This window comes from Micromonospora sp. NPDC023888 (genome assembly GCF_040639415.1).
Taxonomy (GTDB): Bacteria; Actinomycetota; Actinomycetes; order Mycobacteriales; family Micromonosporaceae; genus Micromonospora.
The window spans coordinates 1-56,519 of record NZ_JBEZZW010000043.1 but is presented as its reverse complement, the minus strand read 5'-3'; the positions used below and the strand labels follow the sequence as shown (position 1 = coordinate 56,519).

53 protein-coding genes (1 of these 53 running past the window's edge) are annotated in these 56,519 nt (G+C 72.0%); 16 read left to right on the top strand and 37 right to left on the bottom strand.

From position 1 onward, the window contains the following. Both lepA and AB0F61_RS28975 read right to left on the bottom strand, forming a co-directional pair. Positions 1-702: the start of a translation elongation factor 4 gene (gene lepA, locus AB0F61_RS28980; protein ID WP_357815965.1), read on the bottom strand. Its footprint begins 1,176 nt before the window's first position; 702 of the gene's 1,878 nt are visible here — the first part of the coding sequence; it begins with the start codon at positions 700-702; the stop codon falls past the left edge of the window. Between the two features lie 114 nt (positions 703-816). After that, positions 817-1,353, bottom strand: a complete 537-nt coding sequence (locus AB0F61_RS28975) for a DUF4240 domain-containing protein (protein ID WP_357815962.1) — start codon at positions 1,351-1,353, stop codon at positions 817-819. Positions 1,354-1,414: 61 nt separating this feature from the next. Between AB0F61_RS28975 and AB0F61_RS28970 the strand changes: the two genes are divergently transcribed. Beyond that, positions 1,415-2,401, top strand: a complete 987-nt coding sequence (locus tag AB0F61_RS28970) for a phosphotransferase (RefSeq protein WP_357815958.1) — start codon at positions 1,415-1,417, stop codon at positions 2,399-2,401. A gap of 273 nt (positions 2,402-2,674) precedes the next feature. Further along, entirely contained in the window at positions 2,675-2,941 is a 267-nt protein-coding gene (gene rpsT / locus AB0F61_RS28965; RefSeq protein WP_030336508.1) for a 30S ribosomal protein S20, read from the top strand. A 171-nt stretch (positions 2,942-3,112) separates the two neighbouring features. On the opposite strand, the gene AB0F61_RS28960 is transcribed toward rpsT, so the two are convergent. The 4 genes from AB0F61_RS28960 to AB0F61_RS28945 form a co-directional block, all read right to left on the bottom strand. Then, positions 3,113-3,535, bottom strand: coding sequence for a hypothetical protein (locus tag AB0F61_RS28960; RefSeq protein ID WP_357815955.1), 423 nt, complete (start codon positions 3,533-3,535; stop codon positions 3,113-3,115). After that, positions 3,532-4,512, bottom strand: a complete 981-nt coding sequence (holA, locus tag AB0F61_RS28955) for a DNA polymerase III subunit delta (RefSeq protein WP_357815980.1) — start codon at positions 4,510-4,512, stop codon at positions 3,532-3,534. The genes AB0F61_RS28960 and holA overlap by 4 nt, the downstream gene beginning before the upstream one ends. A 318-nt stretch (positions 4,513-4,830) precedes the next feature. Next, a complete protein-coding gene (locus AB0F61_RS28950) occupies positions 4,831-7,206 on the bottom strand; it encodes a ComEC/Rec2 family competence protein (RefSeq protein ID WP_357815977.1) in 2,376 nt (791 codons plus the stop codon). A gap of 29 nt (positions 7,207-7,235) precedes the next feature. Beyond that, positions 7,236-8,051 (bottom strand): helix-hairpin-helix domain-containing protein, encoded by an 816-nt coding sequence (locus AB0F61_RS28945; RefSeq protein WP_357815952.1) that lies wholly within the window; start codon positions 8,049-8,051, stop codon positions 7,236-7,238. Positions 8,052-8,297: 246 nt separating this feature from the next. Between AB0F61_RS28945 and AB0F61_RS28940 the strand changes: the two genes are divergently transcribed. Both AB0F61_RS28940 and AB0F61_RS28935 read left to right on the top strand, forming a co-directional pair. Further along, complete coding sequence (locus tag AB0F61_RS28940; RefSeq protein ID WP_357815949.1) at positions 8,298-8,723, top strand: integrase; 426 nt, start codon at positions 8,298-8,300, stop codon at positions 8,721-8,723. A 196-nt stretch (positions 8,724-8,919) separates the two neighbouring features. Beyond that, entirely contained in the window at positions 8,920-9,243 is a 324-nt protein-coding gene (locus AB0F61_RS28935) for a hypothetical protein (RefSeq protein ID WP_357815946.1), read from the top strand. Positions 9,244-9,336: 93 nt separating this feature from the next. Here AB0F61_RS28935 and AB0F61_RS28930 read toward each other — a convergent pair whose 3' ends face one another. From AB0F61_RS28930 to nadD, 6 genes are all read right to left on the bottom strand, one after another. Further along, on the bottom strand, positions 9,337-9,711 hold the full coding sequence (locus AB0F61_RS28930; protein WP_357815943.1) for a VOC family protein: 375 nt from the start codon (positions 9,709-9,711) through the stop codon (positions 9,337-9,339). Between the two features lie 216 nt (positions 9,712-9,927). Next, entirely contained in the window at positions 9,928-10,701 is a 774-nt protein-coding gene (locus AB0F61_RS28925) for an SDR family oxidoreductase (protein WP_357815940.1), read from the bottom strand. Between the two features lie 3 nt (positions 10,702-10,704). Beyond that, entirely contained in the window at positions 10,705-11,559 is an 855-nt protein-coding gene (locus AB0F61_RS28920) for a DegV family protein (protein ID WP_357815937.1), read from the bottom strand. A 48-nt stretch (positions 11,560-11,607) separates the two neighbouring features. Continuing rightward, positions 11,608-12,267 carry a histidine phosphatase family protein gene (locus tag AB0F61_RS28915; protein ID WP_357815935.1) on the bottom strand — a complete coding sequence of 220 codons (660 nt, stop codon included), beginning with the start codon at positions 12,265-12,267 and terminating at the stop codon, positions 11,608-11,610. After that, positions 12,264-12,671, bottom strand: coding sequence for a ribosome silencing factor (gene rsfS, locus AB0F61_RS28910; RefSeq protein WP_357412070.1), 408 nt, complete (start codon positions 12,669-12,671; stop codon positions 12,264-12,266). The genes AB0F61_RS28915 and rsfS overlap by 4 nt, the downstream gene beginning before the upstream one ends. Positions 12,672-12,781: 110 nt before the next feature. Next, positions 12,782-13,378 (bottom strand): nicotinate-nucleotide adenylyltransferase, encoded by a 597-nt coding sequence (gene nadD, locus AB0F61_RS28905; protein ID WP_357244230.1) that lies wholly within the window; start codon positions 13,376-13,378, stop codon positions 12,782-12,784. 375 nt (positions 13,379-13,753) lie between these two features. Between nadD and AB0F61_RS28900 the strand changes: the two genes are divergently transcribed. Both AB0F61_RS28900 and AB0F61_RS28895 read left to right on the top strand, forming a co-directional pair. Next, a complete protein-coding gene (locus tag AB0F61_RS28900) occupies positions 13,754-14,416 on the top strand; it encodes a PadR family transcriptional regulator (RefSeq protein WP_357815930.1) in 663 nt (220 codons plus the stop codon). Between the two features lie 159 nt (positions 14,417-14,575). Continuing rightward, a complete protein-coding gene (locus tag AB0F61_RS28895) occupies positions 14,576-15,790 on the top strand; it encodes an FAD-dependent monooxygenase (RefSeq protein WP_357815926.1) in 1,215 nt (404 codons plus the stop codon). Between the two features lie 104 nt (positions 15,791-15,894). Here AB0F61_RS28895 and pepN read toward each other — a convergent pair whose 3' ends face one another. After that, on the bottom strand, positions 15,895-18,411 hold the full coding sequence (gene pepN / locus AB0F61_RS28890; RefSeq protein WP_357815922.1) for an aminopeptidase N: 2,517 nt from the start codon (positions 18,409-18,411) through the stop codon (positions 15,895-15,897). A gap of 69 nt (positions 18,412-18,480) precedes the next feature. Between pepN and AB0F61_RS28885 the strand changes: the two genes are divergently transcribed. Beyond that, positions 18,481-18,699, top strand: a complete 219-nt coding sequence (locus AB0F61_RS28885) for a DUF397 domain-containing protein (protein ID WP_030491749.1) — start codon at positions 18,481-18,483, stop codon at positions 18,697-18,699. 57 nt (positions 18,700-18,756) lie between these two features. Here AB0F61_RS28885 and AB0F61_RS28880 read toward each other — a convergent pair whose 3' ends face one another. After that, on the bottom strand, positions 18,757-19,158 hold the full coding sequence (locus AB0F61_RS28880) for a hypothetical protein (protein WP_357815919.1): 402 nt from the start codon (positions 19,156-19,158) through the stop codon (positions 18,757-18,759). Between the two features lie 160 nt (positions 19,159-19,318). Between AB0F61_RS28880 and AB0F61_RS28875 the strand changes: the two genes are divergently transcribed. Continuing rightward, entirely contained in the window at positions 19,319-20,566 is a 1,248-nt protein-coding gene (locus AB0F61_RS28875; RefSeq protein ID WP_357815916.1) for a cytochrome P450, read from the top strand. Between the two features lie 52 nt (positions 20,567-20,618). On the opposite strand, the gene AB0F61_RS28870 is transcribed toward AB0F61_RS28875, so the two are convergent. After that, complete coding sequence (locus tag AB0F61_RS28870) at positions 20,619-21,788, bottom strand: zinc-dependent alcohol dehydrogenase (protein WP_357815913.1); 1,170 nt, start codon at positions 21,786-21,788, stop codon at positions 20,619-20,621. After that, positions 21,785-22,423, bottom strand: coding sequence for a cyclase (locus tag AB0F61_RS28865; protein WP_357815910.1), 639 nt, complete (start codon positions 22,421-22,423; stop codon positions 21,785-21,787). Before AB0F61_RS28865 ends, AB0F61_RS28870 begins: the two co-directional genes overlap by 4 nt. 156 nt (positions 22,424-22,579) lie before the next feature. Here AB0F61_RS28865 and AB0F61_RS28860 point away from each other — a divergent pair, with 156 nt between their 5' ends. Beyond that, positions 22,580-23,620: a glycosyltransferase family 2 protein gene (locus AB0F61_RS28860; protein WP_357815907.1), complete on the top strand. Its 1,041-nt coding sequence runs from the start codon at positions 22,580-22,582 to the stop codon at positions 23,618-23,620. Between the two features lie 81 nt (positions 23,621-23,701). On the opposite strand, the gene AB0F61_RS28855 is transcribed toward AB0F61_RS28860, so the two are convergent. From AB0F61_RS28855 to AB0F61_RS28845, 3 genes are read right to left on the bottom strand one after another with little or no spacing between them, the layout of a single operon-like run. Continuing rightward, positions 23,702-24,352, bottom strand: coding sequence for a DUF3618 domain-containing protein (locus AB0F61_RS28855; RefSeq protein WP_357815904.1), 651 nt, complete (start codon positions 24,350-24,352; stop codon positions 23,702-23,704). Then, positions 24,349-24,816 (bottom strand): phage holin family protein, encoded by a 468-nt coding sequence (locus tag AB0F61_RS28850; protein ID WP_357815901.1) that lies wholly within the window; start codon positions 24,814-24,816, stop codon positions 24,349-24,351. The genes AB0F61_RS28855 and AB0F61_RS28850 overlap by 4 nt, the downstream gene beginning before the upstream one ends. 31 nt (positions 24,817-24,847) lie before the next feature. Further along, positions 24,848-25,669 carry a hypothetical protein gene (locus AB0F61_RS28845; RefSeq protein ID WP_357815898.1) on the bottom strand — a complete coding sequence of 274 codons (822 nt, stop codon included), beginning with the start codon at positions 25,667-25,669 and terminating at the stop codon, positions 24,848-24,850. Positions 25,670-25,899: 230 nt separating this feature from the next. On the opposite strand from AB0F61_RS28845, the gene AB0F61_RS28840 reads away from it, so the two are divergent. Then, a complete protein-coding gene (locus AB0F61_RS28840) occupies positions 25,900-26,391 on the top strand; it encodes a DUF4383 domain-containing protein (RefSeq protein WP_357815896.1) in 492 nt (163 codons plus the stop codon). A gap of 65 nt (positions 26,392-26,456) precedes the next feature. Beyond that, a complete protein-coding gene (locus tag AB0F61_RS28835) occupies positions 26,457-27,116 on the top strand; it encodes a DUF6766 family protein (RefSeq protein ID WP_357815893.1) in 660 nt (219 codons plus the stop codon). Positions 27,117-27,131: 15 nt separating this feature from the next. On the opposite strand, the gene AB0F61_RS28830 is transcribed toward AB0F61_RS28835, so the two are convergent. From AB0F61_RS28830 to AB0F61_RS28780, 11 genes are all read right to left on the bottom strand, one after another. Beyond that, a complete protein-coding gene (locus AB0F61_RS28830; RefSeq protein WP_357815890.1) occupies positions 27,132-27,581 on the bottom strand; it encodes a GNAT family N-acetyltransferase in 450 nt (149 codons plus the stop codon). A 70-nt stretch (positions 27,582-27,651) separates the two neighbouring features. Then, positions 27,652-29,130: a GTPase ObgE gene (gene obgE / locus AB0F61_RS28825; protein ID WP_357815887.1), complete on the bottom strand. Its 1,479-nt coding sequence runs from the start codon at positions 29,128-29,130 to the stop codon at positions 27,652-27,654. Positions 29,131-29,224: 94 nt separating this feature from the next. Continuing rightward, the gene (gene rpmA / locus AB0F61_RS28820) at positions 29,225-29,479 is read right to left on the bottom strand and encodes a 50S ribosomal protein L27 (RefSeq protein WP_007464062.1); all 255 of its coding nucleotides are present in this window, start codon (positions 29,477-29,479) and stop codon (positions 29,225-29,227) included. Between the two features lie 11 nt (positions 29,480-29,490). After that, positions 29,491-29,805, bottom strand: coding sequence for a 50S ribosomal protein L21 (rplU, locus tag AB0F61_RS28815; RefSeq protein WP_007464063.1), 315 nt, complete (start codon positions 29,803-29,805; stop codon positions 29,491-29,493). A 166-nt stretch (positions 29,806-29,971) separates the two neighbouring features. Continuing rightward, positions 29,972-30,463, bottom strand: coding sequence for a hypothetical protein (locus AB0F61_RS28810; protein ID WP_357815885.1), 492 nt, complete (start codon positions 30,461-30,463; stop codon positions 29,972-29,974). A 109-nt stretch (positions 30,464-30,572) separates the two neighbouring features. Further along, positions 30,573-33,614, bottom strand: a complete 3,042-nt coding sequence (locus AB0F61_RS28805; protein WP_357815883.1) for an Rne/Rng family ribonuclease — start codon at positions 33,612-33,614, stop codon at positions 30,573-30,575. 131 nt (positions 33,615-33,745) lie between these two features. Continuing rightward, the gene (locus tag AB0F61_RS28800; protein ID WP_357815881.1) at positions 33,746-34,558 is read right to left on the bottom strand and encodes a TIGR03936 family radical SAM-associated protein; all 813 of its coding nucleotides are present in this window, start codon (positions 34,556-34,558) and stop codon (positions 33,746-33,748) included. Between the two features lie 162 nt (positions 34,559-34,720). Then, positions 34,721-36,115: a type VII secretion-associated serine protease mycosin gene (gene mycP / locus AB0F61_RS28795; RefSeq protein WP_357815879.1), complete on the bottom strand. Its 1,395-nt coding sequence runs from the start codon at positions 36,113-36,115 to the stop codon at positions 34,721-34,723. A 10-nt stretch (positions 36,116-36,125) separates the two neighbouring features. Then, entirely contained in the window at positions 36,126-37,610 is a 1,485-nt protein-coding gene (locus tag AB0F61_RS28790) for a hypothetical protein (protein WP_357815876.1), read from the bottom strand. Between the two features lie 10 nt (positions 37,611-37,620). After that, positions 37,621-38,061, bottom strand: a complete 441-nt coding sequence (locus tag AB0F61_RS28785) for a hypothetical protein (RefSeq protein ID WP_357815873.1) — start codon at positions 38,059-38,061, stop codon at positions 37,621-37,623. 244 nt (positions 38,062-38,305) lie between these two features. After that, complete coding sequence (locus AB0F61_RS28780; RefSeq protein WP_357815870.1) at positions 38,306-40,354, bottom strand: TIGR03960 family B12-binding radical SAM protein; 2,049 nt, start codon at positions 40,352-40,354, stop codon at positions 38,306-38,308. Positions 40,355-40,741: 387 nt separating this feature from the next. On the opposite strand from AB0F61_RS28780, the gene AB0F61_RS28775 reads away from it, so the two are divergent. Next, entirely contained in the window at positions 40,742-41,749 is a 1,008-nt protein-coding gene (locus AB0F61_RS28775; protein WP_357815867.1) for a hypothetical protein, read from the top strand. Between the two features lie 78 nt (positions 41,750-41,827). Here AB0F61_RS28775 and AB0F61_RS28770 read toward each other — a convergent pair whose 3' ends face one another. From AB0F61_RS28770 to AB0F61_RS28760, 3 genes are all read right to left on the bottom strand, one after another. Further along, on the bottom strand, positions 41,828-42,517 hold the full coding sequence (locus AB0F61_RS28770; protein ID WP_357815864.1) for a lysophospholipid acyltransferase family protein: 690 nt from the start codon (positions 42,515-42,517) through the stop codon (positions 41,828-41,830). Positions 42,518-42,621: 104 nt separating this feature from the next. Further along, positions 42,622-45,768, bottom strand: a complete 3,147-nt coding sequence (ileS, locus tag AB0F61_RS28765) for an isoleucine--tRNA ligase (RefSeq protein ID WP_357815861.1) — start codon at positions 45,766-45,768, stop codon at positions 42,622-42,624. A 355-nt stretch (positions 45,769-46,123) separates the two neighbouring features. Continuing rightward, a complete protein-coding gene (locus tag AB0F61_RS28760) occupies positions 46,124-47,674 on the bottom strand; it encodes an alkaline phosphatase D family protein (RefSeq protein WP_357815859.1) in 1,551 nt (516 codons plus the stop codon). Positions 47,675-47,873: 199 nt separating this feature from the next. Here AB0F61_RS28760 and AB0F61_RS28755 point away from each other — a divergent pair, with 199 nt between their 5' ends. Both AB0F61_RS28755 and sigJ read left to right on the top strand, forming a co-directional pair. Further along, positions 47,874-48,317, top strand: coding sequence for a carboxymuconolactone decarboxylase family protein (locus tag AB0F61_RS28755; protein WP_234586820.1), 444 nt, complete (start codon positions 47,874-47,876; stop codon positions 48,315-48,317). After that, positions 48,314-49,189, top strand: a complete 876-nt coding sequence (gene sigJ, locus AB0F61_RS28750) for an RNA polymerase sigma factor SigJ (protein WP_357815855.1) — start codon at positions 48,314-48,316, stop codon at positions 49,187-49,189. The genes AB0F61_RS28755 and sigJ overlap by 4 nt, the downstream gene beginning before the upstream one ends. A 37-nt stretch (positions 49,190-49,226) precedes the next feature. Here the strand turns inward: sigJ and ndk are convergent, their stop codons facing one another. Continuing rightward, positions 49,227-49,652, bottom strand: a complete 426-nt coding sequence (gene ndk, locus AB0F61_RS28745) for a nucleoside-diphosphate kinase (RefSeq protein ID WP_355030911.1) — start codon at positions 49,650-49,652, stop codon at positions 49,227-49,229. Between the two features lie 141 nt (positions 49,653-49,793). On the opposite strand from ndk, the gene AB0F61_RS28740 reads away from it, so the two are divergent. Next, entirely contained in the window at positions 49,794-51,185 is a 1,392-nt protein-coding gene (locus AB0F61_RS28740) for a VOC family protein (protein ID WP_357815852.1), read from the top strand. A gap of 20 nt (positions 51,186-51,205) precedes the next feature. On the opposite strand, the gene AB0F61_RS28735 is transcribed toward AB0F61_RS28740, so the two are convergent. Genes AB0F61_RS28735 through AB0F61_RS28725 form a run of 3 tightly spaced genes read right to left on the bottom strand, consistent with a single transcriptional unit; the run spans position 51,206 to position 55,574 of the window. After that, on the bottom strand, positions 51,206-51,628 hold the full coding sequence (locus AB0F61_RS28735; RefSeq protein ID WP_357815850.1) for a DUF4233 domain-containing protein: 423 nt from the start codon (positions 51,626-51,628) through the stop codon (positions 51,206-51,208). Beyond that, positions 51,625-52,959, bottom strand: coding sequence for a folylpolyglutamate synthase/dihydrofolate synthase family protein (locus AB0F61_RS28730; protein ID WP_357815848.1), 1,335 nt, complete (start codon positions 52,957-52,959; stop codon positions 51,625-51,627). Before AB0F61_RS28730 ends, AB0F61_RS28735 begins: the two co-directional genes overlap by 4 nt. Then, positions 52,956-55,574 (bottom strand): valine--tRNA ligase, encoded by a 2,619-nt coding sequence (locus tag AB0F61_RS28725; protein ID WP_357815846.1) that lies wholly within the window; start codon positions 55,572-55,574, stop codon positions 52,956-52,958. The genes AB0F61_RS28730 and AB0F61_RS28725 overlap by 4 nt, the downstream gene beginning before the upstream one ends. Positions 55,575-55,643: 69 nt before the next feature. Here AB0F61_RS28725 and AB0F61_RS28720 point away from each other — a divergent pair, with 69 nt between their 5' ends. Continuing rightward, the gene (locus AB0F61_RS28720; protein WP_357815843.1) at positions 55,644-56,330 is read left to right on the top strand and encodes a hypothetical protein; all 687 of its coding nucleotides are present in this window, start codon (positions 55,644-55,646) and stop codon (positions 56,328-56,330) included. The last annotated feature ends 189 nt before the right edge of the window (positions 56,331-56,519 follow it).

Sequence of the window (56,519 nt, the reverse complement as noted above, 5' to 3'; positions counted from 1 at the left end):
GTCGATGACCCGGACGTACGTGACGACACCGCGGTAGACGTCGTACACCGAATCGAAGATCATCGCCCGGGCGGGCGCCTCGGCGTCACCGACCGGCGGGATGAACTGCCGGACGATCTCGTCGAGAAGGTACGGGACGCCCTCGCCGGTCTTGCCGGAAACGCGGATGCAGTCGGCGGGGTCGCCGCCGATCAGATGGGCCAACTCCTCGGCGTACTTCTCCGGCTGGGCGGCCGGCAAATCGATCTTGTTGAGCACCGGGATGATGCGCAGGTCGTTTTCCAGCGCCAGGTAGAGGTTGGCAAGGGTCTGCGCCTCGATGCCCTGCGCGGCGTCGACCAGCAGCACGGCGCCCTCGCAGGCGGCCAGCGACCGGGACACCTCGTAGGTGAAGTCCACGTGCCCCGGGGTGTCGATCATGTTGAGCACCGCCTGCTCACCGGCCCGCTCACCCTCGCGGATGGTCCACGGCATGCGGACGGCCTGGCTCTTGATGGTGATGCCGCGCTCGCGCTCGATGTCCATCCGGTCCAGGTACTGCGCGCGCATCTGCCGCGGGTCGACCACACCGGTGAGCTGCAACATCCGGTCGGCCAGGGTCGACTTCCCGTGGTCGATGTGGGCGATGATGCCGAAGTTCCGGATGCGACCGGGGTCGGTGGCACCAGGGGCGTTCGCGCCGGGATCGAGCTTCGGTGGCACAGCGGTCCGTTCTGGTCGGCTGACGTGAACAGGCCGGCGCGCCGCCGACCCCCTCCATGTTCCCACGCCGCCGGGGTGCGCCCGCTGCGCGGGCGACGGATCGGCCCGCGACCCTCACTCCAGCGGCGGCTCGACGAAGAGCGCAGCCAGCCGGGGCAACCGCCGGCGCGCCTCCTCCTCGTCGTCGAAGTCCCAGAAGTCGTTGAGGTCCGGCGTCCGCACCGGGTCGCGGTCCGCCGGCAACTCGGTGGCGGTGGCCTTCCGGTACGCGTCCCAGGGCACCGACAGCATCTGCTCGGCGGAGAACTCCTCACCGCTGAGCGACGCCGCCCGCACCTGGGGCAGTTCGGCAAGGGAGTCCGGTTCGGCGACCGCGCGGGCGAAGACCACCCGTCCCTGGGTCATCAGCCAGCCCCGGAAGTGCTCGAAGCCCTCAGCCGAGGCGCCACCATTGATCAGGTACGCCGCACCCCACAGATCGGCCTTGTGCGAGGCGGCCAGCACCCGCGTCTGGTGCCGCGCGTACCCGACGATGTCCTCCGGGTCACGCTCGGCGAGCAGCGCGACGGCCCGCGCGGCGACCGGCCCGGGTTCTCCCCCACCGCCGGCCCGAGCCTCGTCGATCAGCTGCCAGAAGTCCTCGGTCCTCATGGCTTGGCAGTCTGGCAGTGTCGCCGTGCGTCGCGCACGCACCCCGGGGCAGCATGGTGTGGTGTCCCCTCCCCCGCTGCCGCCGGTGCCCTACCACGCGAGCGCCGAGCGCCCGTCGTGGCCGACGCTGCCGGCGGCGCTGCGGGCCGCGGTCGCCGACCGCCTCGGCGCGCCGGTGGTCACCGCCCAGGTCGCGGGCGCGGGCTTCACCCGCGGCTTCGCCGCAGTGCTCCAGACCGCCGACGGTGGCCGGGCCTTCGTCAAGGCGGCACCCGCCGTCGAGCAACCGCACCTGGTCGACTGGTACGCCCGAGAGGCCGCGATCCTCGCCCGGCTGCCGGCCGCCCTGCCAGCGCCCCGCTTCCGCTGGACCCTGTCGGCGGCGGGCTGGTTCGCGCTCTGCACCGACGCCATCGACGGCCACACCCCGCACCTGCCCTGGGTGCCCGCCGAGTTGGACGCCACCCTCGCCGGGTACGCGGAGGTCGCCGCCGCCCTCGCCGACCCGCCGGCAGAGTTGACCGCGCTCGGCCTGCCGCACCTGGCCGATCTCGCCCGCTCGGACATCCTCTGGTGGGAGGAGGTCGCCGCCGGGCGCGAGCCCATCCCACCACTGCCCGCTCCGGCACGGGGCCGGCTGGCCGAACTGGTGGCGCTGGAGTCCCGCCTCCCCCGGTACGCCGCCGCGGCGACCGGCCTGATCCACGGCGACCTGCGGGTCGACAACGTGCTGATCGACGCGGACGGCCGAGCCTGGTTCTGCGACTGGACCTGGGTCTGCTCCGGGCCGGCCTGGTTCGACCTGGCCGGTCTGCTGCTCACCGCGTACGCCAGCGGCCTGGACGCCGACCGGCTCTTCGCCGCGCACCCGGCCACGGCGGGCGCGCCCCCGGACGCGCTTGACGCGACCCTGGCCGCGTTGGCCGGCTACTACCTCACCGGCGCCGCGGCGGCTCCCCCGACCGCCTCGCCGCATCTGCCCGCCCACCAGCGGTGGAGCGGTGAGCAGTTGCTCGACTGGCTGGCTCACCGTCAGGGCTGGCGGTGAGCCGGGGTTGGCCCGGCCGGTGACGCGGGCTCTGCTGGTGACGCGGGCCCGGCGGTGACCCGGCCCTGGCGGTGACCCGGCCCTGGCGGTGAGCCGGCGCGACGGCTGGGGCGTAGGCTGATCCCCGACGGGCCGGGTCCGTCCGCACGATGACCGAGCCGTTTTGGCTCGTCCCGGGCGACCTGGTAACCTGGCTCTTCGCGCAGCGATGACGCATGTTCGTCATCTCGCGCAGAAGCTGACCAACCCGAGCTATCAAGACGAGGCTGTCGCGTGGCGAACATCAAGTCCCAGATCAAGCGCAACCGGCAGAACGAGAAGGCCCGGCTGCGCAACAAGTCGGTCAAGTCGTCGCTGAAGACCGCCGTCCGGAAGTTCCACGAGGCTGCCGAGGCCGGTGACGTCGAGAAGGCCACCGCGCTCATGCTGGACGCCTCTCGCAAGCTGGACAAGGCCGTCAGCAAGGGCGTGATCCACTCCAACCAGGCCGCGAACCGCAAGTCCGCGATCGCGAAGCGCGTGGTTGCGCTCTCCGCCTGACGACTTCACCGTCAGACTGATTCGGAAAGCCCCGGGCCTCGGCCCGGGGCTTCCGTGTGTCCACAGGCCGGCATCGTGTCTACAGACCAGCCGCTCAACCCGACGGGTCCGGTTCGACCTGACGGGGTCGGGCTCAGCGTGACCGGTCGGGCTCAGCGTGACCGGTCGGGCTCAGCGTGACGGGTCGGCGCGACGGGCGGGCGGTGCCGGATCGGCGGTGACCACCACACCGCTGACGCTGTGCGAGATCCACTCCACCTGGGCTCGGCCGACCACCGGCTCCATCTGCCGGCGAAACCGATCGCGTTCCTGCTCGGGCACGAGCGCGGCGGAACGGACCACGATCGCGGCCACCATGTCGTTGAGCTTCACCATCGCGGCCACCACCGCGGGCAGCACCAGGACCGCCCACCAGGTGACCAACTCGGCGAGGGCGAGCAGCACGGCCAGCGCGATGGTGCCCTCGAAGAAGAGGAAGCACAGCACGCCGCCGGGGTTGACGAACCGCAGGCCGAGGAGTCGGGCGTAGAGCGGCCGATAGCGTTCCTCGTCGACGGCGACAGTGGCCCACGCCGGGCGGTTCGCCCTCGTCACCTGGTGCCGCCCTGCCGGGCTGCCGCCACCGAGAAGACCGCACGCTCCAGGGCGTACGCCCGGTCGTCGGAGCCACCCTTGACGGCGGCGTTGCACTCGGCGGCGACCTGCATGGCCCGGACCAGGCCCTCCGGCGTCCAGCCGCGCCCCTGCCGCTGCGCTCGCTCGATCTTCCAGGCGGGCATGCCGAGGCTGCTGGCGAGCTGGTAGGGGCTGCCGCGCCCGGCCGACGCCACCCGGGCCACCGTGCGTACGCCGTCGGCCAGGGCGTCGGCGATGGGCACCGGGTCGACGCCGACGTGCAGGGCCCAGCGCAGCGCCTCCAGCGCCGCCGGCACGTCACCGACCATGGTGGCGTCCGCCACCGTGAAGCCGGTCACCTCAACTCGACCCCGGTAGTAGCGGCTCACCGTGTCGGCGCTGATCCGCCCGTCGGTGTCGGCGATCAACTGGGAACAGGCGGCAGCCAGCTCGCGCAGGTCGTTGCCGACCGCCGCGATGAGCGCCTCGGCGGCGTCGTCCGTACACTTTCCGCCGGCCCGGCGGATCTCGTCACGGACGAAGGCCACCCGGTCGCGGTGCCCCTTGAGCTTGGCCGCCGGGACGACAGTCGCGCCGGCCGCCCGCAACCCGTCGGCGAACGCCTTGCCCTTGGCGGCACCCAGGTGCAGCACCAGGAGTTGGACGTCCGGGTCGGGGTTCTTCGCGTACGCCAGCAGTGCGGCGACCAGGTCCTTGCGGGCGTCCTGGCCCGAGCGCAGGATCAGCAGTCGCCGCCCGCCGAACAGCGATGGGCTGAGCATCTCGGCGATCTCGCCGACAGTGAGCGCACTTGCCTGGTATTCGCGGACGTCCACCTCGGGGTCGACACTGCGAACCTTCGCGACAGCTTCGGTGACCGCGCGCGTGGCGAGCAACTCCTCGTCACCGAGGACGAGCAGAATGGGGGCGAGGTTGGCGGCGGTCACGCCGCCCATATTCGCACGGCCCACGTCGGGATCGTGCCTGCTCATTCGCTGCTTGGTCGGCGCAGCCCGCAGACAGCGCAAATCCCGACATTTATCTCAATTGCCACTTAATCTACAATTCATCTCGCCTCATCGGGTCGGACGCGCGCTGGCGGGTACCCAGCCGGCCGCCACTGCGAAGCCCCATGCCTGATCCACTCCAGCTCAGCAATATCGCGGTATCAGGTCGCGACGGACACCCCCAGATCAGCGAAGCCGAGGGATCACCGAGCCAGGCACTCGAAGTGATCGACGACCGGGAACCGGTCGCACCGTGACGCCGTCGGCTCAGGATTGTCGGCCCGGTGGGATTCCTCGCCGGACCACGGCCAGGCCACCATCGGTCCGGATCGCCGCCACGTCACCGTCGGTGTCGGTGCGCAGCACCCGGGTGCCGCCCCTGCTCAGCCGGTCGAGTAGCCCCCGGTTCGGGTGGCCGTAGGTGTTGCCGCTGCCCACCGGCACGAGCGCCACCGCTGGCCGCACCGCGTCGAGGAAGCTCGGGTCCTGGTACGCCGACCCGTGATGCGCGACCTTCAACACGTCCGCCCGTAACTGGCCGGGCGTTGTCCGCGTCAGCAACGCGTGCTGCTCCTCGGTCTCGGCGTCCCCGGGAAGCAGGATCCGCACCCCGCTCACCGTGGCGCGCATCACCAGCGAGTTGTTGTTCGGGTCGGATCTGGTCCCGGCCAGCGGGTACGGCGGACCGAGCACCAGCAGGTCGACGCCCCCGATCGGGTGGCGCGCACCGGACACGGTGGTGAGCAGCGCAGCCCGCCCGACGATCGCCGCCGCCCGGACCAGGTCCCGACCGCTCTCCGGATCCGTCGAGGACGGCACCAGCACGGCGCCCACCCGTCGCCCCCGGAACACCCCTGCCACTCCACCCACGTGGTCGGCGTGGAAGTGGCTGACCACCAGCAGCGGCACCTCCCGTACGCCGAGCCGCCGCAGGCAACCGTCCACCGCGCTCGGCTCCGGCCCGGCGTCCACCACCACCGCCCGGCCGGCGCCGACCGGCAGCACCAGGGCATCGCCCTGACCCACCGCGCAGGCCACCACCACCCAACCCCTCGGCGGCCAGCCGGCAGCCACCAACCGCACCGGAAGGGCGCCCAGGACTGCGGCGACGCCGACCACAGCCACCAGCCGGCGCACGACGGGCCGGCGCACCGCGACCAGCAGGGCGACCGTCACCACGGTCAGCAGCAGTGCCCCCGGCACCCCGCCGGGCCACGGCAGGGTGCCGCCCGGCAGTCGAGCGCCCTGTCGGGCGAGGACCACGAGCCACCACGCCGGCCAACTCGCCAGCCAGGCGACGAATTCGGCGCCGGCCGGCCAGATCGGCGACACCATGGCCGCCAGCACGCCCAGCACGGTCGCTGGCGCGATGGCCGGCACCGCCAGCAGGTTGGCGGGCACCGCCACCAGACTGACCGTGCCGGAGATGCCGGCGACGACCGGCCCGCAGGCCAGTTGCGCGGCCGCCGGCACGGCCAGCGCCTCCGCCAGGCCGGGCGGCACGCCGCGCCGCCGCAGCCCGTCCCGCCAGCGCGGCGCGAGCAGCAACAGGCCACCGGTGGCCAGTACGGAAAGCGCGAACCCGGGATCCCCGGCCAGCTCGGGATCGACCAGGACCAGCACGGTGACGGCTGCGGCCAACGCGGGCAGCGCGGCGCGGGGACGACCGGCGGCAAGCGCGGCGAGCCCGATCGCCCCCATCGTCGCGGCCCGGACGACGCTCGGTGACGGGCGAACCAGGATGACGAAGCCGACAAGCGCCACCCCGCAGAGCCCGACGGCGAGCCACGGGCCGGCGCGCGCCCAGCGGGCCAGCAACAACACCGCACCCACCACAATGGCGACATTGCTTCCCGACACGGCATTGAGATGTGTCATGCCGGTGGCCTGGAAGTCCTCCTCGACGGCGGACGGCAGTCGGCTGGTGTCGCCCACGACCAGGCCCGGCAGCAGCCCTCCCGGATCGTCGGGCAGCGGCGCGCAGGCCCGTTGCAGACCGGCACGCAGGGTGCCGGCGGCGCGCTGCGCCCAGGACGACTTACCGTGCCGCTGCGGCGGGCCGTTGGTGCTGAGCACGGCCGCCGTGAGGTCGCCACCGCGCGGAAGGCCGAGCCGACCGTCGGCGGTGAGGCGTTGCCCGGGCAGCAGACCACGCCAGGCCGCATCGGTGGCCAGGACGAGCAGCCGCACCGACGCGTGGATCCGGCGGCCGTCGGGGCCGGTGAGCCGGACCAGTTCGCTCGACACCAGCAGCATCCCCGGTCGCCCGGCGGAACGGATCGGGCGCGGATCGTCCCGGACCACCACCTCGGCGGTGACCAGAGCGCGCTGCTCGGCCAGCGCACGGATCGGCGGTGTGTCCCGGACGGCGAGCTGAGCCGCGGTTACCGCTCCCGCGCAGACCACACCGAGGCCGACCGCGACGGCGATCCAGCCGTAACGGCGCACAGCGACCCGGGGACGACCGAGGCGGCCGAGCAGGTGCAGGGCGCTGCACGCGGTCAGGATGGTCGCCACTGCGGCCACCAGGAGCAGCGAGCGGGTGCCGAGATGCAGGCCGGCGAGCGCGGTGAGCCAGGCGGCCACGGCCAGCCCGGCGAGCCGCAGATCCGGCGACGTTGCCCGGTCTTGGGCAGCGGTCAGCTCGCGATGCGGCGTCGGGTCAGCGTTGTTCACACCGTCACCAGGTCCTTGAGTTGCTCGTACCGTGCGTCGCCGATCCCGTCGACCTGGCGCAGGTCGCCGACGGCCTTGAACCCGCCGTGCTGGTCCCGGTGGTCAAGGATGCGTTGGGCGAGCACCGGACCGACCCCGGGCAGCGCGTCGAGCTGCGCCAGTGTGGCGGTGTTGAGGTTGAGTGGCCCGGCGGCCGGGGCCGCCCCGCCCGTCGCCGGCCCGCCCGGCACCGGCGGCGGCGTCACCCCGACCACGATCAGCTCGCCGTCGGTGACCTTGCGGGCGGGGTTGAGCAGCGCCACGTCGACCCCGGGGAGCGGACCGCCAGCCGCCTGCACCGCGTCGGCGAGCCGGGACCCGGCCGGCAACCGCACCAACCCGGGCTTGCGGACCTTGCCCGCGACCGCCACCACCAACTCGCCCGAGCCGGACGCGCTGGGGTTGCCCGCCGGAGTCGCCGCCGCGGCCTCGCTGCCCAGTGGTGCGACCGGCTCCGACTGCGGTCGGGACCGCCAGGCCCAACCGGCTGCGGCCAACACCACCACCACGGCGACGACAGCCAGCGCCCGCACACCGCGTCGCCCTGGGTCGAACGGGCCGGGCCCGGACAGCCGCGGCGCCACCGAGCCTTCCTCGGCAGGGGGTACGCCCGCGTCCGGCTCCGCCAACGGCGCCCAGGATCGGGGTGGCAGCACCCCGCCCAGAGATACGCCCACGGGCGGTGCCAGTGCCGGGGGTGACGACACGTCCAGCGGCGCGTCCGTCAGCCGGCGCAGGCGCTGGCGTACCTCGGTCTCCTCGTCGTGCGACACAGGGCGACGCTATGGCGACGGTGAAGGCGGTGGGGTGTGGCGGCGGCGCCCTGTGGACAACCGACGCCACTGTGGACAACGCCCTGATCAAGCGCAGATCTGCTAATGGTCTCAGCAGCGCCCGAGGCATGGGTAACAGACCAGAAGTAGGGCGCCGCCGGGGCTGCGCCGCCACCGCACTGGCCATAGAAACCGCTGGCGCGGGGACGGTGGACCGGCAAAGATTCGGCGGCGGAGGTGGTATGCGTGCGGACTCGACTACGGCGGATATGGATCGACGGGCGCCCCTTTGTGTGGCGCGCGGTGATTCATTGCGTGCCGGGCAGCGGCGACTGCCACCGGGGCATCCGCGTTCGAGCCTGGGGCGCCGGCAAGACCAGCCGAAAACTCGAGGTGGATCTGCTGTCGATCACCGGGCCCTCGAAGTGGGACGCGTGTGCGACAGACGACAGCTATCCCACGGGCGCCGACGTGCGGGCGGTCATCAGCTATGCGTTGGAGAACGGTTGGCAGCCGGAGCAGCGGGGCGGAACGTTCGTGCTGTCCGAGCGCGAGCACGGGGCCCGGTTCTCACTGCCGGGTTTCCTGCTGGTTGACCCCGTACGCACGGCCGAGAGCGCGGACCCCACGGCGCAGGTGACCCGCGCCTACCAGGCTCGGCAGCGAGGCTGACGGCCGGCGGGCTGCTACACAAAGCCCCCAGGGCGCCCGGCTACGCCGTCTCAGTCGGGCATTGCCCCTGCGTGGCTCGCCGCCAGGCTCAGGAGCCGTTGTCGGTCGCCGACCTGAAAAATATTGACTCACCGCAGCATGATCGCAGGCGGCCGGAGTGACCGGTCACCGTCCGAGCAGTCCGGGGAGCATCATCGTGAGCAGTGACTTCGCGTTCTGGAAGGTCGGCGTGGGCGACCCCGGCGAGATCTACGACGGCTTGGCCGACGGCGAGACCGACGTCCTCGAACCGCACCCCGACGTCACCCGCTTCCGGGGCGAACTGTTGTCACGCTGGCCCGACCTGGTGGACGTCCTCGAACCAACCGAAGACGACCTTGCCGACGCGCCGGACGATGCCGCGAAGTACGTGCTGCTCACCCTTCCAGTAGGGATGCTCGGCCATCTCGACGGCATCTACGAGCTGGCCCGGGAGCACGGTCTACGCGGCTACAGCGGGGTCGCCGACGAAGCGTTCTAGGGCCGTCGGGCGGGTGGTGCCGGCCCGGTGGACTGCCCACCAAAGCCGGCACCCCTCCTCGACGAACGGGTGCGCCGCCGTCGACATCGGTCACTACACGTACGGCCGGGTGATGATCTCGATGGCATGGCCGGCCGGGTCGAAGAAGTAGAAGCCCCGGCCACCGTGCTCGGTGTTGGTCTCCCCTTCCCGCTTCAGCTGCGGGTCGGCCCAGTAGGTGATGCCGCGCGCCTCGACGAACGCCAGGCACCGTACGAACAGCTCGTCGTCGACCAGGAACGCGTAGTGCTGCATCTGGATGTCCACCGGTGGCTCGGCGAACTGGAGCAGCACACCCTCGTCCAGCAGGACGTTGACGAACGGCCCCCACGACGGCGCCTCCGGCAGCTCGAACAGCTCCCGGTAGAACGCGGCGGACGCGTTCCTGTCCTTGCTGGCGATGATGGTGTGGTTGAACGTGACTGTCATGCGTACCGTCTTCCGGTCGATCCGAAGACCCGACCGGAGGCCCAGAGCCCTCCGCAGCCACAGCGATGACGAAGCCCCGAGGGCACCGACGCCCCGGATCCCGCACGAGAGACGCGGACATCGCGTCGATCTCGGCGTGGTGGCTGAAGTAGCCAGAACCTCCGGGGGGTAGGCCCATCTGGGGCGCGCACGGAGGCTAACACGAACGATCCGCTGTCAGCGGGCCTCCGGGTCGAGGCCGAGCACGGCCCGTCCCCCGTCCACCGGCAGGATCACCCCGTTGACGAAGCTCGCCGCCGGTGACAGCAGGTACGCGACGGCCTCGGCCACCTCGTCGACCCGCCCGATCCGGCCCACCGGGTGCAGCCGATTCAGCTCGGCGTCGATCCACTGGGCCTGGGTGGGCTCCTGCGCGGCCAGGAACTCGGTGTGCCGTTCGGTGGCGATCGAGCCGAGCGCGACAGCGTTGGCGCGGATGCCGTGCTTGCCGTACTCGACGGCAAGCGCCCGGGTCAGCCCCTCCACGGCGGCCTTCGCCGTCGCGTACGGCAGGGCACCCGACACGGGCCGGCGGGCCTGGTGCGACGAGACGTTGACGATCGCGCCGCCGGCTGCGCGGGCCAGGAACCGGCGGACGGCCACCGCCGCGCCCACCACGGCCGGGCGCAGGTTCAGCCCGATCAGGTCCAGGACCGTGTCGGCCGACGCCGAGTGCAGCGCGGCGTCGCGGAACACCGCCGCGTTGTTCACCCAGCCGGTCAGGGGCGCGGCGCGTTCGGCCAGCTCGGCGGCGTGCTCGGCCACCCGCTCGTCAGCGGCGTCCCCGAACACCGCGACGAGTCGGTCGGCGGCCGGGTGCCCGGCCAACCAGTCGGCCGCGTCGGCGTCGCGCTCCAACACGACGACTGTGGCACCGGTCGCCACCAGGCGTTCCACCACGGCCCGGCCGACTCCGCGACCACCGCCGGTCACCACACACGACGTGGGCACCGCTCAGCGCTCCGGTCGGCGATGGACGACCACGCAGGCCAACCCCGGGCCGGCATGCGCGGCGACGACCGCGCCGGCCTCGGAGACGTACGTGTCGTGCAGCCGGTCACCGAGCCGTTCGGTGAGCGCGGTCCGCAGCGCCTCGGCCCGTTGCGGCGCGGCCAGGTGATGCACCCCGAGATCCACGTCGTCGTCGCCGGCCACCTCGACGGCCAGGTCCACGAGCCGGGCCACCCCCCGGCTGGCGGTGCGCACCTTCTCGCGCAGCACGATCGCCCCGTCCGGCATGTGCATGATCGGCTTGACGGACAGGGCGGTGCCGAACAGCGCCTCGGCCGCGTTGATCCGGCCGCCTCGGCGGAGGAACTCAAGCGTGTCGACGTAGAAGAAGACGGTGGTGCGGGCGACTGCGGCGAGCGCCGCGTCGCGTACCCCGGCGAGGTCGACGCCGACCTCGGCGGCGGTGGCGGCCGCGATGGCCGGGAAACCCAGCCCCATGCCGGCGGAGCGGCTGTCCACGACCTCGACCCGGCCGTCCAGGTCGGCCGCGGCCAGTCGGGCGGCCTCAACCGTGCCGGACAGCGCGGCGGAGAGGTGCACCGAGACGATCCCGTCCGCGCCGGCGTCGAGCAACTGGCGGTACGTCCGGGCGAACTGGTCGGGTGCCGGGCGGGAGGTGGTGGCCGTGACCCGTCGGGCGCTCAGCGCCACTGTGGCGTCGGCCGGCTGGGTTTCCACCCCCTCCAGCCCTTCCGCGCCGTTGAGCACGACTGTCAACGGGACCACGGTCAGCCGGTGCGCCTGCAACAGCTCAGGCGGAAGATAGGCGGTGGAGTCGATGACGACCGCGACGGGCATGCCCGGCACGCTAGCCGATCGCGGCCCCCAACGCCGAGGCGCGAGCGCTCAGATCGCGTCGACGGCGACCGCGGCGGTGACCAGGCCGACGTTGTGCGCCCGCAACTGCCAGCCACGGACGTCCTGCGGACGCCCGATCGCCGGCGCACGGTCGTCGTGCCGTAGCTCGCTCCAGTGGCAGTTGGCCAGGGAGCCGATGGTGCGCAGCACGCCAGTGTCCCAGCCGAGCAGGTGACCGATGCCCTGCCGGGAGCCGCCACCGTGGGTGGCGATCACCACAGTGCCGCCCGGTGCCGCGTCGGCTGCCTCCCGCAGCGCGGTGCCGACCCGCTCGCCGAGGTCGTGCAGGGGCTCCAGATCCGCGCCCGGATCGGGGTCGCCGGCCCGCCAACGGGCGTACTCCTCGGGGAAACGCTCGGCGACCTCGGTGAGGTGCAGGCCCTGCCACTGACCGAAGTGCCGCTCGCGGAGCCGGGCGTCGGTGCGTACCGGAAGCCCCGTCAACGCGGCGAGCGCGGCGGCGGTCTCGACGGCGCGGCTCAGGTCGCTGGCCACGATGGCGTCGGGCCGCAGCGCCGCGAGCAGCGGCGCGGCGGCGCGGGCCTGGTCGCGGCCCAGCTCGTTGAGGGGTACGTCGGTCTGCCCCTGGACGCGGTTGGCGGCGTTCCAGTCGGTGTTGCCGTGCCGCCAGACGATCAGTCGGGTCATTCGGCGGCGGCGGACCCGCTGGCGTCGGCCTCGACCAGGTCGCGGTCGACGAACGGGATGGTGGGGCAGTCCTTCCAGAGGCGGTCGAGCCCGTAGAACTCGCGCTCCTCGGTGTGCTGGACGTGCACCACGATGTCGACGTAGTCGAGCAGCACCCACCGGCCACCACGCTCGCCCTCGCGCCGCACCGGCTTGGCCTTGTCCGGCAGCTCCAGCAGGCTCTCTTCGATGGCGTCCACGATTGCCAGCACCTGGCGCTCGTTGGGGGCAGCGGCGAGCACGAACGCGTCGGTGATGGCGAGCTGGTCGCCGACGTCGATGATCGTGATGTCCTGCGCCTTCTTGTCGGCGGCGGCCTGGGCGGCCGCCATTGCCAGCTCGTGGGCGCGTTCGGAAACTGTCACCGTTCTCCTTCGATCAAGCGTGCGATCCTCCAAGCGTCTCATACCCGGCGACGCCCCGACCGTGCAGTTCTGGTCGGTAAACTGCACAAACCAGCCGGAATCAGACGCGGTCAGCGTTGATAGAGGCTTCGCTTGGCGATGTACTGCACCACACCGTCGGGCACCAGATACCAGACCGGCTCACCTCGGGCCACCCGGGCGCGGCAGTCGGTCGACGAGATGGACATCGCGGGCACCTGGATCAGGCTGACAGTGTCCGCCGGCAGGTGCTTGTCGGTGAGCGGGAAGCCGGGCCGCGTCACCCCGATGAAGTGGGCCAGCTCGAAGATCTCGTCCAGATCCTTCCAGGACAGGATGCGTTGCAGGGCGTCCGCGCCGGTGATGAAGAACAACTGCACCTTGGGGCCGTACTCGGCCTGGAGGTCGCGCAGCGTGTCGACCGTGTAGGTCGGCCCACTGCGGTCAATGTCCACCCGGCTGACCTGGAAGCGGGGGTTGGAGGCGGTGGCGATGACCGTCATCAGGTACCGGTCCTCGGCGGGGCTGACTGGCTCGTCGGCCTTCTGCCACGGCTGCCCGGTCGGGACGAAGACCACCTCGTCCAGGCCGAACCGGTCCGCCACCTCACTTGCCGCGACGAGGTGGCCGTGGTGGATCGGGTCGAAGGTGCCACCCATGATCCCGATCCGCCGGATATCTTCCTCCACCCGATGATCGTAGGCCGACCGTCGGGACAGGCGACCCCGGCCCGGGTGAGGCCCTCGCCACGGCCCACCAGGACACCGCGACATCCCGGAATCGGCGCTTCCGGGCAGCGGTGGTCAACTCGCCTTTTAGGAAGTCGGCGTGTCACACCGGCCCGGACACCGCAGCTTCGGCAAAACCGAGTCGATCACCGCGCGCGACCCCGCACGGCACGCGCGGGGCCGCGGCACGCGCGGGGCCGCGGCACGCGCGGGGCCGCGGCACGCGCGGGGTCGCGGCACGCGCGGGGTCGCGGCACGCGCGGGGTCGCGGCGGGGTTACTCGTGTGCATATACTCGTGGGCGAGTAGTTGTTCGCGAGTGGACCTGGAGGGCGTTGTGCCGAAGCGGCGTAAGGTCAGCAACCTGCTTGCGCTGGCCGTGCTGTCCGCCCTGGTCCAGCGCCCGATGCACCCGTACGAGATCGCCACCGCACTGCGCGCCTGGGGCAAGGACCAGGACATGGAGTTCAAGTGGGGCTCCTTCTACACGGTGATCCGCAACCTGGACAAACACCACCTGATCGACGCGGTGGAGAGCGTTCGGGAGGGCCGCCGCCCGGAACGCACCGTCTACCGGATCACCGACGCCGGGCGGGCCGAGCTTGTCGACTGGGCCCGTGAGCTGGTCGCCACCCCGATGGCGGAGCATCCCCGCTTCCGGGCCGGGTTGTCCGTCCTCGCCGTGCTGCATCCCGACGAGGCCACCGACCTGCTCCGTCAGCGGCTCGACCTGCTGGACGACGCGCTCCGGCGGGACCGCGAGACGCTCGACGCCCACCTGCGGGAGATCCCACGGCTGTTCCTCGTGGAGTCGGAGTACGACCTGGCCCTGCGGGCCGCGGAGGCGACCTGGCTGCGTGCCCTGCTCGCCGAGCTGACCTCGGGCAGCTATCCGGGGCTGGACACCTGGCGGGCCTTCCACGAGACCGGCGAGATGCCCGCCGAGCTGACCGGGCTGGCCGAGAGGACCAGCACCCCGACCTCGGAAACTACCGACTGACAGACGGCTCCGGCGGGGTGCGCCAACACCCCGCCGGAGCCCTTACCTCGAACCGACACCTGGGAAGGCACCCGGCCCGAAGCGGCAACCAGAGGATAGCCGGGCTCCCTCCCAGGTCGGTTCGCACGCGCACGAACCGAGCACACCCAGGGAGAGACCATGACCACGGTACGAACCGCGATCGTCATCGGCGGCGGCATCGCCGGACCGGTGACAGCGCTCGCGCTGCGCCGAGCCGGCATCACCGCCACCGTCTACGAGGCGTACCCCGCCACGGCCAGCGGGGTCGGCGGCATCGGCGGCACCCTCGCCCTCGCGCCAAACGGCGTGGCTGCCCTGCGCGTGGTCGGCGCGGACGAGGCGGTGACGGCGGTCGCCACCCCGATCGAGCGCAGTGCGATGGCCGTGGGCCGTCGCCGCGTCGACCTGCCCACGCTGGCCGGGGTGCCGCCGCTGCGGGTGGTGCACCGGGCCGAGCTGCACCGGGTGCTGCACGACCGGGCGGTTGCCGAGGGTGTCCCGTTCGCGTACGGCAAACGGCTCGTCGACGCCGAGCAGACCGACAGCGGCGTGACGGCCCGGTTCGAGGACGGCAGCACCGCCACCGCCGACATCCTCGTCGGCGCGGACGGCATCCGGTCCACCGTCCGCGGGCTCATCGACCCGGCCGCGCCCGGCCCCCGGTTCACCGGCCTGCTCAGCTTCGAGGCGGTCGCCCGGCATGAGGTGGGCGTCGAGCCGGGCACTATGACGTTCGCGTTCGGGCAACGGGGCTACTACCTGTACTGGCCGGAGCCCGGCGGCGGCACCCGGTGGGGCGTCAACCTGCCGCAGCAGCGGCCGATGAGCCTCGTCGAGGCCCGTGCGGTGCCGGCGCGACAGTGGATGGAAACGCTACGTGCCAGCTACGGCGACGACGACCCGGGCCGGGAGCTGATGGCGACGAGCGACGCCGACGCACTCCAGGTGGCCGGCTCGTTGCAGATCATGCCGCCCGTGCCGCACTGGCACCGGGGCCGGATGGTGCTTGTCGGCGACGCGGTGCACGCGCCGTCGAACAGCTCCGGGCAGGGTGCGTCGCTGTCCATCGAGAGCGCGGTGCAGCTCGCCCGCTGCCTTCGTGACCTGCCGGACGTGGAGGCGGCGTTCGCCGCGTACGTGCGGCTGCGCCGGGCCCGGGTGGAGAAGGTCGCCGCCCGCGCGGCCCGGATCAACCATGCCAAGGCGCCGGGGCCGGTCGCCCGGACGCTGATGCCGCTGCTGATGCCGCTGATGGTGCGCACGGTGATGGACCCGGAGAAGACCATCGCCCACGAGCAGCGCTACGTCATCGACTGGGACACCCCCGTCACGACGGAGCTCGCGCCGCGCTGAGCCGCCGGGCGCGGGGTGGCCCACCACCCCGCGCCCCGCTCAGCCGCTCGTGGGCCCGGCCGCACGCGCGCCCACCAGGCCACGCGTCTACGCGCCCGCCCGGCTCACGCCGCCGCGGCGGCCACCGCCGTGCGGGCGACAAGCGCGCGACGCAGGTCGTCGTCGGCGTCGGTGACCACCCGGCGCAGGCCGGGGGTCAGGTCGTCGCGGGCGAGCAGCGCCGCGGCCGCCTCCCGGGTCGGCTGTGCCACGGCGTAGCGGGGAAACGCCAGCTTCGCGACCCGGTCGGCCGTCCACGGGGTACGCCGCCGCGCGGCTGTCGGCATGTCGGTGAAGTACCGCTCGACGTACGCGGCGGTCAGTTCGGCCTGCTCGGGTTGCCAGAACCCCTCGGCGGTCGCCTCCAGCAGTCGGTTGGACAGCTCGGTGTCTTGCACGATGATGTCCCAGGCCGCCTTCTTCGCGGCCGGGTCGGGCCGGGCGGCCCGGCAGCGGGCGGCCCGTTCCGCGCCCGTGGAGCTGTTGTCGGCGGCCGCCTCGGCGGCGATCTCCGCCTCGCCTGCGGCACCCAGCACCACCAACCGGTGCAGCACCGCCCAGCGCAGCTCCGCGTCGACCCGCAGCCCGGCCGGCACGTCCCGGCCGGCCAGCCAGCCGACGAGCAGGTCCGCGTCGGTGGTCGCGGAGATCCACCCGCGCGCGGCGGCCAACTGCAACGACTCTCCCGCCGGCGCGCCGTCGAGCAGCCGGTGGCACGCCCCGGCGATGCGGACCAGTGCCGCGGACCGGGTCAGCGGGTCGAGGTAGCGATCCACCAACGCCCGGCTGAGCGTGAGCACGTCCTCGGCGATGATCACCTCGGTTTCGGCGGGCAGCGCGGCGGCCATCAGGTCGACCACGCCGGTGACCGGCCGCTCCCCGTCGGTCGCCGCGTCCAGCGCCTCGCCCCAGAGGATCGCCCGGGTGAGCGGGTCGGTCAGGCCGGGCAGCATCAGCGCGACCGCGTCCGCCGACGCCGGGTCGAGGCGCACCTTGGCGAAGGTGAGATCGCCGTCGTTGAGCAGCAACAGCCGGGCCGCCGGAGTGCCGACCAGGGCCGTCAGCGCTGTCCGGCCGCCGTCGGCCGCAGGGTCGATGTCGAGGTCGTCGCGCTGCACCGTGCCGTCCACCGAGTAGCGGCCCACCCCGATCCGGTGCGGGCGCAGCACCGGGTGGGACTCCGGCGCGGTCTGCACCACGGCCACGTCGGTGTAGCGACCGTCGGCGTCGACGGCGACCTCGGCGCGCAGGGTGTTGACCTGCGGCCGGCGCAACCACACCTCGGCCCAACCGGACAGGTCCCGGCCGCTCGCGGTGGAGAGGCTGATCAGGAGGTCGGCGAGCGTGGCGTTGCCGAAGCGGTGCTCGGCGAAGTGCGCGTTCAGGCCGGCGAGGAACGCCTCGTCACCGAGCCACGCGACCAACTGCCGCAGCACGCTGGCGCCCTTGGCGTACGAGATGCCGTCGAAGTTGAGCAGGCCCTCGTCGGCGTCGGCCACCTCCTCCGGCGCGACCGGGTGGGTGGAGGGCCGCTGGTCGGCCGCGTATCCCCAGGCCTTGCGGCGCATGGCGAAGGTCGTCCAGGCCTGGTCGAAGCGGGTCGCCTCGGCGGTGACCCGGGTGCCCAGGTATTCCGCGAAGGACTCGTTCAACCACAGGTCGTCCCACCAGCGCATGGTGACCAGGTCACCGAACCACATGTGCGCCATCTCGTGGGCGATGGTGGTGGCCCGCTGCTCGCGCTCCGTGTCGGTGACCGCCGAGCGGAACACGTAGTCGTCCCGGAAGGTGACGATGCCCGGGTTTTCCATGGCGCCGGCGTTGAACTCGGGCACGAACGCCTGGTCGTACTTGCCGAACGGATAGCGCTCGGTGAAGAGCTGGTGGAACCGGTCCAGGCACTGCCGGGTGACTGTGAAGATCTCCTCGGCGTCGGCGTCGAGGTGCTCGGCGAGCGACCGGCGGCAGTAGATGCCAAGCGGCACGCCGTCGTGCTCGGACCGGCGCACGTGGTAGGGACCGGCGATCAGCGAGAAGAAGTACGTGGCGAGCGGCGCGCTGCTGGCGAACTCCCAGCGCCCGGGCGCCGGTGTGGCGGCCACCTCGGCGTTGCCGGAGACCGTCCACTCCGGCGGAGCCGTCACCGAGAGGACGATGGGAGCCTTGAGGTCGGGCTGGTCGAACGCGGCGAAGATGCGCTGCACGTTGTCCAGGAAGCTCACCGCGTAGAGGTACGTCTCGCCGTCGGCCGGGTCGACGAACCGGTGCATCCCCTCGCCCGCGTTGGAGTACGTCATCTCGGCCTCGACGACAAGCGTGTTCGCCGCGTCCAGGTCGGTGAGCGGCAACCGGTTGTCGGTCAACAGGCCGGTGTCGAGGTCGCGGCCGTTGAGGCGTACCGCCAGCAGTCTGGCGGGCTTGACCTCGACGAAGGTCGCGGTGCCGGGGGTCGCCCGGAAGCGGATCTCGACGCGGGAGCCGAACAGCTTCGCGCCAGCGGTCAGGTCGAGGTCCACCTGATAGGACTCGACAGTAATCGCCGCGCCACGCGCGGTCGCCTCTACACGGGTCAGGCTCGGCATCCGCTTATCCTGCCCGATGGGGATCGACAGTCGGTCACCACACGACCCTCGGCACTGGAGGAAAGAACCATGGCGCAGCACCCCAAGGGCGACTTCGACCTCTCTCGGGCGGTCTGGCAGCGGGCCGAAGGGGACACCTCCGACAGCGCCGTCGAGGTCGCTTTCGTCGACGACCTGATCGGGATGCGCAACTCGGCCGAGCCCGAGGGGCCGGTGCTGGTCTTCACGCAGGCCGAGTGGGACGCGTTCGTGGCCGGCGCCCAGGACGGTGAGTTCGACCTGGACTGATCGCGCCCGCCGGTGTGCGGTGGCCGCCAACCCGGGTCGGCGACATCGGGTTGGCGGTCAGCCACGGGCCGGGCCGTCGCCGTCGCCCCAACCGAGACCGCCGGGCCCCGGGGCGTGGTGGAAGCCCGGATGACCGGCCACGTCGACACAGCGTTCGCCGTCCGGGCCGACCGCACCGCAGAACAGCCGCTCGGCCCGCTGCCAGGCGTCGGCCGGCGACAGGGCCGCCGCGCCGAGCGCCACCTCCGGGCGGAGCAGGTTCAACGCCTCCGCGTACGCCACGGCCAGCTCGCGGGCCTCGCCGACGGTCGGCGCGGTGAAGCCCAGGTGCACGGTGAAGAACCGGTGCGGCCGGACGGGCCGCCGAGGCGGCCCGATCAGTGGCCGCGCGTCACGGCCTCCACCCAGCGCCCCGACCGTCCGCCGCTGCCGCCAGTGCGGCGATGTGTTGTCGCGCATCCGCCCTCCCCGTGGTTGCCCCACCAGCAGCAAACCAGGTTCCGTCGCTCCTGGGAGGGGCCAGCCGGCGTGCCGTCGGCGCGGGGATTCAGCGGCGGCGACGGGGGTACCCGCAACCGGCCCGGTGGTGACCGGCCGTACCCGCGTGTGAGGAGACCCGATGGCGACCATGCCGGCCGACCGCAGCCCGGACAGCACCCTCGCGTTGCTCCGCACCGGCTACCGGTTCATCGGTGCACGCTGCGAGCGGTACGGCAGCGACGTCTTCCAGACCCGGATCCTGCTGGCACCGACCATCTGCCTGCGCGGCCGGCCGGCGGCGGTGTTGTTCTACGACAATGAACGCTTCCAACGCGCGACAGCCATGCCGCTGCGGGTGCAGCGGACGCTCACCGGTCGGCGGGGCGTGCAGGGGTTGGACGGGCCGGAACACGCCGACCGCAAGGCCATGTTCATGTCGATCATGACGCCGACCGCCATCCGGCATCTCGGCCAGCTCTTCGACGACGAGTGGCGGGCCCGGATCCCCGCCTGGGAGGCCGCCGGGCCGCTGTCGCTCTACGACGAGCTGGGCCGCCTGCTGACCCGGGTGGTCTGCGCCTGGGCCGGGGTGCCGCTGCCCACGTCGCAGGTCGAGCGGCGCGCCGTCGACCTGCACGCGATGATCGAGGGGCCGGCGGTGGTCGGGCCCCGGCACTGGCGGGGACGGCTCGCCCGGCACCGCGCCGAACGCTGGCTCGCCGACCTGATCGAACGGACCCGGGTCGGTCTCTTCCCCGCGCCGTCCGGGAGCGCGCTGGCCGTGATCGCCGAGCACCGGGACCGGCAGGGCCGGCTCCTCCCCCGGCGGATCGCGGCTGTGGAGTTGCTCAACGTGCTGCGGCCGGTGGTCGCCGTGGACCAGTACATCGCGTTCGCCGCGCTCGCCCTGCACGACCATCCGGGCTGGCGGGAGCGGGTCCGCGACGACGACGAGGCCACCGGGAACTTCGTCCAGGAGGTCCGCCGCTACTACCCGTTCTTCCCGATGGCGGCGGCCCGGGTCCGGCACTCCTTCGACTGGCAGGGCCACCACTTCCCCCGGGGCCGACGGGTGCTGCTCGACCTGTACGGCACCAACCACCACCCGGCCCTCTGGCCGGAACCGGAGCTGTTCCGCCCGGAACGGTTCGCCGGTCGACGCGTGGACCCGTTCGAGCTGATCCCGCAGGGCGGCGGTGACCACTGGGCCGGGCACCGTTGCGCGGGCGAGTGGATCACCATCGACCTGATGAAACGGGCGGTCGCCAACCTGACCAGGACCATGCGCTACGACGTTCCCGTTCAGGACCTGGCCCTGGACCTGCACCGGATGCCGGCGCTGCCGCCCCTCGGTCTGACCCTCACCAACATCCGGCGCACCGCCTGACCTCCGCCTCGCCGATCAAGCGGGTGACCGGCGAGGCGGCGCGCTCGGCGGGTCAGGGGTGCAGGACGCTGCGCAGACAGCCGTCCTGCTTCTTCTCGAACAGCTCGTAGCCGTGTGCGCCCTGTTCCAGGGAGATCGGGTGGGTGGCCAGGTAGCCGGGGTCGATCTCGCCGGCGGCGAGCCGGTCGAGCAGCATCCGGATGTAGCGCTGCGCGTGCATCTGCCCCATCCGCAGCACCAGGGCCTTGTTCATGGCCGCGCCGAGCGGGAACTTGTCGACCAGACCGGCGTACACGCCGACGATGCTCACCGTGCCACCCTTGCGGCACGCCATGATCGCCTGGCGGACCGAGGTCGGGCGGTCGGTCTGCAACCGCGCCGACTGCTTCGCCCGGTCGTACGCGTAGGTCGGCCCGACGTCGTGCGACTCCATGCCGACGGCCTCGATGCAGGCGTCCGGCCCGCGCCCGGCGGTCAGCTCCCGCAGCGCCTCCAGCACGTCGGTCTCGGCGTAGTTGATCGTCTCGACGCCGACCCGCTCGGCGGCGGTGGCGAGCCGGTCCGGGAACCGGTCGATCATGATGACCCGCTCGGCGCCGAGGAGTTGCGCCGACCGGGCCGCCATCTGACCGACGCCGCCGGCACCCCAGACGGCGACCACCTCGCCACCGGTGAGCCCGCAGAAGTCCGCAGCCATCCAGCCGGTGGGCATCGCGTCGGAGGCGAACACCACCGAGTCGTCCGGCACCCCGTCAGGCACCCCGAACGCGCCGATGTCGCCGAACGGCACCCGGATGTACTCCGCGTGCGATCCGGAGTAACCGCCGGCGGCATGCGAGTAGCCGAGGATGCCGGCCGGCGAGTGCCCCCACAACTTCTCGGTGAACACCGGCTGGGGGTTGGAGTTGTCGCAGAGCGAGTACTGCTCGGTCCGGCAGTACCAGCAACCACCGCAGGCGACCACCGAGCCGACCACCACCCGGTCACCGACCTTGTGCTGCCGTACGCCGGGCCCGGTCTCCACCACCTCGCCCATGAACTCGTGGCCGAGGATGTCCCCCTCCCGCATGGCCGGCAGGTACCCGTTGATCAGATGCAGGTCGGAGCCACAGACACTGCTGGCCCGGACCCGGACGATGATGTCCCCCTCGGCGCGGATCGTAGGCTCCGGCACGTCCCGCACCGCCAGCTTGCCGACGCCTTCCCAGCACAGTGCCCTCACGCCCGTCCTCCCGTCATCAACTTCTCCCGGACCTTGTCGGTCGCCCTCTCCTGCCTCGGGCTACGGCCGGACGGGTCGTTCCGGGTGTCGATCACCTGGCCGCACTCGACGAGCGCCTTCACCCGTCGCAGGGCGTCCCGCAGCGCCAGATCGGGGTCGTCGCCGCCGATCAGCCCGAACACCCGGCGCACCGGGCCCGAGCGGTACCGCAGCTCGGCCCGGATCTCGGTGCCCCGGCCCTGGGGGGCGTCGACCAGCTCGATCCGCCCCTCCTGCGGCGCCGGCCCGTCCTCGACCCGCCACCGCAGCGTGCCCGGCCCGTCGACGGTGATCTCCGCGCGCCACTCCGTGTCGCCGCCGGCCCGGTCGCGGGCCACGCACCGCCAGCGCCGGTCGTCGAGCTGCTCCAGGGTGGCCCACCCGGCCAGCGCCCGGTCCAGCCGTTCCCGGTCGGTCCAGAAGCCGATCACCCCGTCCCGGGACCGGTCCACCGTCACGCCGCGCCGCACCACGTACCAGCCGTCCTGCCGCTCCGGCTGATGCCGGTGCCGGCGGCGAGCCACCGCCCGCCCCACACCGCCCGCCGTGACAGCGGTGACCCCCAGCACCGCCCATCTCGCTCCGTTGTTCGTCATCTCGTCTCCTCCACCCGGACATCCGGGGATGGACAGCTCTTACCGGCAGCGCTACCCGGCGGCCGGCGGCCGAAACAGGTCCGTTTGATCGGCGGGAATCCGGGCAGGTGCTGCTCGGCCACCGGTTCATCGCTGTCCCGACGAGGAGGCACGTCGATGTCCTTGTTCAGCCCACCCGGTGACGCCCGGCGCGCCGCGCGCCGGTGGGGCGTCGACCGCGCCGGCGCGTCGCCGGTCCACCTGCCGATGACGTACGTGCTGCCGCTGCGCTGGCACACCGACACGGGCCTGGCCGAGTTGACCGGTTACCTGCGGTGGCTGGCCGACCGGGTCGAGGTGATCGTGGTCGACGGCTCGGCACCGGATTCGTTCGCGCGGCACGCGGACGCCTGGCGAGGCCTGGTCCGGCACCTCCCGCCCGACGCCACCGCCAACGGGCTCAACGGCAAGGTGCTCGGCGTACGCACCGGCGTACGCGCGGCAGGCCACGAGCACGTGGTGATCGCCGACGACGACGTCCGGTACGACGAGACCGGGCTGACCGCCGTGCACCGGCTGCTGGGCCGGGTCGATCTGGTGCGACCGCAGAACTACTTCGACCCGCTGCCCTGGCACGCCTGGTGGGACACCGGCCGGACGCTGCTCAACCGGGCGCTCGGCGCGGACTACCCCGGCACCCTCGCGGTGCGGCGCAGCACCTTCCTCACCATGGGCGGCTACGACCCGGACGTGCTCTTCGAGAACCTGGAGCTGATCCGCACCCTGCGCGCGAACGACGGCACCGAGGCGGCTCCGGCCTGGCTCTACGTACGCCGGCTCCCTCCGGACGCCGCGCACTTCCGCGGTCAACGGGTCCGTCAGGCGTACGACGATCTGGCCCAGCCGGCCCGCCTGCTGACCGCGCTCGCGGTCCTGCCGGCACTGGCCGCGGCGGTCGCGGCCCGCCGGCCCACGCTGGTGCTCGGCGCGGCGGCCGGCACCGTGGCCCTCGCCGAGGTGGGTCGCCGTCGCGCCGGCGGCACGGCGGTCTTCCCTGCGGCAACGGCGCTGGCGGCTCCGGTCTGGCTGCTGGAGCGCGGCGTGTGCGGCTGGCTCGCGGTCGCCCAGCGGTTCCTGTTCGGCGGTGTCCGCTACGGCGACACCCGCATCCGCCGGGCCGCCCACCCGATCCGCGCCCTGCGACGCCGCCACCACTGACCGCACCCCACGCTCGCGGGCGGGGAACGCGACAGCTCGCGGTCACCGAGGTGGCCGCGAGCTGTCGGGACTGCGGTGGGCTCAGGAGTTGACCTGGTGCCGGGCCTGCTGGGCCTGGTCCTTGACGTCATGCGCGGCCGACCTGCTGTCGTCCTTGACCGCGTGCACGGCGTCCTGGGCGGTGGACCTCACCGACTCGGCGGCGTGCTGGGCGGGCTCGCGCAGCTCCTCCTTGAGCTCGCTGGCCACCTCGCCCAGCTTCTCCTTCACCGCACCGCTGTGCTCGCCGACCCGCTCCTTGAGCTGGGTCGCGGCCTGCTGCTCGCGGCGGGAGGCGGGGATCAGCGACGAGGCCAGCCAGCCGACCCCGAACGCGATCAGACCGGCGGCGAGAGGATTGCCCTGGGACTTCTGCCGGATCACCCGCGGCGCGCTGTGCGCGGCGTCGCTGACAGTGGTCGCCGCCGACTGCGCGGCGTCGCTGACGCTGGAGGCCGCCGACGAGGCGCGGTCGCCCACCGAGTGGGCCGCCTGGCCGGTGCCGTGACCGAGGTCAGACGCGGTTCCCATGACCTTCTCCCTCACATTCTGCAGAGCGGAACGGGCCCGCTGCTTGCGGTCGTCGACGATGCGGCTGGGGCTGACCTTGTACGCCAGCGCGTCCACATCGGAGCTGAGGCTGTTACGGGTGGCTTCGATCTCCCGGCGGATCTGATCGGGATCGGTGCTCATCGGGTGACTCCCTCCGGGTGCGGCTTGAGCGCGTCGGGGATCCGCTGCACGCTGTCGTTCGTCTGCTTGAGCCCGCGTACGTGCTGCGCGTTCTTCTTCGCCATGGAGTAGAGGACCCCGCCGATGACGGCCCAGACGACGGCCACGATCAGTGCGGCCAGGCCGGAGTCCATGACGTTGTCCAGGAACTGCCACACGGCGATGGACACGAAGAGCGCCACCATGTAGCCGCCGAAGCCGGCCCCGCCGAAGAGCCCAGCGGCCTTGCCGGCCTTCCTGCCCTCCTGGCGGATCTCGGCCTTGGCCAGCTCGACCTCCTGACGCATGAGCGTCGACAGGTCACTTGTCACCTGGCGCATCAGCTCACCGATGGAGCTGCCCTTCACCTCCGCCGCGGTGTGCGGGGCACCCGCGTCGGGGTGGTATCCGGAGCCCAGGCCGGACCCCTGCGTCGGCGTGGTCATGCCGTCGCCTCCCTTCGGATGACTCGGCGGCTCACGGGCGGGGGGTGCCGCTGGACGGGACGCCCGGCAGCGGGTCGGTCTGCTGCACCGGCGGCAGCGGCTGTCCCGTGCCGGAGTGCTGCGGGTAGCCGTCCCGGCTGGGGTCGGCGTAGCCGCCGGACGTCGGCTCCGCGTAGCCGCCGGACGTCGGGTCGGTGTGCGTGCCGGGGGTCGGGTCGAGGTAGCCGCTTGGCGGGACGGCGTCCGACACGGCGCCGGGTGCCGGCGGCTGCGTCGGGATGACAGCGGTCTGCTCCGGGTCGTACGCCCCCGCGCCCCGGTAGGTCGAGGATCCGTTGCCGGAGCCGTCACCAGCGGCGGAGACACTTCGGGTCAGCCGGCCGGCCAACACACCGAGAACCGCCGCGCCGACCAGGAAGGTGCCGGGATTGCGCCGCGCGTAGTCGCGTACCTCGGTGATCAGGTCGCCGGGCTCACGCTGCTCGAGCCAGCCGGCGACGCCGTGCACCCGGTCGGCGGCCTGACGGGCCAGCTCGGTCACCGGGCCGGCCTGACCGCCCTGCTCGGCCATCGAACGCATCTCGTCGGCCAGCGAACGCAGGCCACCGGCAGCGCGGCGCTGCTGCTCACCGGCCTGGCCGGTGAGCTGGGTGCGGGCCTCGCCGTACAGGTTGCGGGCCTGCCGGGCCGCCTCGCGGCCGACCTCGGCGCCCTGCTCCTTCGCGGTCTGGGCGACCGCGCCGCCAGCCTGCGCGGCCTCGGAACCGACCTGGCGCACCTGGTCGCGAACGCCACCGCCGTTCGTCGACTGCTGCCCGTACGTGGAAGACGTAGGTGAAAGATCGTAAGACATGATTTCCCTTCCGCTCAGAAAGTCGTAGCGGTTGTGCTGGGGGGATGCGGTGCGTTGCCGCGACCGCTGACCATTCACCTACCCTCGGTTTCGGCTTCCATACTTCTTCGTGCATTTCTCTGCGCGGCCGGTTGGATCGACTTCAAAATGGAGGATCGTCGGGCTGCGTCATGTCGCCGCTGCGGACAGTGCGGTTCGCGAGGGCCGGCAGAGCCACGGAGGGGGCAGCGATGGCACGAGACGTGCGAGGTGGCCGACGGGCGGGCCCCCGACCCCGGGTCCAGGTGGCCGCGCTGGTGGTGGCCGGGGTCTTCCTGCTGATCGGCGTTCTCGGCTTCGTCCCCGGTATCACCACCGACTACGGCGAGCTGAGATTCGCCGGACACCACTCCGACGCGCGACTGCTCGGGCTGTTCCAGGTGTCGATCCTGCACAACGCGCTGCACCTGCTCTACGGGCTGGCGGGCCTGGCGCTGGCCCGCAGCGTCGCGGGCGCCCGCGTGTTCCTGGCCGCCGGTGGGGCGAGCTATCTGGCGCTCTGGCTGTACGGCCTGGCCATCGAGGCGGTCGACACCGAGAGCGGGGCGAACATCCTGCCGGTGAACAACGCCGACAACTGGCTGCACCTCGCACTCGGCTTCGGGATGCTCGCGCTCGGGCTGCTGCTGTCGAACCAGGCGGGCACCGGCGGGCGCCTGGACAACCCGGCCGAACGGCACTGACCCGGAGCTTTGGGGTTTCCCGGTCACGACCACCGGGGTAGTCGACAGGTGAAGGAGGTGCGGACATGCCTCGTTGGCTACGCAACAACGCCCTGACCGCCGCCATGCTGGGGGCGTTCCTGATCTTCCTGCTGTTGCAGAGCGTCTTCGGCTGGCAGACCCACAACGAGGAGCTGACCGAGTTCGGGGCCGCCCCGCTGACCTGGCCGGCGTACCTGAGCAGCGGGCACTTCATCGAGTCGGTCTTCGAGAACTGGGAGTCGGAGTTCCTCCAGATGGGCGGGTACGTCCTGCTCACCGCGTACCTGGTGCAGCGGGGCTCGGCCGAGTCGAAGCCGGTGGAACAGACCGACCGGCCGAAGGACGACGAGCGTCGGGCCACCCCGGAGTCACCCTGGCCGGTGCGCGCCGGCGGCCTGCCCCTGGTGATCTACCGCAACAGCCTCTCCCTCGCGCTGCTCCTGATCTTCGCCGGTTCGTTCGTCGGTCACCTGCTCGGTGGCACCGCCGCGTACAACCAGGAGCAGGCGCTACAGAGTGGCGCACCGCCGATCGGCGTGTGGGAGTTCCTCGGCACCAGCGACTTCTGGTTCCAGTCCATGCAGAACTGGCAGAGCGAGTTCCTCGCCGTCGGAGCGCTCATCCTGCTGAGCATCGTCCTGCGCCAGCACGCCTCACCCGAGTCGAAGCCGGTGACCGTCGCGCACGCCAGCACCGGCGGGTGAGCGGCGGCACGGCCGTCAGGCCGCGACCGGCAGTCGCTTGGCGAAACAGACGCTGTACGGGTTGCCCACGTACTCGCCGTAGACCGGGATCTGGTCGTAGCCAGACGAGGTGTACAGCCCGATCGCGGCCGGCAGGTAGGTGCCCGTCTCCAGGCAGACCATCGAGTGCCCCTGCCGGAACGCGCACTCCTCAAGTGCGGCAAGCAGTTGACGGGCGATGCCCCGCCCCCGGTAGGCAGGCCGGACGTACATCCGCTTGATCTCGCCGGTGTCGGCATCGAGCGCCTGGAGACCGCCGCAGGCGACCGCCCGACCGTGCACCACCGCCGCCAGGTAGCGAACGTCGTCGTGGGGGACGAACACCTGCCCATCCAACCCACCATCGGCCGCACGCAGCTCACGCTGCTGCGCGATGACCAAAGCGGCGATCTCCGGATCGATGACGGGCCGAGACTCGATCAGCATCACCCCACGCTAGGACGGGTGGATTTCGCGAAGGTTTCCGGAAATCAACCCGATCACGGAGCGCAACGGACTACTCGGCGTCGTCATCGTTGTCATCGTCGAGATCGTCGAGGTCGTCGGACGAGTCCGCGCCCACCTCGTCCGCCGATCGCACCCGGCGGGCCTTGCGGGCAGCGAGCCGGTCGGCCGCGGAGAGCCGGTTCGACTTCTCCTCCAAGCGGACGTCGGTGCCCCGGTTGCCGGGTACGAAGTCCACGCCGGCGTAGAGCGTCGGCTTCCAGTCGAACTCGCGCTCACCGATCCGGACCAGGTCACCGGGCTCCGCGCCGGCCTTGGCGAGCTTGTCCTCCACCCCGAGCCGGGCCAGCCGGTCAGCGAGGTAGCCGACCGCCTCGTCGTTGTCGAAGTTGGTCTGCTTGACCCAGCGCTCGGGTCGGACACCGCGAACGGTGAACGAGCCGTCCACCTCGGCGGTGATGGTGAAGCCGTCGTCGTCCACGGCGATCGGACGGATCACGATCCGGGTCGGCTCGGCGGGCGGCGCGGCCTTGCGCTCCGCCTCGACCAGCTCGGCCATCGCGTAGGTCAGCTCCTTGAGCCCCTCCCGGGTGGCCGCAGAGACCTCGAACACCCGGTAGCCGCGCTCCTCCAGGTCGGGGCGCACGATCTCGGCGAGGTCCCGACCGTCCGGCACGTCGACCTTGTTCACGGCGACCAGCCGTGGCCGGTCGGCCAGCCCGCCGTACTGGCTCAGCTCGGCCTCGATGGCGTCGATGTCGGCGACCGGGTCACGGCCGGGCTCCAGGGTCGCCGAGTCGATGACGTGCACCAGCACGGCGCAACGCTCGATGTGCCGCAGGAACTCCAGACCCAGCCCCTTGCCGGTGGCCGCGCCGGGGATCAGGCCCGGCACGTCGGCGACGGTGAAGGTGTGGTTGTCCATCCGGACCACGCCGAGGTTGGGCACGAGGGTGGTGAACGGGTAGTCGGCGATCTTCGGCTTCGCGGCGGAGATCACCGAGATCAGCGACGACTTGCCGGCCGACGGGAAGCCCACCAGGCCCACGTCGGCGACGCTCTTCAGCTCCAGCACGATGTCGAGCTGGTCACCGGGCTCGCCCAGCTCGGCGAAGCCCGGCGCCTTGCGCTTGGCGTTGGCGAGCGACGCGTTGCCCCGCCCGCCGCGCCCGCCGCGAGCCACCTCGAAGGTGGTGCCGGCGCCGACCATGTCGGCCAGCACGGTGCCGTCGGTGGTCTGCACCACGGTGCCGTTGGGCACCTTCAGCACCAGGGTGCGGCCGTTGGCCCCGTCCCGGTTCGACCCGGCGCCGCCCTTGCCGTTGTCGGCCTTGACGTGCGGGTGGAAGTGGAAGTCGAGCAGGGTGGTGACCTGCGGGTCGACGACCAGGGACACGCTGCCGCCGTGCCCGCCGTTACCGCCGTCCGGCCCGCCGAAGGGCTTGAACTTCTCGCGGTGGATCGAGACACAACCGTGCCCACCATCGCCGGCCTGCAGATGCAGAACGACCCGGTCAACGAACGTTGCCACGGCGTCAATCCTTCCAGCGAGGTCCAACCCCGCACTTCGAAAAAAAGCCAAACGGGCCGGGACCCGTAGGTCCGCGGCCCGCTTGGCTCGAGAACTACTGCTGCGGAACGATGCTGACGGTCTTACGACCGCGCTTGGTGCCGAACAGGACCGCACCGGCCGACAGCGCGAACAGCGTGTCGTCGCCGCCACGGCCGACCAGGTCACCGGGGTGGAACTTGGTGCCACGCTGCCGGATGATGATCTCACCGGCGCTGACGACCTGACCACCGAAGCGCTTCACGCCGAGTCGCTGGGCCGCGGAGTCACGACCGTTACGCGAGCTGGACGCACCCTTTTTGTGAGCCATTGGAGGACGACCTACTTCCCGCTGGAGATGCCGGTCACCTTGACCTGGGTCAACGGCTGGCGGTGACCCTGGCGCTTGTGGTAGCCGGTCTTGTTCTTGAACTTGTGGATCCGGATCTTCGGGCCCTTGGTGTGCGCGGCGATTTCGCCGGACACCGCGACCTCGGCAAGCTTCGCCGCGTCGGTCACCAGGTCGTCACCGTCGACGAGGAGCACCGCGGTGAGCTTCACCGCGTCACCGGGGGCACCGGTGAGCTTCTCGACCTCGATCACGTCGCCCTCGGCGACCTTGTACTGCTTGCCGCCGGTCTTGACGATCGCGTACATCGGAGGCGGACTCCCTGTCGTTGAGGCTGCTGGCGGTCGTCCCCGCGGCGGCTCGCCGGGTAGCAGTGCACGGCGGCGCGGGCACACGGGAACTCGGCACACCAAAGGTGGGCCGCAGGCAAGAGTACGCCATTGCCGGCCCGGACCCCAAACCGGCCCGCCCTGGTCAGCGCGCGCAGAGCTGGTCGAGGCGCTGCTGGAGCCGGTCCAGCTCAGTCTCGTCGATCGACTCGACGTCGACGCTGAGCGCGGCCACCTCGGTGCCGAGGTCGGTGAGCAGAGTCTTGAGCTGCGGATCGGTGGCCCGCTCCGACTGCTCCCGCAGCTCGGTGCGCCAGCCGTGCAGAGCCCCCTCGGCCCGCCCACGGGCGGCCTCGGCCGTGCCGCTGTCCCCGGCGCCCACCGCCGCGACCATCCGGCCCAGCTCTGCCACGTACGTCCGGACGGCGGTGGTGCTTGCCTGCTGGGCGGCGGCACAGACCTGCGTGGCGTCGCCCGCCGCGGCACCACTTGCCGGAATGCCGCTCGGCCCGGAGGTCGGGCCACCGGTGGTCACGCCGACCGGACCGGACCCCACGCCCTCCGGCCGGTCGGCGGAGCAGCCGGCCACGTCGAAGAGCACTGTGACAAGCGCGGTGACGGCGAGCAGACGACGCATCTTCTTCTCCTGACCCGGGACGACCGATCCTGGACCGAGGTGGCCGCAACGACGAGGTCCCTCCCCCGTCACTTTGCCGGGGAAGGGACCTCGTCAAACACTTGGCCGGTCAGGGGCGCGTCCGCCGGCGGGCACCACCCCGGCGGGACCGGCGACGACCGGCGCCACCCTCGGCGCTGTCCTCGTCGCCCTCACCGTCGGCGAGCGCGTCCGGGTCGTCCGCCGCGGCCAGCCGAGCCGACTCCCCCTGCTGACTGTCGGAGACCGCCGGCGCGGCGGCGGTGTCCGACTCGTAGCGGGACAGGTCGTAGCCCATGGTGTCCTGGTAGTCGGCGTCCGGCTCGGCGCTGGTGTCGGTGTCGACGACCTCGACCACGGCCCGCTCGGCCGGGGCGTTCTTGCGTGCCCGGCGGCGGGACGACGCGGTGCCCTGCTCGGCGGCCGGAGCGGCGGCCACCGACGAGGCGACCGCCTTGACCTTCTCCCCGGCACCGGCGGCGCGCGCCTTCTCCGGCACCGGCTCGGTGTGCATGATGACGCCCCGACCCTTGCAGCACTCGCAGGTCTCGCTGAACGCCTCGAGCAGGCCCGCGCCGATCCGCTTACGGGTCATCTGCACCAGGCCGAGCGAGGTGATCTCGGTGACCTGGTGCTTGGTGCGGTCGCGGCCCAGGCACTCGGTGAGCCGGCGCAGCACCAGCTCACGGTTCGACTCGAGCACCATGTCGATGAAGTCGATCACCACGATGCCGCCGATGTCCCGCAGCCGGAGCTGGCGGACGATCTCCTCCGCCGCCTCCAGGTTGTTACGGGTGACGGTCTCCTCCAGGTTGCCCCCGGAGCCGGTGTACTTACCGGTGTTGACGTCCACCACGGTCATCGCCTCGGTGCGGTCGATCACCAGCGAGCCACCGGAGGGCAGGAAGACCTTGCGGTCCAGGCCCTTGATGATCTGCTCGTCGATCCGGTACTCGGCGAAGACGTCACTCGTGCCGACGTGCCGGCGTACCCGGTCGACCAGATCCGGTGAGACGTGCGACAGGTACGACTCGACCACGTCGTACGACTGCTCGCCCTCGATCACCAGCTCGCGGAAGTCCTCGTTGAACAGGTCCCGGACCACGCGGATGACCAGGTCCGGCTCCCCGTAGAGCAGCGCCGGAGCGCCACCCTCGGCCGCCTTGGCCTGGATGTCCTCCCACTGCGCCTGCAGACGCTTGACGTCGCGGGCCAGCTCGTCCTCGCTGGCGCCCTCGGCGGCCGTCCGGACGATCACGCCCGCGCCGTCCGGGACCAGCTTCTTGAGCACGTCACGCAGACGCTTGCGCTCGTTGTCCGGCAACTTCCGGCTGATGCCGGAGGCGTTGCCGTTCGGCACGTAGACCAGGTGCCGGCCGGAGAGCGCGATGTGGCTGGTCAGCCGAGCGCCCTTGTGCCCGATCGGGTCCTTGGTGACCTGGACCAGCACCGAGTCGCCGGAGCGCAGCGCCTGCTCGATCGAGCGGGCCCGCCCTTCCAGACCGGACGTGTCCCAGTTGACCTCGCCGGCGTACAGCACCGCGTTGCGACCCCGGCCGACGTCGACGAACGCCGCCTCCATGCTCGGCAGCACGTTCTGCACCTTGCCCAGGTACACGTTGCCGGCCATGGTGCCGGAGGAGTTGCGGGTGACGTAGTGCTCGACGAGCACCCCGTCCTCCAAGACGGCGATCTGGGTGCGGTCACCGCGCTGGCGGACCGCCATCACCCGATCGACGGCCTCCCGGCGCGCCAGGAACTCCGACTCGCTGAGAATCGGCGGTCGGGTACGCCGCTGCTCCCGGCCGTCCCGGCGGCGCTGGCGCTTGGCCTCCAGCCGGGTCGAACCGGACACGCCCTGCACCTCGTCGACGGTCCGGCGCGGCTCGCGGATCTTGACCACGGTCGGTACGCCGTCGTCGGCGGCGCCCTCCGTGTCGCCTGCGCCCCGGCGACGACGACGCCTGCGGCGACGGGTCAAGCCGTCCCCGCCCTCGGCCTCCTCGTCCTCGTCACCCTCGGCCTCGACCTCGGCGGTCTCTTCCTCGTCGGCCTGCGCCGCCTCCTCGGACTCCTCGTCCTCGGCGTCGTCGGCCCCGCCCTTGCCCCGGCCCCGGCCGCGGCGACCACGCCGGCGGCGGCGGCGCGCGGCGGCGCTGTCCTCGTCGTCCTCATCCGCCTCGGCGGCCTCGTCGGCCTCCTCGGTCGGCTCCTCCTCGGCCTCGATCGCCTCGACCGGCTCCACCGGCTCGACCTCGCGGCGACCACGCCGACGGCGGCGGGACGGCTCGGCGGCCTCCTCGACCGCCGGTTCCTCGGCGACGGGAGCGGGCTCGACCGGCCGGGTGACCGGCACGGCGTCCGGCTGGGGGGCCATGAACAGCACGGTGGGCGCGGAGAGCGCGGCCCGCCCACGACGGGTACGCGGCTGCTCCGGCTCGACCTCGGCCGGCTCAATCGGCTCAGCTGTCACACCGGAAACGGCGACACCTGGTGACACCTCACCGGCGCTGCTCCAGGGCGACTCGGCGGCGGTCACGCTCCGGGTGTCGTTCAGCTCGGCCTCGGCCTCGCGCAGGTCGGAGGCCGCCGGCTCCTCGGCCGCGACCGGCTCGTCGGCGGGCGGCTCCTCGACCGCGGGCGGCTCCTCGACGGCCGCCGGGGTGGCCTTCTTGCGCCGGGTACGGGTCACCTTGACCGGCGGGACCACGTCGGTCGGGGCCGCCTCCGCGGAGGACGCGACAAGCGGCTCCTCGGCGGTCGTCTCGACGGGGGTGGCCTTGCGACGGCGCCGGGGGGTCTTGGGCGCGACGTCCTGGTCGCCGGAGATCGGGGCGAAGACCTCCGCCTGCGGCGACTCGGCGCTGGCGGCCTCGCTGGTGGACGCCTCGGCCGGCGCGTCGGTCTGCTCCGGCTGGCTGAGCGGGGCGGCGCGACGCCGGGTCGTCCGGGTGCGCCGTACCGGTGTGGTGGGCTCGGCGCTCTGCGCGCCGTCCGGCTCCACCGAAGCCGAACCGACGGCCGTGGTGGGAGGCGCGACGGCGGCGCCGTCGGCCGTGGTGCTCTGGTCGGCGGTGTCCCCGGCCGGCTGTGAACCGGTCCGTTCGCCGCCCTCGGGCTCGTTCTCGAGCATGGACGTTCTCCAGTTCTGGCTACCCCGGGCGCGGGTGAGCGCTGCCACGCAGGGTCGCCGCAAAAGTGTTTCCGCCGGGCGCGCGTGGTGCGCGACCGCCGAAGTCTGCCTGCCAGAGCACGGACCGTCGGTCAGTGCCCAACGATGGCTGCCCCGTCGCGGTCCGCATCCAACGGATCCACGATCGCACCCTGCGCGGTCAACGTGCCCTGAGCCAGCCGGGTCACCCTCGGCGAAACCGGCGGCTCCAGGTCGGCCACCACGCGGAGGCCGGAAAGGACGTCATCGGGCCGTACGGACGGGGTGACCTGCCGCACGACCAGTTCGAGTATCGCACACGGTACGGCCGGCGCCCCGGAAGGCGTCGGCGTTGGCGCGAGGACATCGACCGATATCACCGCGGCGCGGGCGTCGAAGGTGCGTCGACCCTGCTTGGTCATCCGCTCCACCAGCACCTCGTCCGCCGCGAGGAAGGCGTCCACCGCGGTGCGGAGCACCGTCGTCTCGACCTCGGGCAACTCGATGCGCCAGTGCGACGCCTCGATCCGGTCCGGGAGGTTGCCCCCCTCGGCGATCACGGCGTCCAGGACGTCCAGCCCCGGCGAGAGCGCGGCGTCCAACGCGGCCCGCAGTTGCTCCGGGTCGACCGCTGCCTGGAGAGCGATCTCCAGGTACTCCGCCTCGCTCGCCACCCCGGTGGGCGCGGCGCTGGCATAGGAGATCTTCGGGTGCGGGTGGAAACCCTGGGAGAAGGCGATCGGCACAGCGGCCCGGCGCAGCGCGCGCTCGAACGCCCGGGCGAAGTCCCGGTGCGAGGTGAACCGCAGTGGTCCGCGCTTGGCGTACCGGATGCGGACGCGCTGGACGACCGGTGCCTGGCCGCCCTCGGGTTGAGGCTTCTTGGCGATCGTGGGCTCCTCGGGTGTACCTGCGTGTCCGACCATCCTGGCTCAGCGCCAGCGACGGTGTGCAGCCGGGGCGGCCGGATCGTCCCGACAGGCGGGTGCAGGCCGACCGGGTGGGCCGTAACCCACCCGCCCGGGAAGCCTGATGGCCGGCTGGCGCCCCGAAGGGTCACCAGCCGGCCATCACACGATCAGGACCGGTTACCGCTCCTGCGGCGGGACGGGTGGCGCCCCGCCCGGAGGGCCGTACCCACCCGGAGGGCCGTACCCGGGGGGCGGCGGGGGGTAGCCGGGCGACGGGGCGTACCCGGGTGGCTGCGGGTAGCCGGGAGGCGGGACGTAACCCGCGTCCGGTGCCGGATGGGTGCCGGAGATCATCCGGTCCAGCGCCTCGTCCGGGATGTCGGCGGCGGCCCGGGCCGCCTCCCGCCGGTACCGTCGGCGGTTCCAGATGAGGAACACCGCCAGCGCCAGCAGCAGCACCAGCACCACGGCGATGCCGATGACCACGACCATGACCTGCTGGTCGGTGGGGCCGCCGCGATCGCCGTGCTGGCTGAGGTCGAACTCCTCCTCCGGATCCCCGCCGGTGATGACCGGGTCCGAAGCGGTCGTCGCCGACGGGCCGAGCAGCGGGTTGGCGGTGACCGACGGTACGTCGGCGGTCAGCGCCTTCATCGGGTCGATCACTCCGAAGCCGTACTGCGGATCTCGGCCAGCCGGGCCGGCGTCCCGGGCGGTCCGGATGATCCGGTTTATCACGTTCGGACCGCTGAGGTCCGGATATTTCGCCCGGATCAGCGCGGCCAGAGCGGAGACGATAGCGGTGGAGTCGGAGGTCCCGTCACCCCAGCCGTAGCCGCCCTCGTTTGTGGCGTTGTAGATGCCATCGCCCGGAGCGGCGACCACCGCCTCGGGCCCCTGGACCGAGCCGGACCAGAACGAGCCACCCTTGGTCGTCCCGGTCACCGCGATCACACCGGGGGTGTTTGCCGGATTCACCACGCCGACATCGCCCTTGGCGGTGTTGCCAGCGGAGGCCACCAGGACGACGTCGTGGTCCAACGCGTACTTGATCGCGCTCTCCTCGTCGGCGCTGGCAGCGCCCGGCCCACCGACGGACAAGTTGATCACCTTGGCGCCACCGTCGACTGCCATCCGGATGCCGAGGGCGATCGCCGCGTCGCTGTAGGTCCCGCTGCCCTTGCGCATCTTGATCGGCAGGATCTTCACGCCGGGGGCGATGCCGTCCACCCCGTCGCGACCACCGCTCTTCGCCGCGATGATGCCGGCCATGTGCGTGCCGTGGCCGTTCTCGTCGGCCCGACCGTCTCCGGAGGCGCCGTAGCTGCGACCACCGGGAAGCACCTGGCCGCGCAGATCCGGGTGGCTGGCCTCGACACCGCTGTCGAGCACGGCCACGACCACGCCCTGCCCGGTCGAGATCGTGTGCACCTGCTCGATCCGGAGCTCGTCCAGATACCACTGCTCGGCCCGCCGGGGCGCGGCGGCCGCCGGCTGGGCGGCCCCCACCACCAGGAACCCCGCCAGCAGACAGGCGATCACCGGTCGGAGGCTTCCGACATTCACTCTCATCCGCCCATCCTCACCGCAGGACACCCGGCGACGCCCCGTCACCAGGACCCCACGGATCGTCATCCTCGGTCAACCACGACGAGTGCTCGGAGCCGCTGCCGCCGGCACCGTGCCCGGCGCCGCCCGCGCCGCCCATCATGCCGCCCGCCATTCCGGCGCCTCCCAGGCCCGCGCCCCCACGCGCGCCGCCCGCCATCCCGGCGCCGCCCGCGCCAGCACCCGCGGCGGTACGCAGCGCGTTGGCCGCGCTCGTCATCGGCGGCACCTTTCCGTTGCCGCCACCCACCATGCCGGGGATGCCGCCCACGCCGATGCCGCCGCCCGCGCCCAGGCCGCCGCCCGCGCCGACCCCGCCGGCCGAGCCGACACCGGCCCCACCCCCGAAACCACCGCCGGCGCCGCCCAGACCGGCGCCGCCCAGACCGGCGCTGCCGAGACCGGCGCCACCGATGCCGCTGGGGCTGGCACCAGCCAGACCACTGCTGTAGCTGTCGTCGCCCTCCGGGTAGCCCGGATAACCGGACCCGGTCGGTGGGGGCGTGAGCCCGCCGGTGCCGCCGGAGGACGGGCCACCGCCGATCCCGCCGGAACCGGTCGGGGAGAACGGGTCGACAGTGGACGTGGGGCCGCCCCCACCACCGAGACTCGGTGGCCTACTGCCGATCGAGGGGCCGCCACCACCGATGTCGGGCTTCCCGCCGAAGTCGCCACCACCGATGTCGGGCCGCCCGCTCGGCGGAACCCGGGGGTCACGACGGATGTCGTCCCGGAGATCTTGCGTGTCCGGCCCGGCGACGGTGAGCTTGGGACGCTCGGTGTAGACCGCCTGGGGCAGCGGCGACATCGCGGCGGTGGCCGCCTGCTGGTTGTCCCGGTACCAGTTGTCCAGGTGCGACTTGGTGTCCCACCAACCGCCCCGCTTCTGGTCACCCGCCTGGCCGTCGACCTTCATGGTCGCCTCCAGGTCGTCGGCCTTGTCGCGGAACGCGCCGTCGGCGTACGAACCGGGGTTGCTCTGGTAGTCCTTGCGCAGCGCGGCGAGGAAGCCCGACGCGCTCTCGCCGTCGCGGGCGTCGTCGAGTTCGGTGCCGTTGGGCAGGCTCCACTCGTTGATGCCGAAGTCGTCCATCAGCGGGACCGGGATCGAGGCGACAGCCGTGCGGATGTCCTTCTCGATCCGCGTCAACGCGCCGCTGACGTTCGTCGCGTCGGTGATCAGTTCCTCCACCTGCTTGCCGATCTGGCCCAGGTGCTCGCGGTAGGCGTCACCACCGCTGCCCTTCCAGCCGGCGAGCATCCCGGGCAGGCCGCCGACGTGCGGGCGTTCCTGGCCGGTCGCGATCGGGCCGACGAACGACCGGCCGACGAGCGCGTCCCGGAGTTGTTGCAGACCGCTGGAGAGGTTGCTCCAGCCCGCTCCGACCGAACCGACCGTCTCCGGGTCGGCGGAGAGCGTGACCTCGCGGACGCACCGCTCCCAGGTTCCTCCAGCCATGACGTCCCCCTCAGGCCGTGTACGGGTAGGTGGGCGTGCCGCCGGCAGGGGGCGGCGGAGCCGCCGATTCGAGCAGCCGCTCGATCTCCTTGCCGTTGGCGGCGTTGCGTGCCTCGGTGTCCCGGAACGCCTTGGCGATCTCCTCGGTGCCCTCCTTCAGCGCGGCGAGTTTCTGGGAGAGCGTCTGGAGGTGCGTCTCCATGTTGCCGGTGGACTTGGTGAGCGCCTGCCACTGCATGCGGGCGTCCTCGTACGCGCCGAAGGGCGTGCCGCCAGGGACGGTCTGGGCGTTGTTGCTGTCGCCCTTCATCCGCTCCTTGATGCGTTCCATCTCATAGCTGATGGTGTCGTCGACGTACTGCTTCAGTCGATCGACATACGCCGCCGCGGCGTCCAGGTCCTCCACGCTGACGTGCAGATCGCCGATGTTCGGCGGCGGGATGGTCCCCATGAGCTTCCTCCCCCGTTCCCGACCCGCCGGGTCGGTCCATGTCAGACGCAGCGTATCGAGTCTGACCACGTCGGGGCAGCCCCGGTCGCCGCCATGTCGCGCCGGCTCTCGTCGATGGCGAGGCGGTCCTGGTGTGGAGCCCGACACGTGCCGACGGGCCCGCGAGAACGCGGGCCCGCCGGGTGACGTGTCGAGTGTGGAGAGTAGTGGGCACCGCCGCGGGGCGCTGCCCCGCGCCGGGCGGTCAGGCCTGGTGGTCGGCGGCCGGGACCTTCATACCGTTGCCGCCCAACGGGGTGAGCGGCAGCAGCTTCTTGCCGGTCGGGCCGATCTGGATCTCGGTGTCCATCGAGGGGCAGACGCCGCAGTCGAAGCAGGGCGTCCACCGGCAGTCGTCCTGCTCGAACTCGCTCACCGAGTCCTGCCAGTCCTGCCAGAGCCAGTCCTTGTCCAGGCCCGAGTCGAGGTGGTCCCAGGGCAGGACCTCAAGCTCCTCGCGCTGCCGGGTGGTGTACCAGTCGAGGTCGACCCCGAACGCGGGAAGCGTCTCGGCCGCCGCGTCCACCCAGCGCTGGTAGGAGAAGTGCTCGCTCCAACCGTCGAACCGGCCGCCGTTCTCCCAGACCTTGCGGATCACCGACCCGACCCGGCGGTCGCCCCGGGAGAGCAGCCCTTCGATGAGCGACGGCTCGCCGTCGTGGTAGCGGTAGCCGATGGCCCGACCCAGCGACCGGTCCGAGTTGATGGCCTGCTTGAGGATCTTGAGCCGGTGGTCGATGACCTCCGGGCGCTCCATCGAGGCCCACTGGAACGGGGTGTGCGGCTTGGGCACGAAGCCGCCGATCGAGACGGTGCAGCGGATGTCCTTGGAACCGGTGGCGGCCCGACCGGCCCTGATCACCTCGTGGGCCATCTCCGCGATCTCGAGGACGTCCTCGTCGGTCTCGGTGGGCAGGCCGCACATGAAGTAGAGCTTCACCTGCCGCCAGCCGTTGGTGTACGCGGTGACGACGGTGCGGATCAGGTCTTCCTTCGTCACCATCTTGTTGATGACCTTGCGGATCCGCTCCGACCCGCCCTCCGGGGCGAAGGTCAGGCCGGTCCGCCGCCCGTTGCGGGACAGCTCCTGGGCGAGGTCGATGTTGAAGGCGTCCACGCGGGTCGACGGCAGCGACAGCGACACGTTGGTGCCCTCGTACTGCTGGGCGAGGCCCGAGCACATGTCGCCGATCTCGGAGTGGTCGGCCGAGGAGAGCGACAGCAGGCCCACCTCGTTGAAGCCGGAGAACTCCAGGCCGTCGCGGACCATCTGCCCGACCGTGGTGATCGACCGCTCCCGCACCGGGCGGGTGATCATGCCCGCCTGGCAGAACCGGCAGCCCCGGGTGCAGCCTCGGAAGATCTCCACCGCGTACCGCTCGTGCACCGTCTCGGCCAGCGGCACGAGGGGCTTCTTCGGGTACGGCCAGGCGTCCAGGTCCATCGTCGTGCGCTTGTGCACCCGGAACGGCACGTCCGCCCGGTTCGGCACGACCCGCTGGATGCGCCCGTCCGGGAGGTAGTCGACGTCGTAGAAACGCGGCACGTAGACGCTCTCGGTGCGTGCCAGCCGCAGCAGCAGCTCGTCGCGGCCGCCCGGGGAGCCCTCGGCCTTCCACTCCCGGACGATCGCGGTGATCTCCAGGACGGCCTCCTCGCCGTCGCCGAGCACGGCGGCGTCGATGAAGTCGGCGATCGGCTCCGGGTTGAACGCGGCGTGCCCGCCGGCCACGATCACCGGGTCGGCGTCCGTGCGGTCGGCGGCCAGCATCGGAATGCCGGCCAGGTCGATCGCGGTGAGCATGTTGGTGTAGCCCAGCTCGGTGGAGAAGGAGATGCCGAACACGTCGAAGTCGCGCACCGCCCGGTGCGCGTCGACGGTGAACTGCGGCACGCCGTGCGTGCGCATCAGGTTCTCCAGGTCCGGCCAGACCGCGTACGTCCGCTCGGCGAGGGTGTCGGGCAGCTCGTTGAGCACCTCGTAGAGGATCTGCACGCCCTGGTTGGGCAGGCCCACCTCGTACGCGTCGGGGTACATCAGCGCCCAGCGCACTGTCGCGGCGGCCCAGTCCTTCCGCACCGCGCCCAGCTCGCCCCCGACGTACTGGATGGGCTTGGAAACCTGGGGCAGCAGCGGCTCGAGCTGGGACCAGACGGACGGCTCCAGGGAACGGCTCGGCGTCAGGGGCGCCGAGCTGGAGTCGTCGCGAGAGTTGGTCGCGGCCGCGCGCGGCGTCGTGGACGGGGCACTCATGATGCCCAAGGGTACGCGCCCGCCCGGCGGTGGCGACGCGGTACTAACCTCGGACCGGCGCGAGAGGAGATTGCCGCGATGCCCGAGCCCCAGCCGGGAGCACGGCCGGCCGACGGGACCACCCCGGGCGCGGAGCCGGACCGGGATCCGGCGGCCGCCGATCAGCCGGCCTCCCCGCCCGTACCGTCGGACCAGCCGGAACCGTCAGACAAACCGGAACCGTCGGAACCGTCGGACCAGCCCGAGCCGTCAGACCAGCCCGAGCCGTCAGACCAGCCGGAGCCTCCGGCGCAGCCCGAGACTCCGGATCAGTCGGCAGCCTCGGATCGGCCCGAGCCCGCCACCGCCGCGGAGGCCCCCGCGCCCAGGTGGAGCGGCTCGGCGCCGGTGCCGCCCCCGTTGCCGCGTCGACGGGCCTGGGGCGAGTCGGCCGAGCCGACCCCGCCGCCACCGCTGCCCGTGGGGCCGCCGGAGCACCAGACACCCGTCGACCCGTGGGCCGGCGTGGACACCGGCGGCTGGGACCTGCCCTCCGCCGAACTGCCGCCGCTGCCCCCGCTGCCCCCGCTGCCCCCGCTGCCCCCGACGATGCCGCACCCGACGCCGCCGGCGACCCGCCAGTGGTCCGGTCCGCCCGCTCCCCCGGTCGGGTCGCACCCGGTGTCTCCGGCGGCCGCGCCGAGGTCACCGCAGGTCACCGGGCCCAGGATGCCGACCCGGCCGACGTCGCCGCCCGCGCCGCCGCCCACCGTGCCGAAGCAGCGCCGGGGCCGGCGATCCACCCCGCCACCCGCGGCGCCACCGGGTTGGCAGGCCCCCAAGGGGTACGTGCCGGTGCCGGTGCGCCGTCGTCGCCGGTGGCCCTGGCTGCTCCTGCTCACCCTGGCCTGCTGCTGCGGCTGCCCCGCCTACTACGGGTTCCCGATCTCAACCCAGTACCCGGTGCAGGCCGCGCTGCCCGCCGAGGTGGACGATCTGAAGCTGCGGCAGGACAGCCGCAGCACGGAGGCCGCCCGGCAGTTGGAGAACGAGGTACGCCGGGAGCACCTGCTGGCCGAGGGCACCTTCGCCGGTGTCTACTCCACCTCGGGTGGCAAGCAGGTGACGGTGTTCGGCGGCACGGGTTTCCGGTTCAGCCCGGAGTCGGACGCGGAGGCCGAGATCAGCCGGCTCACCGAGCGTTACGCCTTGGAGGCCGCCGAGAGCGTGGACACCGGTGTGCGGGGCCGGCACGAGCGGTGCGCGGTCGGCCGGTCGGACGGCGGTGACGTGGTGGTCTGCACCTCCGTCGATTACGGCAGCATCGCCACCGGGGTGTTCACCCGGCTCTCCGTCGCCGACAGTGCCGCCCTGTTGAACACCCTGCGCGCCCAGATCATCCAACCCAAGTCCTGAACCGCGACCCACCAGGTGTTGGGCCGGGGGTCCCCCGCCCCGCGAAGGCGGTGGACCTCCTGCCCGACCGGGCGGGGATCAGGCTTCGCGGATCGGGTCCGGGTGGGCGCGCGGCGGGGCGTAGCGGGGGACGTACTCCTGGCCGGTGAGCTTCTGGATCTCGCTCATCATCTCGTCGGTCATCTGCCGCAGCGAGGTGCGGTCGGTCGGCCGGCCGGACAGGTCCATCGGCTTGCCGAACCGAATGGTGATCTCGGCAGCGCCGGGACGGGGAAACCGGGCCCCGATCGGCTGCGCCTTGTCCGTGCCGATCATGCCGACCGGGATGACCGGGACACCGGTCGAGGTCGCCAGCCGGACCGTGCCGGTCCGTCCCCGGTAGAGCCGGCCGTCCGGCGAGCGGGTGCCCTCCGGGTAGACCACCACCAGGTCACCGTTCTTGAGCACCGGGATCGCCGCGTCGAACGCGGACAGCGCGGCCCGACCGCCACCCCGCTCCACCGGGATGGCGCCCAGGCCGGTGAGCACGAACTTGGAGATCGCACCCTTCACACCGGTGCCCTTGAAATACTCAGACTTCGCCCAGAACGCCAGATGCCGGGGCACGACCGTGCCGAGGAACAGCTCGTCTGCCACCGACAGGTGATTGCCGGCGAAGATCGCCCCGCCGCTCTTCGGCACGTTTTCCAGCCCCTCGACGGTCGGGCGGAACGCCAACCGCAGCGTGGGCCCCACAGCGAGCTTGCCGATGGTGTAGAGCAGGGGCACTGGTCCTCCGGCAGATCAGGTGCGAACAGGCGGTGTCACGGTAGCGGACGCCCGCACACCTCCCGGACGGAGGTGGCGCGACGCCCGCTACCTGACGATGGTCCCTACACCCGGCGGACGGAGACCGTCACGCGGTCGCCCTCGCCGACCTCACCGGCGAAGCCGTCGATGCCCTCGGCGAAGTCCACCGAGTCCGCCAGCACCTCCCCGGACACGAAGTCGAGGTACCCGGCCACCGCCGCGCGGACCTCCTCGGAGGCCGACACCGACACCACGATCCGGTCCGACACGTCCAGGTCGGCGTCCCGGCGGGCCTGCTGCACCACCCGCACCACGTCGCGGGCCAGCCCCTCGGCTGCCAACTCGGGGGTGACATCGGTGTCCAGCACCACCACACCCTCCCCGCCCGGCAGTGGCGCGGAGTTCTCGGCGTCGGCGGCGACCAGCCGCAGTTCGTACTCACCCTCGGCGAGGGTGACGCCGGCGGCCACCGGGGCGCCGTCGACGAGCTCCCAGTCGCCCGCCTTGACCGCCTTGATCACCTGCTGCACCTGCTTGCCGACCCGCGGACCGAGCGCCCGGGGCACCACCGTCAACACCTGCTCGCAGTACGCGGACAGCTCCGCGCTGAACTCGACGGCCTTCACGTTCACCTCGTCGGTGACCAGGTCGGCGAACGGGCGCAACTGCTCCGCCGCCGGCGAGGCCACGGTCAGCTTGGACAGCGGCAGCCGCACCCGCAGGCCCTTGGCCTTGCGCAGCGACAGGGCCGCCGAGGCGACCGCCCGCGTGGCGTCCATCGCGGCGACCAGGTCGTGGTCGGCCGGGAACTCGCTCGCCTCCGGCCAGTCGGTCAGGTGCACCGACCGCTCACCGGTCAGGCCGCGCCAGATCTCCTCAGCGGTCAGCGGCGCGAGCGGCGCCACCACCCGGCAGAGCGTCTCCAGCACCGTCCAGAGCGTGTCGAACGCGCCTCTGTCCCCGGACCAGAACCGGTCCCGCGAGCGGCGCACGTACCAGTTGGTGAGCGCGTCCAGGTAGGACCGGACGGTGGCGCAGGCGCCGGAGATGTCGTACGCGTCCATCTGCGCGCCGACCGTGGCCACCAGCTCGTTCGTCTTCGCCAGCACGTACCTGTCGAGCAGGTGCGTCGAGTCGGTGCGCCGCCGCGCCTGGTACCCGTCGGCGTTGGCGTAGAGCGTGAAGAAGTACCACACGTTCCACAACGGCAGCAGCACCTGCCGGACGGCGTCGCGGATGCCCGCCTCGGTGACCGCCATGTCGCCGCCGCGCAGCACCGGCGAGGACATCAGCATCCACCGCATCGCGTCCGAGCCGTACGCGTCGAAGATGTGGTAGACGTCCGGGTAGTTGCGCAGGCTCTTGGACATCTTGCGCCCGTCCGAGCCGAGCAGGATGCCGTGGCTCAGGCAGTTGCGGAACGCCGGGCGGTCGAACAGCGCGGTGGCCAGCACGTGCATCGTGTAGAACCAGCCGCGGGTCTGCCCGATGTACTCGACGATGAAGTCACCCGGGTAGTGGTGCTCGAACCAGTCCGCGTTCTCGAACGGGTAGTGCACCTGGGCGAACGGCATCGACCCGGACTCGAACCAGCAGTCCAGCACCTCCGGCACCCGGCGCATCATCGACTGGCCGGTCGGGTCGTCCGGGTTGGGGCGGACCAGGTCGTCCACCGCCGGCCGGTGCAGGTCGGTCAGGCGTACGCCGAAGTCCCGCTCGATGTCGGCGAGGGAGCCGTAGACGTCCAGGCGCGGGTAGTTCGGGTCGTCGGACTTCCACGCCGGGATCGGTGAGCCCCAGAACCGGTTCCGGCTGATCGACCAGTCCCGGGCGTTCGCCAGCCACTTGCCGAACGAGCCGTCCTTGATGTGCCCGGGCGTCCAGTTGATCTCCTGGTTCAGCTCGACCATCCGGTCCCGGAACTGCGTGACCGCGACGAACCACGAGGACACCGCCTTGTAGACGAGCGGGGTGTCGCAGCGCCAGCAGTGCGGGTACGAGTGGGTGTAGGTGTCCTGCTTGAGCACCACCCCCCGGTCCTTCAGCTCCCGGATCACCGGCTTGTTGACGTCGAAGACCTGCTCACCCTGGTACGGCGGGACCAGCGCGGTGAAGCGGGTGTGGTCGTCGACGGTGACGATGGTCGGGATGCCGGCGGCGTTGCAGACGTTCTGGTCGTCCTCACCGAAGGCCGGGGCGAGGTGCACGATCCCGGTGCCGTCCTCGGTGGTGACGAACTCCGCGCCGAGCACCTGGTAGGCGTTGTCGCCGGCCTGCTCGACGAGGAAGTCGTACAGCGGGGTGTAGCGGCGTCCGACCAGGTCCCGGCCGTACACCGTGCCGACCTGCTCGTAGCCGTCCAGCTCCTTGCCGTACGCGGCCAGCCGCGCCGCGCCGACCACGAACCGCTCGCCGTCGCGTTCCAGCACCGCGTACTCGATGTCGGGGCCGACGGCGAGCGCCAGGTTCGACGGCAGGGTCCACGGCGTGGTGGTCCAGACGCCCAGCTTGACCGGCCCGCGCAGCAGCTCCGGGGCGGACTCGTCGGCGGTCAGGCCGAACCACACCGACAGGGTGGGGTCGTGCCGGTCCCGGTAGACGTCGTCCATCCGGGTCTCGGTGTTCGACAGCGGCGTCTCGCAGCGCCAGCAGTACGCCAGCACCCGGAAGCCCTCGTAGATCAGACCCTTGTCGTACAGGGTCTTGAAGGCCCACATGACGCTTTCCATGTAGTCCAGGTCGAGGGTCTTGTAGTCGTTGGTGAAGTCGACCCAGCGGGCCTGCCGGTTGATGTACCGCTCCCAGTCCTGGGTGAACTCCAGCACCGAGGTGCGGCAGGCCTCGTTGAACCGGGCCACGCCCAGGTCGATGATCTCCGCCTTGCTGGTGATGCCGAGCTGCTTCTCGGCCACCACCTCGGCGGGCAGGCCGTGGCAGTCCCAGCCGAAGCGCCGCTCGACGTGCCGCCCGCGCATGGTCTGGTAGCGCGGCACCACGTCCTTGACGTACCCGGTGAAGAGGTGACCGTAGTGCGGCAGGCCGTTGGCGAACGGCGGGCCGTCGTAGAAGACGTACTCGTTCTTACCGTTGTCGCCGGCGGGCCGGGCCTCGACCGACGCCTCGAAGGTCTGGTCGGCCGTCCAGTGCTCCAGCACCCGGCGCTCGACCGCGGGCAGGTCCGGGCTCGCCGGGACTCCGGCGGCGGTCGGGTCGTGCAACGGATAGGCCATCGGGGGTCGCTCTCCTCATGCAGCTCACTCAACGTGGGTCTGCGAGGACGAACCTCCCGGAGGTACGCCTCGACGGCGCTTCCGGGTGATCCGCGGTACCACCCCGCTTGACGGTCAGGATCGACCGCCCGCTCAATTACCGGCTGTGACGGGCCGCACCCGTCCGGTTCTACTGGGCCGGTTGCCCGGCCGTTCTTCCGGAGGCTCACCGGTGATAGCCGGGTCATCGCCGTACGGTGCCCAACGATACTCGACCCGCCCGCCGCTCCCCCCGGGTCCTCTCCTGTCGATCATGAGGTTGACGGGCGGGTGGATCACGGATCTGCCCGTCAACCTCATGATCAGCGCAGTCGGGTCAGGGAGCGGGGAGGGTGGTGTTCCAGAGGGAGGCGCCGTCGCGGTCACGGAGGTGGACCGTCAGGGCGCCCGACTCGCCGTCGATGGACACCTCACCGAAGTGCTGGAAACCCTCCGCCGGCGAGGTGTTGGCCGCCGGCGGGGCGTGCACGAAGGCCGCCCGCGGGCCGAACGTGCCGTCCAGCGCGTTCGGGCCGAACGCCCCGGCGTGCGCCGGGCCGGAGACGAACTCCCAGAACGGGGTGAAGTCGCCGACCGCCGCCCGGGACGGGTCGTAGTGGTGCGCGGCCGAGTAGTGCACGTCGGCGGTGAGGAACACCATGCCTGTCACCCCGGCCCGGTGGGTGGCCCGCAGCACCTCGGCGAACTCCAGCTCCCGCCCGGCCGGTGCGCCCGGGTCACCCTGCGCGACACCCTCCTGCGCGGTCGGACCGTCCGGCACCACCACCCCGATCGGCAGGTCGTTGGCGATCACCTTCCAGGTCGCCGTGGACCGCTTCAACTCCCGGATCAGCCACTCGCGCTGCTCGCGGCCGAGCAGTCCGCGCTTCGGGTCGGCGTACGTGTTGCCGTCGTTCGGGTCCTTGTGGGTCCGCATGTCCAGCACGAACACGTCAAGCAGTGGCCCGTGCGAGATCCGGCGGTACAGCGGCCCGTTGTCCGGCACCGGCAGCCACTCGCCGAACGCCTGACGGGCCCGCGCGGCGAGCACGTCCACCCGCCGCTCGGTGTAGCGCGGGTCGTCCAGGATCTCCCCCGGGTACCAGTTGTTGAGGACCTCGTGGTCGTCCCACTGGTTGATCTGCGGGACCGCCGCGTTGAACGCCCGCAGGTGCTCGTCGATCAGGTTGTACGCGTACTGCCCCCGGTACTCGGTGAGCGTCTCGGCGACCTTGCTCTTCTCCGGCGTCACCACGTTGCGCCAGATCCGCCCGTCCGGCAGGGTCACCGACTCGACGAGCGGGCCGTCGGCGTACACCGTGTCGCCGCTGCACAGGTAGAAGTCGGGCTGGGCCGCCCGCATCGCCCGGAAGATCGACATTCCACCGAAGTTCGGGTCGATCCCCCAGCCCTGCCCGACGATGTCGCCGGTCCAGACGAAGGTCACGTCGCCGCGCCGGTGCCGCCCCGGTGCGGTGGTGAACGTCCCGGTCAGCGGCTCGCTCACCACCCCGTGCCGCTCCAGGCTCTCCACCCGGACCCGGTAGTGCAGCCGCTCGGCATCCGGCAGCCCCCGCAGCCGGACCTTGCCGGTGAGGTCGCCGTCGGGGGTGAGCACCGGGCCGCGTAGCTTCCGCGCTCCCCGGAAGTCCGGCCGGCGGCTCACCTCGACAAGCATCCGGCCCGGCCGGTCGGCCCGGGTCCAGACCAGCGCGGAGTCCGCTGTCACGTCACCGCTCTGCACCCCGTGGGTGAGCACCGGGCGCGCGGCCGGGCGCCAGGCCGGGGCGGCGTTCGCGCCGGCACCGCCCAGCAGGGTGCCGCCGGCGACTCCGGCACCGACCACCAGGCCGGCCCGCAGCAGAGTACGTCGATCAAGCTCGGTCATGCTTCCTCCGCATCATCGGTTGACCCAGTCGGTCTACCGGCCGGAGATGACCGTGATCGGCGGCAAGGATGACGAGGGGCGGAACGGGGGTTGTCCGGACGGCACGCCCCGCGGGCGTGACCGGGGTCACCGCCGCGGTTGTCACGGCACGCCCCGCTCGGACCGTCGTGACGGTGTCGGATCGAACAGGGAGTTGGTCATGCAACGAATGAGGCTCTTCGAGGTCGCGCCGCAGGGATACCAGGCCGTGTCGGGCCTGGAGAAGTACGTCCAGGCGAACGTCGACCACACCGTGCTGGAACTGGTCAAGCTGCGGGCGTCGATGCTGAACGGCTGCGCGTACTGCGTGGACATGCACAGCCGGGACGCCCTCGCCGCCGGCGAGTCGAGCCGGCGGCTGTTCGCGGTGTCCGCCTGGCGGGAGGCGCTGTCGTTCTTCGACGAGCGGGAGCAAACCGCGCTGGCGCTCACCGACGCGGTGACCCGGCTCGGCGAGCACGGTGTGTCGGACGAGGTGTGGGACGCCGCCGCGAAGGTCTGGTCGGAGAAGGAACTGGCCGATCTGGTCCTCGCGATTGCCACAATCAACGTGTGGAATCGGATCGCCGTGACGACGCACACGGAGCCCCCGGCGCAGGTGTGACGACCGAGGCAGCAGACGCGGCCGGTGCGCTCCAGGCGCACCGGCCGATGCTGCTCGGGCTCGCGTACCGCCTGCTCGGCAGCCGGCACGACGCGGAGGACGTGCTCCAGGAGGCGTACCTGCGTTGGCTCGGCGTGGACCGGTCGACGGTGCAGGAACCGCGCCGGTACCTGTCCCGGGTGGTCACCCGGCTGGCCCTGGACCGGTTACGGGCCCGGCAGGCGGCCCGTGAGACGTACGTCGGCACCTGGCTGCCCGAGCCGGTGCCGACCGCGCCCTCACCGTTCGGACCGTTGGACCGCGCGGAGTTGCGCGACTCGCTCTCCACCGCGTTGCTGCACGTCCTGGAGCGGCTCACCCCGCCGGAGCGGGCGGTGTACGTCCTGCACACCGCCTTCGACCTGCCGTACACCGAGATCGCCGAGATCCTGGACCGGACCCCGGAGGACTGCCGCCAGCTCCACCACCGGGCGACCACCCGGATCCATCAGGAGCAGCGTCGCTTCACCGCCAGCCGGGCCGAACGGGAACGCCTGCTCAACGCGTTCCTCGCCGCCGCCCGCGAGGGTGACCTGGCGACGCTCACCGGCCTGGTCGCGGCGGACGCCACGGCCTGGAACGACGGCGGTGGTCGGGTCCGGGCCGCCCGCAACCCGGTCACCGGCGCGGACCGCATCGCCCGGTTCTACGCCGGGATCTACGGCCCCGGCCGTTTCATGACAGTGCACCCGGTCGAACTCAACGGGGAACCCGGCGTGGTGATCACGCGCGCGGACGGCAGTCGGTACACGCTCACCATCGCCGCGGCCGACGGACGGATCACCGGGATCTACGTGGTCGGCAATCCGACGAAGGTGCCGCCGGTCGACTGAATTTCCGCTGCCGCCTTCCGGCCCCGGCCGGGGCGGGTCAGCCCAGCTCGGGGAACCAGAGCGCGATCTCGCGCTTGGCGCTGTCCGTCGAGTCGGAGGCGTGCACCAGGTTCTCCCGGTTGGACAGCGACAGGTCGCCCCGGATGGTGCCGGCGGCGGCCCGGCGCCCGTCGGTGGCCCCGACCAGCCCCCGCACCACGTCGATGACCTGGTCGCCCGAGAGCACCAGCGCGACGAGCGGACCGCTGGTCATGAAGTCCTTCAGCGGCGGGTAGAACGCCTTGTCGACGTGCTCGGCGTAGTGCTCGTCGGCGAGCGCGGCGTCCATCGTCCGGTGCACCATCGCGTCGATCCGCAGCCCCTTGCGCTCGAAGCGGGAGAGGACCTCGCCGACCAGGCCACGGCGGACCGCGTCGGGCTTGATCAGAACGAGGCTGCGCTCATCCGGACTGTTGCTGGACACGCTGGGTTCCTCCTGTGCACGCTGAACGCTCGGGATCGGTACGGTCAGCGTAGCGACCCGGTCCCGGCGCCGGCGCGGCGGCCGGTCTTTCGCCCGGTGGCCGATCCGGCCTAGCCTGGCCCTGACCCCGGGAGGTCCACTGTGGCGAATGGCGGGAACCGACCCATCGCGCCGGTACGCAAGCTGATCGGCGCGGTGCTGGGCACCGTGGCCACCTTCGTCGTCCTCTTCGGGCTGGGCATGACCAGTTGGGCCATCGTGGCTCTCGGGGTCGCCCTGCTGGTGCTGGCGATCGCGCTGGCGACCGTACGCGGCGGCGGGCGCACCTGGGTGGTCGGTGTCGGGCACGTGCACAGCGCCTCCGAACCACCCACCCAGTACGCGTTCGGCCGCTGCGAACTGCAACTGGTGATCGACGCGCCCGGCCTGCCGCCCCGGTCCAAGAAGATCATCGAGCCGAGGGTGCCGGTCTCCAAGTGGCCGTCGCTGGGCCAGACCCTGCCGATCCGGGTCGCCTTGGACGACCAGCGGCACGTCAAGGTCCTCTGGGACGAGGTGCCCACCCACGCCGAGACCGCGGCGGCCGTCGCCGACCTCCCACCGGAGTTCGCCGACGCCGACGCCGTGGACGAGGTGCTGATCCAGCAGGATGCCCCGCCGTGGGCCGACCGCAGCTCGGACGACGACTTCCGGGACGACTTCGGCGACCCACTCGGCGACCGGTTCCGTGACCCGCTCGACCCCGACCCGTCCCGCCCCGAGCCCGTGCGGGACGACCCGGGCGGCAGGTCCGAGGACCGCGAGCCCGTGGTGATGCACCAGAGTCCGGGCGGCCCCGTGGTGTTGGAGGGTGTCGTCGTCGAGCAGCAGGCCAAGGGCGGGCTGCCCCGGCGGGCCACCCCCGCGCCGCGTCCGCCCGCCGAGGAGCGGTTCGACGACGCCGCCGCCGACCGGATCGACAGGCCGGAGCCCGACCGGATCCCCGACCCGCCACCCGCGCAGCGGTCCGGCCCCGGCGCGACCGACCCGCTGGACCCACTTGACCTTCCGCTGGACGATCCCTCGTCGGTCGGGGCGGCACGCGAGACCGTGACCGACGCGGAACTGGACGAGGCGATCTTCGGGTTGGCCGGGGACGCGGCTGCGGACCCGGCCGCGCCGATCAGCGGGGTGGGTCTCACCCTGCTGGTCACCGACCTGTCCCGGTCCCTCGACTTCTACCGAGACGTGCTCGGCTTCACCGAGGTCGACCAGGGCGCCGGCAACGCCGTACTCGCCTCCGGCACGACCCGGCTGGTCCTGCGCGAGGTGACCGAGGCCGCGCCCATCAGCCGTCGGCTCGTGCACGTCAACCTCGAGGTCAACGACATCGAAGCGGCGTACGAGCGGTTGCGCGGGTCGGGCGTCCGATTCACCTACGCGCCCCGGGTGGTCAACCGGGGCTCGAAGTTGGAGGTCTGGGCGGCGGCGTTCCGCGACCCGGACGGCCACGGCATCGCGCTCACCCAGTGGCGTGAACGCGCCGACGCCTGACCCCGGGGACCGGTCCGGCGTCAGCCGAGGATGACCCGACGTACGTGCAGCGCGTACGCCCAGACCAGGGCGAAGATGATGCCCAGGGCGAGCAGCGACCAGTGCAGCAGGCCGCCGAGCATCAGCAGGCCCTGGAGCACAGTGCCGGCGTGCCACGCCCAGGGGCGGCGCATCATGCCGGCGACCACGATGGCGGCCACCGCCAGTGCCACCACGGCACCGATGGCGGCACCGCTCAGATCACCGCCGACCACTCGGATCGGCTGGATCGCCAGCAGCAGCACAAGCGCCTCCAGGCTGAGCGTGCCAGCGCCCAGACCGCGGACCGCCCGCTCCGGGTCGCGCAACCCGGAGCGTCGCGGCTGCCCGGCGACGGGCTCCTCCGGCGCGGGCCGATCAGCCGGGTCACCGGTGGTGCGGGGGTCCCGCTCCGGGTCGGTCATCGCTTCAGCAGCCGGCGAGCGTCGGCGACCGTCACCACCGACCCGGTGACCAGCACCCCGACCCCGCTGAGCTCGCCGGGGACGTCCTCCTCGGCCAGCGCGACCGCCAGCTCGATGGCGTCCGGCATCTCCTCCGCCGAGTCCACCCGCTCCTCGCCGAAGATCTCGGCGGCGAGCGCGGCGAGTTCCTCGGTCGGCATCGCCCGTGGCGAGCTGTTGCGGGTGACCACCACCTGGTCGACCACTGGCTCCAGCAGCTCCAACATGGTCTCCGCGTCCTTGTCGGCGAGCACGCCGACCACCGCCACCAGCTTGCTGAACGCGAACTCCTCCTGGAGCGCGGTGACGGTGGCCTTCATGCCGTGCGGGTTGTGCGCGCCGTCGAGCAGGATGGTCGGGGCGTTGCGGACCCGCTCCAGCCGACCCGGGGAGCTGGTCGAGGCGAAGCCCTCCCGGACCGCCTCGATGTCCAGTTGCCGCCGAGCCCCCGCACCCAGGAACGCCTCGACGGCGGCGAGCGCCACCGCCGCGTTCTGCGCCTGGTGGGCGCCGTGCAGCGGGATGAACACGTCGTCGTACACGCCACCCAGCCCTTGGAGGCTGAGCACCTGACCGCCGACCGCTACCGCCCGGCTCACCACTCCGAACTCGGCGCCCTCCCGGGCGATGGTGGCCCCGACCTCGGCGCAGCGATCGAGCAGGGGACCAGCGGCCTCCTCCTCCTGCGCCGCCGAGATCACGGTCGCCCCCGGGTGGATGATGCCGGCCTTGGCCAGCGCGATGTCCTGGAGCGTGTCGCCGAGCCACTCGGTGTGGTCAAGTCCGATCGGGGTGATCACACAGACCCCGGCCTGGATGACGTTCGTGGCGTCCTCGGCGCCGCCGAGCCCCACCTCGACCACCGCGATGTCGACCGGCGCGTCGGCGAACGTGGCGAACGCCAACGCGGTCGTCATGTCGAAGTACGTGAGCGGCTCGTCCGACCGCGCGTCCACCAGCTCGGCCAGCGGTTTGATCTCCCGGTACACCGAAGTGAACCGCTCCTCGCTGACCGGCTCCCCATCCAGGCTGATCCGCTCCCGGACGGTCTCCAGGTGCGGGCTGGTGTACCGGCCGGTGTGCAGCCCGTGCGCCCGCAGCAGCGAGTCGATCATCCGCGCGGTGGAGGTCTTGCCGTTGGTGCCGGTCAGGTGGATCGCCGGGTACGCCCGCTGCGGACTGCCGAGCAGGTCGAGCAGCGACTCGATCCGGTCCAGCTCGAACACCATGCGGGTGAAGCCACGGGCGTTCAGCTCGGCCTCGACGGCGGCGAAATCGGTACGGTCTGTCACGAGGGAAGCGTCTCCAGAGCAGCGTCGATCCGGACCAGGTCGGCCTCGGCGGTGGCGAGCCGGTCGCGGATCTTCGCGACCACCGGCTCGGGGGCCTTGCCGATGAAGGCAGGGTTGTCGAGCTTCGCCCGAGCCTGCGCGACCTCCTTCTCGGCCGCCGCGCGGTCCTTCGTCAACCGGGCCCGCTCGGCGGCCACGTCGATCGACCCCCGGGTGTCCAACGCGACACCGACCGCGCCGGGCATGGCCAGCGTGGCGCTGGCCTGGAAGTCGTCCCCGGCCGGGTCGAGCCGGACCAGGGAGCGGATCAGCGGCTCGTGCGCGTCGATGCCCGCCCCGGCCAGCCCGTCCAACCGGGCGGCCACCCGCTGGGTCGGGCGCAGCCCCTGATCGGAGCGGAACCGCCGGATCTCGGTGACCACGCGCTGCACACCTGCCAGCTCGGCCTCGGCGGCGTCGTCGACAAGCGACCGGTCGGCCACCGGCCAGGCGACGGTCTGCACCGTCTCGCCACCGGTCAGCGCGATCCACAGCTCCTCGGTGACGAACGGGATGACAGGGTGCAGCAGCCGCAGCAACTGGTCCAGCACGTGCCCGAGCACCCGGCGGCTGACCTCGGCCCGCTCACCGCCCTCGGCGAGCACCGGCTTGCTCAGCTCCACGTACCAGTCGCAGACGTCGTCCCAGGCGAAGTGGTAGAGCAGGTCACACACCTTGGCGAACTCGTACGCCTCGAACTGCTCGTCGACCTCCGCGGTGACGTGCGCCAACCGGGACAGGATCCACCGGTCGACGGTGGAGAGCCGCTCGGCGGGCGGCAGATCGCCGGTGGTGTGCGCACCGTTCATCAGGGCGAACCGGGTGGCGTTCCAGAGCTTGTTGCAGAAGTTGCGGGAGCCCTGGCACCACTCCTCGCTGACCGGCACGTCCTGCCCGGGGTTGGCGCCCCGGGCCAGGGTGAACCGGGTGGCATCGGCACCGAACCTGTCGATCCAGTCCAGCGGGTCGACGACGTTGCCGAACGACTTCGACATCTTCTTGCCGTGCTCGTCGCGGACCATGCCGTGCAGGGCCACCACGTCGAACGGCTGCTTGCCGTCCATCGCGTACAGGCCGAACATCATCATCCGGGCGACCCAGAAGAACAGGATGTCGTAGCCGGTGACCAGGACGCTTGTCGGGTAGAACTTGGACAGGTCAGGGGTCTGCTCCGGCCAGCCGAGCGTGGAGAACGGCCAGAGCGCGCTGGAGAACCAGGTGTCGAGCACGTCCTCGTCCTGCCGCCAGCCGTCGCCGGTGGGCGGCTGCTCGTCCGGGCCGACGCAGACGATCTCGCCCTGCGGGCCGTACCAGACCGGGATCCGGTGCCCCCACCAGAGCTGGCGGGAGATGCACCAGTCGTGCATGTTGTCGACCCAGGCGAAGTAGCGCTTGGCCAGCTCGGCCGGTTCGATGCGGACCCGACCGTCGCGCACCGCGTCGCCGGCGGCCTGGGCCAGCGGGCCGGTGTTGACGAACCACTGCAACGACAGCCGCGGCTCGACTGTCGTCTTGCACCGCGAGCAGTGCCCGACCGCGTGCACGTACGGCCGCTTCTCGGCGACGATCCGACCCTGCTCACGCAACGCCGCCACGATCGCGGGCCGCGCCTCGAACCGGTCCAGCCCCTCGAACGGGCCGGGCACGGTGATCACGCCACGCTCGTCCATGACGGTGAGCGCCGGCAGGTCGTGGCGCTGGCCGATCTCGAAGTCGTTGGGGTCGTGCGCCGGGGTCACCTTGACCATGCCGGTGCCGAACGACGGGTCGACGTGCGCGTCGGCGACGATCGGGATGCGGCGGCCGGTCAGCGGCAGCTCGACCTCGGTGCCGATCAGGTGCTGGTAGCGCTCGTCGTCCGGGTGCACCGCCACGGCGGTGTCGCCAAGCATCGTCTCGGCCCGGGTGGTGGCCACCACGACCTCGTCGCTGTACCGGATGGAGATCAGCTCACCGTCGTCGTCGGTGTGCTCGACCTCGATGTCGGAGAGCGCGGTCAGACAGCGCGGGCACCAGTTGATGATCCGGTTGGCCCGGTAGATGAGGCCCTCGTCGAAGAGCTTCTTGAAGATCGTCTGGACGGCGCGGGTCAGCCCCTCGTCCATGGTGAAGCGCTCGCGGTCCCAGTCGACGGAGTCGCCGAGGCGCCGCATCTGCCCCAGGATCGCCCCGCCGGACTCGGCCTTCCACTGCCAGACCCGCTCGACGAACTTCTCCCGCCCGAGGTCGTGCCGGGACAGGCCCTCGGCGGCGAGCTGACGCTCCACCAGGTTCTGGGTGGCGATGCCGGCGTGGTCCATGCCGGGCAGCCACAGCGCCTCGAAGCCCTGCATCCGCTTACGCCTGGTCAACGCGTCCATCAGCGTGTGCTCGAACGCGTGGCCCATGTGCAGCGAGCCGGTGACGTTCGGCGGTGGGATGACGATGGCGAACGGGGGCTTGTCGCTGTCGGCCGAGGCCCGGAAGTGGCCGGCGGCTACCCACTGCTCGTACCGTCGCTGCTCTACCTCGCCGGGCTGGTACTGGCCGGCAAGGGTCGGGGCGTCGGGGCGTCGGGCATCCAGTCTCTCGGTCACCTGACAAGTCTACGGAGGGCTTCCGCGGACCTGACGTGCGCCACCTGTGGTTCGCGTACGGTGTCGGCTATGTCCGACGCACATCTCACCGAGCGGTCGCTCGGCGGCGGCCGCGAGCCGGTCGAGCTGACCGAAGAACCGATCCAGCTGAGCACCCGGGACTCCGGGGGCGACCCCGACGAAGACTCGGGCGGCTGGTCGAGACGGCGCAAGATCGCTTGGACGGTCGCGCTGGTGGTCGGCCTGGCGGGCGCCGGGGTGCTGGGTGCCGCCGGGTGGCGGGTGGCGCAGCAGAAGGACACCGAGCTCACCTCGCCCCCGCAGGTGGCCGGCCTGACCCGGGACGACAGCGAACGGGCGAAGAGCACAGCGGACTACCTGCGCAGCGGCCTGGCCGCGGACATCGAGTTGGACCGCAGCTTCGGCACTGTCTACCGCGACCCGGCCGACGACAAGCGCTCCGTGCTCATCTTCGGCGGGACCACCTTGCTATGGCAGCCCGAGCGGGACCTGGAGAGCCTGTTCCGCCTCATGTCCGACGAGACCGGTGCGGTGACCGGCCTACGCGAGATGCCCGCCGGCGACCTGGGCGGCGTGCTGAAGTGCGGCAGCACAAGCGGGGAGGGTGGCGATTTCGCGGTCTGCGGGTGGGCCGACCACGGCAGCGTGGTGATGGCGATGTTCCCGGGACGGTCGGTCAGCGACGCTGGTGGCCTGCTGCGTAACCTCCGCAACGGCATGCAGACCCGGGGCTGACGCTCCGCCGCGACCACCCGGACCACGCCAGGACTGCCCGCCCAGATCTCGATGATCGACTCGGTTTTCCTGATACCGGGGTGTCGACCGGCCGCGGATACCGCGGTTTCGGTGATTCCGAGTCGACCATTCGGGGGGTAACGCAGAAAGGGCCACCCCTATGCGGGGTGGCCCTTTCTGAAAGATTGT

What these genes read in the sequence shown, in the direction of transcription:
- AB0F61_RS28975 (WP_357815962.1), bottom strand. Translation starts at nt 1,353, where the DNA reads ATGAGGACCGAGGACTTCTGGCAGCTGATCGACGAGGCTCGGGCCGGC.
- holA (WP_357815980.1), bottom strand. Translation starts at nt 4,512, where the DNA reads ATGGGCGGCGTGACCGCCGCCAACCTCGCCCCCATTCTGCTCGTCCTC.
- AB0F61_RS28930 (WP_357815943.1), bottom strand. Translation starts at nt 9,711, where the DNA reads ATGACAGTCACGTTCAACCACACCATCATCGCCAGCAAGGACAGGAAC.
- AB0F61_RS28920 (WP_357815937.1), bottom strand. Translation starts at nt 11,559, where the DNA reads ATGCCCGTCGCGGTCGTCATCGACTCCACCGCCTATCTTCCGCCTGAG.
- AB0F61_RS28915 (WP_357815935.1), bottom strand. Translation starts at nt 12,267, where the DNA reads ATGACCCGACTGATCGTCTGGCGGCACGGCAACACCGACTGGAACGCC.
- AB0F61_RS28895 (WP_357815926.1), top strand. Translation starts at nt 14,576, where the DNA reads ATGACCACGGTACGAACCGCGATCGTCATCGGCGGCGGCATCGCCGGA.
- pepN (WP_357815922.1), bottom strand. Translation starts at nt 18,411, where the DNA reads ATGCCGAGCCTGACCCGTGTAGAGGCGACCGCGCGTGGCGCGGCGATT.
- AB0F61_RS28885 (WP_030491749.1), top strand. Translation starts at nt 18,481, where the DNA reads ATGGCGCAGCACCCCAAGGGCGACTTCGACCTCTCTCGGGCGGTCTGG.
- AB0F61_RS28880 (WP_357815919.1), bottom strand. Translation starts at nt 19,158, where the DNA reads ATGCGCGACAACACATCGCCGCACTGGCGGCAGCGGCGGACGGTCGGG.
- AB0F61_RS28875 (WP_357815916.1), top strand. Translation starts at nt 19,319, where the DNA reads ATGGCGACCATGCCGGCCGACCGCAGCCCGGACAGCACCCTCGCGTTG.
- AB0F61_RS28865 (WP_357815910.1), bottom strand. Translation starts at nt 22,423, where the DNA reads ATGACGAACAACGGAGCGAGATGGGCGGTGCTGGGGGTCACCGCTGTC.
- AB0F61_RS28860 (WP_357815907.1), top strand. Translation starts at nt 22,580, where the DNA reads ATGTCCTTGTTCAGCCCACCCGGTGACGCCCGGCGCGCCGCGCGCCGG.
- AB0F61_RS28855 (WP_357815904.1), bottom strand. Translation starts at nt 24,352, where the DNA reads ATGAGCACCGATCCCGATCAGATCCGCCGGGAGATCGAAGCCACCCGT.
- AB0F61_RS28850 (WP_357815901.1), bottom strand. Translation starts at nt 24,816, where the DNA reads ATGACCACGCCGACGCAGGGGTCCGGCCTGGGCTCCGGATACCACCCC.
- AB0F61_RS28845 (WP_357815898.1), bottom strand. Translation starts at nt 25,669, where the DNA reads ATGTCTTACGATCTTTCACCTACGTCTTCCACGTACGGGCAGCAGTCG.
- AB0F61_RS28840 (WP_357815896.1), top strand. Translation starts at nt 25,900, where the DNA reads ATGGCACGAGACGTGCGAGGTGGCCGACGGGCGGGCCCCCGACCCCGG.
- AB0F61_RS28835 (WP_357815893.1), top strand. Translation starts at nt 26,457, where the DNA reads ATGCCTCGTTGGCTACGCAACAACGCCCTGACCGCCGCCATGCTGGGG.
- AB0F61_RS28830 (WP_357815890.1), bottom strand. Translation starts at nt 27,581, where the DNA reads ATGCTGATCGAGTCTCGGCCCGTCATCGATCCGGAGATCGCCGCTTTG.
- rpmA (WP_007464062.1), bottom strand. Translation starts at nt 29,479, where the DNA reads ATGGCTCACAAAAAGGGTGCGTCCAGCTCGCGTAACGGTCGTGACTCC.
- rplU (WP_007464063.1), bottom strand. Translation starts at nt 29,805, where the DNA reads ATGTACGCGATCGTCAAGACCGGCGGCAAGCAGTACAAGGTCGCCGAG.
- AB0F61_RS28810 (WP_357815885.1), bottom strand. Translation starts at nt 30,463, where the DNA reads ATGCGTCGTCTGCTCGCCGTCACCGCGCTTGTCACAGTGCTCTTCGAC.
- AB0F61_RS28805 (WP_357815883.1), bottom strand. Translation starts at nt 33,614, where the DNA reads ATGCTCGAGAACGAGCCCGAGGGCGGCGAACGGACCGGTTCACAGCCG.
- AB0F61_RS28800 (WP_357815881.1), bottom strand. Translation starts at nt 34,558, where the DNA reads ATGGTCGGACACGCAGGTACACCCGAGGAGCCCACGATCGCCAAGAAG.
- mycP (WP_357815879.1), bottom strand. Translation starts at nt 36,115, where the DNA reads ATGAGAGTGAATGTCGGAAGCCTCCGACCGGTGATCGCCTGTCTGCTG.
- AB0F61_RS28790 (WP_357815876.1), bottom strand. Translation starts at nt 37,610, where the DNA reads ATGGCTGGAGGAACCTGGGAGCGGTGCGTCCGCGAGGTCACGCTCTCC.
- AB0F61_RS28785 (WP_357815873.1), bottom strand. Translation starts at nt 38,061, where the DNA reads ATGGGGACCATCCCGCCGCCGAACATCGGCGATCTGCACGTCAGCGTG.
- AB0F61_RS28780 (WP_357815870.1), bottom strand. Translation starts at nt 40,354, where the DNA reads ATGAGTGCCCCGTCCACGACGCCGCGCGCGGCCGCGACCAACTCTCGC.
- ileS (WP_357815861.1), bottom strand. Translation starts at nt 45,768, where the DNA reads ATGGCCTATCCGTTGCACGACCCGACCGCCGCCGGAGTCCCGGCGAGC.
- AB0F61_RS28760 (WP_357815859.1), bottom strand. Translation starts at nt 47,674, where the DNA reads ATGACCGAGCTTGATCGACGTACTCTGCTGCGGGCCGGCCTGGTGGTC.
- AB0F61_RS28755 (WP_234586820.1), top strand. Translation starts at nt 47,874, where the DNA reads ATGCAACGAATGAGGCTCTTCGAGGTCGCGCCGCAGGGATACCAGGCC.
- AB0F61_RS28735 (WP_357815850.1), bottom strand. Translation starts at nt 51,628, where the DNA reads ATGACCGACCCGGAGCGGGACCCCCGCACCACCGGTGACCCGGCTGAT.
- AB0F61_RS28720 (WP_357815843.1), top strand. Translation starts at nt 55,644, where the DNA reads ATGTCCGACGCACATCTCACCGAGCGGTCGCTCGGCGGCGGCCGCGAG.